Origin of the sequence: uncultured Lentibacter sp., assembly GCF_937123735.1 — a bacterium.
Classification (GTDB): Bacteria; Pseudomonadota; Alphaproteobacteria; order Rhodobacterales; family Rhodobacteraceae; genus Lentibacter.
In genome coordinates, this window is the sequence record NZ_CAKZKL010000028.1 from 331,970 (window position 1) to 387,505 (window position 55,536).

Below are 55,536 nucleotides of genomic sequence, written 5' to 3' on the forward strand. Positions count from 1 at the left end.
TTCGGCCACCAGCAGCTTGCCGATGATGCCTTCGTCAACGGCTTCAAATTCCATGGTAGCTTTGTCTGTCTCGATTTCGGCGAGAAGATCGCCCGAGGCGACGGTATCGCCCTCTTTGACGAGCCATTTGGCCAGCGTGCCTTCTTCCATCGTGGGGGAGAGGGCGGGCATGAGGATTTCTGTTGGCATATGCGCGCTCCCTTAGCGGTAGGTGACTTGTTTGACGGCGGCGACCACCTCATCGGTGGTGACCAGCGCGTGCTTTTCGAGATTGGCTGCATAGGGCATGGGCACATCTTTGCCTGTGCAGTTGATCACCGGTGCGTCGAGGTAGTCAAAGGCGCGCTGCATGATTGTGGCGGAGAGGTGGTTGCCAATGGAGGCGACGGGGAAACCCTCTTCGACGGTGACGCAGCGGTTTGTCTTCATGACCGAGGCGAGGATGGTGTCATAGTCAATCGGGCGCAGTGTGCGCAGATCAATCACCTCGGCGGAGATGCCTTCCTCGGCGAGCTTCTCGGCGGCTTCGAGCGCGTAGGTCATGCCGATGCCGAAGCTGACGAGGGTGACATCGGAGCCTTCACGCCAGATGCGGGCTTTGCCGAAGGGCACGGTGTAGTCTTCCAGCACTGGCACATCGAAGGTTTTGCCATATAGGATCTCGTTTTCAAGGAAGATCACCGGGTTTGGGTCGCGGATGGCGGTTTTCATCAGGCCTTTATAATCGGAGGCCGAGTAGGGCATGACAACCTTGAGGCCCGGGATTTGGGCATACCATGCGGCGTAGTCCTGTGAGTGCTGTGCGCCAACACGGGCGGCAGCGCCGTTGGGGCCACGAAAAACCATGGGCGCGCCCATTTGGCCACCGGACATGTAAAGGGTTTTGGCGGCGGAGTTGATGATCTGGTCAATCGCCTGCATGGCGAAGTTGAAGGTCATGAACTCGACGATGGGCCGGAGCCCGCCAAAGGCTGCGCCCACCCCGATGCCGGCAAAGCCATGCTCGGTGATCGGGGTGTCTATCACCCGACGTGCGCCGAATTCTTCCAGCATTCCCTGGGAGATCTTGTAGGCGCCTTGGTATTCGGCCACTTCCTCGCCCATGAGAAACACGGTGTCGTCGCGGCGCATTTCTTCGGCCATCCCATCGCGCAGGGCCTCGCGCACGGTTTGTTGCTTCAGCTCGGTGCCTTCGGGCCAGTCAGGCTCCAGAGGCGCGGGGGTGATGGCCGCTGGGGCCGCATGCGCTGGGGCCGCTTGCGCGGCGGTGGCGGGCGCGTCTGACCCTTGCGGGGCAGCCTCGCTTTTGGGTGCGGCGCTGATGTCAGCGGCGGTTTCACCCTCTGCGAGCAACACGGCGATTGGGGTGTTCACTGTCACGCCCTCGCTGCCTTCGGCCACGAGCAGCTTGCCGATGATGCCTTCGTCGACGGCCTCAAACTCCATAGTGGCTTTGTCTGTCTCGATTTCTGCGAGGATGTCGCCAGAGGCGACGGTATCGCCTTCTTTCACCAGCCATTTGGCGAGCGTGCCTTCTTCCATGGTGGGCGAGAGGGCGGGCATGAGAATTTCGGTTGCCATTGTGTGGGTCTCCCTCAGGCGTCTTGGGTGGCGTAGATGTCAGTCCAGAGCTCACTCAGGTCAGGCTCGGGGCTTTCCTTGGCAAAATCGGCGCTGGCGCTGACAATGGCTTTGATTTCCTTGTCGATGTCCTTGAGCGCCTCTTCTGTGGCGTGTTTGCCTTGCAGCAGCATGGTGCGCACATGCTCGATCGGATCGCGCTCCTCGCGCATTTTCTGGACCTCTTCGCGGGTGCGGTATTTGGCCGGATCAGACATGGAATGGCCCCGGTAGCGGTAGGTTTTGACCTCCAGGATATAGGGCCCTTTTCCGGCGCGGCAATGTGCGGTTGCCGTCTCGGAGGCGGCTTTCACGGCCAGGACATCCATCCCGTCGACAATCTCTCCGGTAATGCCGAACGCCGCGCCGCGGGTGTAGAGGTCTGGCGTGGACGTGGAGCGGTTCTGGGCTGTGCCCATGGCATATTGGTTGTTTTCGATCACAAATATGACCGGCAGCTGCCAAAGCGCGGCCATGTTGAAGGTCTCATAAATCTGGCCCTGATTGGCCGCCCCATCGCCGAAATAAGCAAAGGTCACATTGTCATTGCCCTTGTATTTATCGGCAAATGCCAAACCCGCACCAAGCGGGACTTGCGCCCCGACAATGCCGTGACCGCCATAAAAATGCTTCTCCTTGGAGAACATGTGCATCGAGCCGCCCTTGCCCTTTGAATAGCCGCCAATCCGGCCCGTGAGCTCGGCCATAACCCCGTTCGGGTCCATTCCGCAGGCCAGCATGTGCCCATGATCGCGATAGGAGGTGATGCGCTTGTCGCCGTCTTTGGCGGCGGCCTCAAGCCCGACAACCACGGCCTCCTGCCCGATGTAGAGGTGGCAGAAGCCGCCGATCAGACCCATGCCATAGAGCTGGCCTGCTTTCTCCTCGAATCGCCGGATGAGCAGCATATCCTTATAAAAAGCTTTCAGCTCCTCTGGGGAAGTGTTTGATTTTGCTTTTGTTTTGCGGGTAGCCATTGGCGCGCGCCCCTTTCGTAAACAGGTAGTTTAGCGTTAAACCATTTCTTACACGAAATTTTCTTGCGTGGCGAGGTTTATTTTCTGCCCAAGCCCCGAACGGTTGAGCTGCTCTCAAGGCCGCCTGTCGTGCGGGGCCTTTGTCTTTCTTATTGCTGAAAATATCCCCGCCGGAGGCTCCTGAGGGGGCAGGCGCATCCGCGGTCTGTGGGGCGCTCTAGCGGATGACGATTTCGTCGGCGCGCACATAGCCAAGGATGTCGCGGGCGCGTTCGGAGAGCAGGTCTAGATCGAGGAAATCATCCGAGAGCCGTGTGGTGAGGTTTTCCATCCGTGCCACGCGGGCGTTGAGCGCGGCCAGCTCTCGCGCGAGCTGTTTTTGCTCGGCCTCGATTTCGGCGCGGCGGAAGAGGCCGTAATCGCCCTGAATGGCGGCAAAGGTAAAATAGAGCGTGAGGCTGAAGGCCACGGCGAAAAACACCAATGTGCCAATGGCGGGCGGATTGCGGGTGCTGCCTGTGCTCATGCTCTGTCTTTGTGCCTCGTGCCCGCTTTGCTGCGGGCTTTGTTTTTGTGGCCTCTTGCGGGCCGTCCTCACCCTGCAAAAAGGGGGCGGCTTTGGCAAGCTGTGACGCAGGGTTGTTGTTGGCTTTGGCTAAAACGCGAGTCCAAAATGCCACAGATCATCTGGGAGGGGTGCCGTGCAAACCTATGGAGACTTTGAGGCGCGGGTGCGCGAGAGCTTTGGGCGCCAGAATATGATGGCCGAGCTGGGCGTGACGATTGCCTCGGTGGGCGCGGGTGAGGTGGTGTTTGAGATGCCCTTTCAGCCGCGCTTCACGCAACAGCACGGCTTTTTGCACGCTGGTGCGATCAGCTCGGTGCTGGACTCAGCGGCCGGATTTGCGGCGCTTTCGGTGATGCCTGAGGAGGCGGGGGTGTTGACCATCGAGATGAAGATTTCGTTGATGCGGGTGGCAAAAGCGCCGGCTTTTCGCTTTGTTGGCCGGGTGGTGAAGCCGGGGCGCACGGTGGTTTTTGCCGAGGCGGTGGCTTATGGCCTTGAAGACGGGGCTGAAACAGAGGTTGCGCGGCTCACCGCGAGCATGATGGTTGTGAGCGGGCGCGCGGGCGTTGTGGGGTGAGCGTGGTTCGGGTTTTCCTTCGGAAAAACCCGATCCGCTGGGGGCGCTGCCCCCAGACCCCCTGCCGATGAGGGGGCCAGCCCCCTCAAACACCCCCGGGATATTTTGGGCAATAAGAAAGAGCTATTGGGATGGATGCCGGTTTGGGGGGATCAGCCGCCGAGGGCGGCGACACCGGGCAGGGTTTTGCCTTCCATCCATTCGAGGAACGCGCCGCCGGCTGTGGAGATATAGCTGAAGTCCTCTGCCGCTTCGGCGGCATTGAGCGCGGCCACGGTGTCGCCGCCGCCGGCCACTGTGATAAGCTGGCCTGCGCGGGTCAGTTCGGCGGCTTTGCGCGCGGCGGAGCCTGTGGCGGTGTCAAAGGGGGCGATTTCAAACGCACCCAGCGGGCCGTTCCAGATCAGGGTTTTGAGGCCTTCCAGCGCAGTGAGGATGGCGGCGGTGCTGTCCGGGCCGGCATCCAGCACCATTTGGTCGCTTTCAAGCACGGTGTCGGCGGTGAGTGGCAGGGTTTCAAAGGGCGCACCTTCCTGAAAGGCGCGCGCCACGGCACCATCGCTGGGCAGGATGAGGTTGCAGCCCTTGGCCTTGGCCTTGGCAATGATGTCTCGGGCGGTGTCGAGCATGTCGGCCTCTACGAGCGAAGCGCCGAGGTCTGCGCCCTGGGCCATGAGGAAGGTGTTGGCCATGCCGCCGCCGATGATGAGGACATCGAGCTTTTCGACGAGGTTTGACAGCAGGTCAAGCTTGGTGCTGACCTTGGCGCCGCCCACGACCGCGCCGACCGGGCGGGTGGGGCGCGCCAGCGCGCTTTCGAGCGCGGTGAGCTCGGCCTGCATCAGGCGGCCGGCGCAGGAGGGCAGGTGGCGGGCCACCCCCTCGGTAGAGGCATGGGCGCGGTGGGCGGCGGAGAAGGCATCGTTGCAATAGACATCGCCCAATGCGGCGAGGCGGGCGGCGAAAGCCGGGTCATTGGCTTCTTCGCCTGGATGAAAGCGGATGTTTTCCACCAGGATGACCTCGGCGCTGCGGGCTTCTTCGGGCAGGGTTTCGGCGGCATCGAGCGTTTCCACAAAGGCGACCTTGCGCCCGAGCGCGGCTTCCAGGGCCGGCAAGACAACGCGCAGGCTCATATCGAGGACGACTTTGCCCTTGGGGCGGCCGAAATGGGCCAGCAGCAAAGGCTGGCCGCCTTTGGCGAGGATGCTGTCAACTGTGGGTTTGATGCGCGTGATCCGGCTGGCATCAGAGACGCGGCCGTTTTGCAGCGGCACGTTGATATCGACACGGGTGAGCACGCGTTTGCCTGAAAGGTCCAGATCGTCCAGTGTCAGCCATGCCATCGGGTGGTCTCCTTTGAAATGCAATTTGGCTGCGGTTTGGCGCGATTGTGCGCAATCGTCAAGCTCTGGTGGCGCGCGGGCTTGTCGTGCGCGCCAATGCGGCTTAGGTAACGGGCAAACATTTTGACAGGAGTGCCCCATGGCCGATTACAAAGACCCGGAAAACACGATTTTGATGGAACTCAAGGATGGCACGGTTGTGATCGAGCTGATGCCGGATATTGCGCCTGAGCATTGCGCACGCATGAAAGAGCTGGCCCGCGCGGGCAAATATGACAATGTGGCGTTTCACCGTGTGATCGAAGGGTTCATGGCCCAGACAGGTGATGTGCAGCACGCCAATATGGAAGTGGATTACAACCCCGGGCGCGCGGGCACCGGCGGCTCTGATTTGCCCGATCTTCCGGCCGAGTTTGGCCGTATTCCGCACGCCCGTGGCAGCCTTGGTGCGGCGCGTTCGGCCAACCCGAACTCGGCCAACAGCCAGTTCTTTATCAACTTCAAGGACAACGACTTTCTCAACGGGCAATACACCGTTTATGGTCAGGTCACGAGCGGGATGGAGCATGTCGACAAGATCGCCCGTGGCGAGCCGCCAGCCAGCCCTGACCGGATGATCAGCGTGAAGGTGGCCGCGGATGCGTAAGCTTTTTCTGGCAGCTGCGCTGATGGCGGCCAGCCCGGCGCTGGCCACGGGCCTCAAGATCGAGGTGGCGGGGGAAGCCAATGGTGTGATCACGATCGACCTTCTGGAAGACGTGGCGCCCAAGCATGTGGAGCAGATCGCCGCTCTGGCGGCGGAAGGCCAATATGACGGCGTGGCCTTTCACCGGGTGATTGACGGCTTCATGGCCCAAACCGGCGATGTTGTGAACGGCAAGATCGCGGGCGGTAATATGGCCATGGCGGGCACGGGCGGCTCTGAGCGGGCGGATTTGCGGGCGGAGTTCTCCGATATTCCCTATGAGCGCGGGGTTGTGGGCATGGCCCGCAGCCAGAACCCGCACTCGGCCAACAGCCAGTTTTTCATCATGTTTCGCGAATACCCCTCGCTCAACGGGCAATACACCGTTGTGGGCCGGGTGAGCGCGGGGCTGGAGGTTCTGGATGCGATCAAGCGTGGCAAGGGGCGCAATGGCGCTGTGATTGGTGCGCCGGATTATATGAAAAGCGTGACGGTCACCGACTGATCACACCTGCGTGGGGCGGCTGTGCAAAGCCCGCCCCATCGTGCAAGCTCTCTGACACCGGGGAGGCGCTTGCCGTGAAACACATTTTAAAACACATCCTGACAGTCGGTCTTGCGCTTTGCGGGGCTGTGGCCTCTGCGGAGCCGAGTTTCTGGAAGCACGAGTGGCCAGAGACCGACTTCTCCAAGACAAGCGTGGAAAGCTGGGTCGAGATCCTGTCGGGCGGGCCGGGGAAAGACGGGATTCCTGCGCTGAGCGACCCTGAGTTTGTGCCTGTGGGCGAGAAGCAGGGGCTGGGCGCGCGCGAAGGCGTGATTGCGCTGGAAATGGGCGGCGCGGCGCGGGCCTATCCGCTGCGCTACCTCATGTGGCACGAGATTGTGAATGACGAGGTGGGCGGCGTGCCTGTGGCGGTGACCTTTTGCCCCTTGTGCAACTCGGCGCTGACGTTTGAGCGGCGTGTGGACGGGCGGGTGCTGACGCTGGGGGTGACCGGCAAGCTCAGGGCCTCTGATATGGTGATGTATGACCGCGAGACCCAGAGCTGGTGGCAGCAGGCCACGGGCGTGGGCATTGTGGGCGAGATGACAGGCATTGAGCTGGTGAGCCTGCCAAGCTGGATGGAAAGCTGGGAGAGTTTTGTGGCGCGCAACCCTGAGGGCCTTGTGATGGCAGAGCCTGCGCACCGCCGCGCCTATGGGGCGAACCCCTATGTGGGCTATGACAGCAGCGCGCGGCCGTTTTTATACAGTGGCGAGAGGCCGCCGCACGGGATTGCGCCGCTGGCGCGCATTGTGCGCGTGGGCAACCGCGCCTGGCCTTTGACGCGGCTGGCGGAGGCGGGCGAAATTGCCGAGAGCGGCGTGGTGCTGAGCTGGGCGGCGGGGAAGGCCTCGGCTCTGGACAGCGACACGGTTGCGGCGGGGCGCGATGTGGGGCAGGTCCGGGTGCGCGACATGGGTGGGGCAGATATGGTGCATGATGTGATGTTTGCCTTTGCCTTTCATGCCTTCTGGCCTGAGGGCGACTGGATGTTGGGCAAGTAAAAGGCGCGCTCACGCGCACAGGTTTTGCGCCGCGGCTTTGCCGCGGTGCTGGGGGCTTTGCCCCCGGTTTCAAAAGCCTGAGGCTTTTGAAACCTCCCCCAAGGTATTTTGGACCAGAAGAAGCAGGGCGCGTTTCACATGTGCAGCGCCCTGCGGCTGGGCCGTTTTAGGCCGGCAGGTGGATGGTGAACCTGTCGCGAAGGGCTGCATCTGTGGCGGCGTCAAAGCGTGCGGGGGCGCGGCGGGCGAGGATCTCCTGTTTGCGCGCGGTTGCCTTTTCAATCAGGTCGGGCTTGTCTTTTTCGACCCATTCCTTGGGCGAGGTGCGATCGCCCAGCGTGGGGTAGACGTGATCGGACTGCATCCGGCTCAGGGTGGCTTCGGTGCCAAGGTAGTGGCCCGGGCCGCCGAGGCAGACCTCGCGCATTTGATCCAGCGCCAGGGTCATGTCATCGACTTCGATGCCGCGCACACAGCGTTGGGCCTGGCCGATCAGATCATCGGCGAGAATGAGGCTTTCATGGCAGAAGCCGAGCAGGGAGGCGTGCATTCCGGCGGCCTCATAGACCATGTTGAGGCCGGAGAGCCCTGTCATCACGGCTGAGCACATTTGCTCCCAGCCCGCTTGCATGTCGGGGAGTTTGCTGTCGCTTGCCCCGGCAGCGGCCCCGCCGGGGAGGCCGTAGAATTTGTGCATCTGCGCGCAGCCCGCCGAGAGCAGGGCTTGTTCGCCTGAGCCGACGGTCATCGCCCCTGTGCGCAGATCAAGGCCGAAGGGCCATGTGCCGAAGATGGCCGGGTGACCCGGGGCCATGGCGTTGACATAGACGATGCCGGCGAGGCATTCGGCAGTGGCCTGGACAATCGCCCCGGCTATGGTGCTGGGGGCGGTGGCACCGGCCATGCCAGCGGAGAGCAAGAGCACGGGCATTCCACCGCGGATACAGGCTTCCATGACCTCGCAGGCTTCTGTGGCAAATTTCATTGGTGGCACGACGAAGCAATTGGAATTGCTCACAAAGGGGCGGGCGCGCCAATGGCTTTCGCCGCCGGCGATGAGGTGGAGCATGTCCAGCGCATCGGGCACGAAGCTTGGCTCTGTGAAGGAGGTGCCGATGTGTTTTGTGGTGCCCGCGCAGCAGGCGTAGATGGTGTTGAGGTCCATTTCGCGGTTGTCGGGGATATCGCGGCAGACCATGGGGCGTTGGACGAAGTGGATGTTGTCCAGCTCGTGGGCGATTCGGGCGGCGTCGTGCAGGTCTTGCAGGGTGCTGTCGCGGTAGCTGCGCCCGTCGGGCTCGACCATGTTCACTGCGGCCCCGGCTGTGCCGTAATGCACGCGCGCGCCCTCAAGCAGCATGTCGTGTTGCGGATCGCGGCCAAAGAGGGTGATCGACTTGGCGGCTTTGGCGAGCATGTCTTCCACCAGCGCGCGGGGGAAGCGGATGCGGCCATCCTCGCCCAGGATGGCGCCTGCCTCGGTGAGAATTTTGACGCCCGAGGGGGGCGCATCGCAGAGGCCGATGGTTTCGAGCGCCTCAAGCGCGGCTTCGTGGATTTTGAGCACATCGGTGTCGCTGAGCGGTTTGTAGCGCCCCCCTTCCATACCGGGGCGTATGGGGCGGGAAGCGGCGCTCAGCGGCGCGGCGCGGGCCGCGCGACGGGCGGAGCGCCCCCCTGAGCGAGCGGATGTTTTGATGGGTGTTTGGTCGGTCATGGGGCGGTCCTTGCAAGCAAAATCAGGGGCGTGAGAGGGGCGGGAGGAGCCGCTCTCACGGCCGCCCGCGGGCCGCACGGCCACGCTCGGCACCGATGGTGCGAATCACGAGGGATATTTTGCAAAACGGGGCCTGCATGGCGCGCCTTTGGGTCGGAGGGCTGTCTTATGTCCGATTAGGGCGCGCGGCGCGGCGCGATTCTGTTCTGGCTGCGACATTCTGTCGTTTTCGGCCAGTGGCGCCCGGGCGGCGCGCTTGGCCGCAGGCTTTGGGGGCCTGGGATTGGTTAGGCCAGGGTGGCACCGAAGGCGACCATCTCCTTGAGGGCGGCCTCAAAGGGTGCATCGGGGATCGTCATGGCGACGCGCACATGGCCTGCGGCGGCGGTTCCGAAGCTTTCGCCGGGCATCACGGCAATGGCGCGCTCTGTGAGCAGCCTGTCTGCGAAGGCATCGCCCGTGAGGCCGCTCGCGCGGATGTCGAGCATGAGATACATCGCTCCGGAGGGGGGCGAGAGGCGCAGGGCGTTCTGGCCCTTGAGCGCGGCTTGGGCAAGCGCGCGGCGGCGCTTGAAGGGGGCGGCGATCTCTTCCTCGAAGGTTTCGCCAAGGCCAAGCGCGAAGAGGGCGGCCTGCTGGGTAAAGCCGGCAACCCCGTAGTTGGTGTTGGTGAGCAGGTTGGTGACATGGCCCATGGCATGTGCCGGCCCGACGAGCCAGCCGACGCGGCTGCCTGTCATGGCGTGGCTCTTGGACATGGAGCCGACCACGAATGTGCGCTCGGCCATCCCCTCCAGCGCGCGAATTGAGAGATGCGCGCCCTCCCAGACCTGGGTGTCATAGACCTCGTCTGAAATCACGATGAGGTCGTGTTTGTGGGCGATTTGGGCGAGTCGCTCCAGCGTGTCGCGGGTGTAGACGGCACCTGTGGGGTTGTTGGGCGAGTTGATCAGCAAGGCTTTGGCACCGGATGTGGCGGCTGCCTTGTCAAGCGCGTCAATATCGGGCTGGAAGCCGTTTTCGGCCGGGGCCGTGACAGCCACGGGCACCCCGCCGACAGAGCGGATCGTGCCCGGGTATGTGGCATAGTAAGGGTCGATGTAGAGTGCGCTGTCGCCTGCGTCGAGGGCCGCGCGAAACGCGGCAAAGAGCGCGGCCTGTCCGCCGGCTGTGATGAGCACATTGTCCAGCGCGGTGCGCACCCCGGTGCGGTGGGTGAGGCGTTCGGCCACGGCTGTGCGCAGCGGGTCTATTCCCGGCACCATGGCGTAGCCCGTGGCCCCGCCAAGCGCGGCGCCGTGCATGGCTTCAAGGATGCGGGTGTCGGTTTTGATGTCATGTTCGCCAATCGTCAGCTCTGTGACATCGCGGCCCTCGGCGATCATCTTGCGCGCTTTGATAAACAGCTCCCAGCCGTCGGACCCGCCGCCTGTGATCTGGGTGAGGGTGTTGGACAATCGCATGGGCGCCTCGCAGTGAGAAGGGTTTGGGGCCTATGGGCCTTGCTTGGTGGGCAAATGTCAACGCCTGTGGGCGGTTTTTCTTGGCAGGGGGCTGGGGATGGGCTAGGCAGGGGTATGAACCGGAGAAATTGCATCATCTGCATTGTATGCTGCATTCCAACCTGCTGAGAGATCAGGCGGGCGGTTCTTCTTATTCCATCTTTTTGTGTAAGTTGCTATGCCCGCCACAAGAGCGCATTTGCGCAAATAGGGCCGAGCTATGACCGAGATCAAACTCTACAACACCAAGACCCGCGCCAAAGAGGTTTTCACGCCGATCGAGGCTGAAAATGTGCGCCTGTATGTCTGCGGGCCGACGGTGTATGACCGTGCGCATATCGGCAATGCGCGGCCTGTAATTGTGTTTGATACGCTGTTTCGCCTGCTGCGCCATGTCTACGGCGAAGGGCATGTGACCTATGTGCGCAATTTCACCGATGTGGACGACAAGATCAACGCCAAGGCCGCCGAGACGGGCCGCAGCATTGGCGAGATCACCGATGAAACCATTGGCTGGTATCTTGAGGATATGGCGGCAGTTGGGGCGCTTGTGCCAAGCGCCATGCCGCGCGCCACAGGCTATATTGGCGAGATGATCGCGATGATCGAGGCGCTGATTGAAAAGGGCCATGCTTATGCGGCCGAGGGCCATGCGCTGTTTCGGGTGCGCTCTTATGCGCGTTATGGCGCGCTTTCGGGGCGCGATGTGGACGATATGATCGCCGGGGCGCGGGTTGAGGTTGCGCCTTACAAGGAAGACCCGATGGATTTTGTCCTCTGGAAGCCCTCAAGTGCTGAGCAGCCCGGATGGGACAGCCCCTGGGGGCGCGGGCGGCCCGGCTGGCATATTGAATGCTCGGCCATGGCCAAGGCGCTTTTGGGCGATGTGTTTGATATTCATGGCGGCGGGCTGGATTTGCAGTTTCCGCACCACGAAGACGAGATCGCCCAGAGCTGCTGCGCCAACGGGACAGAGGAGATGGCGCGGGTCTGGATGCACAACGAGATGTTACAGGTCGAGGGCAAGAAGATGTCCAAGAGCCTTGGCAACTTCTTCACCGTGCGCGACTTGCTCGCGCAGGGCGTGCCGGGGGAGGTGATCCGCTTTGTGATGCTGTCGACCCATTACCGCAAGCCGATGGACTGGACCGAGAAGAAGCGGGAAGAGGCGGAGAGGACGTTGAGAAAGTGGCGTGAGCTGAGCAGTGGTGAGAAGGCCGGTGAGGTGAGCCCCGCGATTGTTGCGGCACTGGCCGATGACCTCAACACGGCGGGCGCTTTGGCCGAGCTTCACAGGCTGGCCGGCGCTGGCGATGCCGCGGGGCTGAAGGCGTCTGCGGCTTTGCTTGGGCTCTTGGGCGCAGAGATGGGCGCTTGGGCCGAAACGACGGGTCTCTCAGCCTATGAGACAAAGATGTCTGAAGCGCGCGCGGCGGCCATGCAGACCAAGGATTTCTCCGAGGTCGACCGCCTCAAGGCTGCGTTCATCGCAGCGGGGCTGGAAGTGCGCATTAGCAAGGAGGGTGTCGAGCTGGTGCCAAGCGCCGGGTTTGATGTGGGGAAGCTGGAGGGGTTGCTGTGAGCTATGACAGGCAAATCGGCGGTGCGCATGAATGCGCACCCTACGGCGCGCGGCCCTTCGGTAGGGTGTGCATTCATGCGCACCATCCTGGCCGGGAGGGCGCAGCATGACCCGCGAACGCCTTTACCTTTACGACACAACCCTGCGCGATGGGCAGCAGACGCAAGGCGTGCAGTTTTCCACGCCTGAAAAGCAGCGCATTGCGGCGATGCTGGACGCGCTGGGCATTGATTACATCGAAGGCGGCTGGCCGGGGGCGAACCCGACGGACAGCGCGTTTTTCAGGGAAGCGCCCAAGACGCGGGCGCGTTTCACCGCCTTTGGCATGACCAAACGCGCGGGGCGCTCGGCGCAAAACGACGATGTGCTCGCCGAGGTGATGAACGCGGGCACAGACACGGTCTGCCTTGTGGGCAAGACCCATGATTTTCATGTCACCACCGCGCTGGGGATCAGCCTTGAAGAGAATATCGAGAACATCCGCGCGAGCATGGCCTACCTCGTCTCCCAGGGGCGCGAGGCGCTGTTTGATGCGGAGCATTTCTTTGACGGCTACAAGGCCAACCCTGCCTATGCTCTGGCCTGCCTGAAGGCGGCAGAGGAGGCGGGCGCGCGCTGGCTTGTGCTCTGTGACACCAACGGTGGCACGCTGCCCCATGAGGTCTATGAAACCACAAAGGCGGTGACCCAAGCCGGGATTGCGGGCGAAAAGCTCGGCATCCACACCCATAACGACACGGAAAACGCTGTCGCCTGTAGTCTTGCCGCCATCGACGCGGGCGCGCGGCAGGTGCAGGGCACGCTCAACGGCCTTGGCGAGCGCTGTGGCAACGCCAACCTCACCACGCTCATTCCGACGCTCTTGCTCAAGGAACCCTACGCCAGCGCTTACGAGACAGGTGTGAGCCGCGCCGCGCTGGAGGGGCTGACGAAAGTGAGCCGCACGCTGGATGATATTCTCAACCGCGTGCCGATGCGCCAAGCAGCCTATGTGGGGGCCTCGGCCTTCGCCCATAAGGCCGGGCTGCACGCCAGCGCCATTCTCAAAGACCCGAGCACTTACGAGCATATTGTGCCGGAAAGTGTGGGCAATGCGCGCATCATCCCCATGTCCAACCAAGCCGGGCAAAGCAACCTTAAGAAACGGCTGGAAGATGCTGGCCTTAAAGTGAAAAAGGATGATCCGGCGCTGGGGTTGATCCTTGACCAGATCAAGGCGCGCGAGGCGGAGGGCTACACCTATGACAGCGCGCAAGCAAGTTTTGAGCTGCTTGCGCGGCGCGCGCTTGGGCAGATGCCGGAATTTTTTGAGGTCAAGCGCTACCGCGTGAGCGTGGAGCGGCGCAAGAACAAATACAACAAGATTGTCTCGCTCTCCGAGGCGGTTGTCGTGGTGAAGGTCGATGGTGAAAAGCGCCTCTCGGTGAGCGAAAGCCTGGATGAAACCGGCTCTGACCGCGGGCCTGTCAACGCGCTCGCCAAAGCCTTGGCCAAGGATTTGGGCCGCTATGGCGAGGCGATTGCCGATATGCGGCTGGTGGACTTCAAGGTGCGCATCACCCAAGGCGGCACTGAGGCCGTCACCCGCGTGATCATTGACAGTGAAGACGGGCAGGGGCGCCGCTGGAGCACCGTGGGCGTTTCGGCCAATATCGTCGATGCGAGCTTTGATGCGCTTCTGGATGCGATCAACTGGAAGCTTTTGCATTCGGGGTGATGTCACCTTGGCGCTTCGCTGAGGGCAGGATATGTCAGCTGTAGGTTACACAGCGGGCCAATAGGGATAGAGGCAATGGCATGGCGCGGGCTTTTTGTATTGACATGTTTTGAGGCGGTTTGGGCCTTTGCGCTCAAACTCTCGGAGGGTGTCACCAGACCGGTTGCGTCACTTGTTCTCAGGGTGTTCGCTTGTGTCGGTGGCTGTGGGCCAATGGTGCCGGCCTATTTGCGTTTGGCATGGCCGATCCGGCTTGGGGCGCGGCAAGGGCGATCGTCAGGGGCGATCGGCGCATTTCTTTTGGGTGCTATGCAGTTGGGCAAAGCTTTGACGGCACTGCGCTTGCGCTGTGTCGGGCTTGTCCCGTTGGGCCGTTCTGGCCTCAAGCTCGTCAGCGCAGGCGGCCTGATACCAGCCGAGCTGGCCAAGGCGGCTGGCGCAAGCGTGCATGATACCTTTCAATTGGAGCATTCCACATGATCACCAAGCTGCTGAGCTTTGCGGCCCTGTCTGTCGCGATCTATTTCCTGATCGCCATCGGGCTCATCCTGTCGCAATGGCCCAAGGCCTTGCCCGAACGCGCAGGGCTCGACTTTAGCACGATCATGCAGGTTGGCGGAAGGCCGCCTGACAGCGACAGCTTTCGCTTGAAGACATTTGAGGCGCGCGATGGCACCACGCTCAGCTACCGACATGTCAAGGCTGAGGGCGCTGAGGGCGCTGAGGGCGTGCCCCTGATCCTTATGCTGCATGGTTCGGGCTGGTATCATGGCCAGTTTGACAGGCTGGCCTATGCGCTGCGCGATGTGGCCGAAGTCAAGGCGCTGACGCTGCGGGGCCATGGCAGAGGCCCCGACAAGACGGGGGATCTGCGCTACATCGGCCAGTTGGAAGACGATATTGCCGATCTGATTGGCGAGACGGAGCGTGAGGTCGTTTTGCTGGGGCATTCCTCTGGCGGCGGGCTTGCGGTGCGCTTTGCGGGCGGGGCGCATAGCGGCAAGGTTGATAGCATGATCCTGCTTGCGCCGTTCTTGAACCACAACGCCCCCACAACGCGGCAGAACTCGGGTGGCTGGGCCAATGCGCTCACGCGGCGCATCATCGGGCTGTCAATGCTCAATGCGGCGGGCATTCACGCGCTGGACGGGCTGGCTGTGATCCAGTTCGCCATGCCGCGCGCCGTGCTTGCAGGGCCGCAGGGCAAACACGCAACAACACGCTATTCCTGGCGGCTCAACACATCCTACGCGCCGCGTGCGCCCTATCTGTCAGACGTGGCCGCGCTGCCGCGCTTCACGCTGATTGCAGGGCGAAAAGACGAGGCTTTCGTTGCAGACGGCTATGAGCCGCTTATGTCTTCTGTCACCAGAAAGGGCGTTTACGCGCTTGTTGATGGCGTGGGGCACCTGGATATAGTAGACGCCCCCCAAACAGAAGCGCTGATCAGGGAGCATTTGCGTGAGCGAAGCCGCGAGAGATAACATAGCCGCCTGTGCCGCGATTGTTCACAAGGGCGATCCGGCCCGGTTTCGCGCCGCCATGGCCGCGCCATTGGGCCTGCGTGAGAAGCTCTTGGTGCTCTTTGCCTTCAATGTCGAAGTGGCGCGCGCGCCATGGGTGACGCGTGAGGCGATGATTGCCGAGATGCGCCTGCAATGGTGGCATGACGCCTTGGGCGAAATCGCCGCAGGCGGGGCGGTGCGGCGCCATGAAGTTGTCACGCCCTTGGCCGCCTGTCTTGCGCCAGACCAGGCGCTTGGGTTGCAACAGCTGGTCGCAGCGCGGCGCTGGGATATTTACCCCGAGCCTTTTGCCGATGAGGCAGCCCTTTGGGCACATATGGACGCAACCTCCGGCACACTTTTGCGCGCAGCCCTCGCTCTGGGCGGTGGCACCGCCACGCCGGCGCTGTCAGAGGGGTTTGCCGCAGTGGGGCTTGCAGGCTGGCTGACAGCCGTGCCGGCCCTCCGTGCACAGAACCGCCACCCGCTGCCCGACGCCTCCGAAGCCGCTATTGTGCGCCTCGCGGGGGAGGCCCTTGGCAAGCTTGCGCCCGCCCGCAAAGCGCCGCTGCCCAGGCTTGCGCGCCGGGCTTTGCTGGCGGGATGGCAAAGCGCGCCCCTTTTGCGGCTGGCGGCAAAAGAGCCCGCGCGCGTGGCCAACGGCACGCTGGAACTGGCCCCGTTTCGCGCGCAGACTCGTTTGGCACGGCTTGCCCTCACGAACCGCTGGTAGGTCTTCTTCTGGTCAAAAATACCTTGGGGGTGCGGGGGCAAAGCCCCCGCCGGGTCGGATTTTCGCGCAGCGAAAATTCGAGCTTCACTCTTTCGGGCGCAACACCAGCCAGATCAGCGCACCACCTGCGAGCATCAGGAAGGGGGCCATGGCAAGGTTCACCGAAACCCACCCCGCTTGCGCGGAGGTGCCTGAGCAGTTCATAAGCCCGCCCGAGGCCAGTGAGGCCACAAACACTCCGCCAAATACGATCAGATCGTTCATGCCTTGCAAGCGTCCGCGCTCCTGGGGGCTGTGGCTGCTTGCCAGCAGGGTGGTCGCACCGATGAACCCGAAGTTCCAGCCGACGCCCAGAAGGATGAGCGCCACAAAGAAATGTTCCAGATCTACCCCCATCAGCGCCACTGCGCCGGCCCCGGCCAGGATCAACAGGCCCAATGCAACAATCTGTTCCGCGCCAAAGCGTGCAATCAGATGGCCGGTGAAGAAGCTGGGCACATACATGGCCAGAACATGGGCCGTGACAACATAGCCGGCAATAAACTGAAACTGCTCGCGCAGGCTGCCGGCGGGCACCACCGCTGCGATCCAGTCGGGAATTTCCGTCTCCCCACCCACGCCACAGCCCACAACAGCCAGCGGCGTCGAGGTCATCACCAGGTTCATCAGCGCATAAGACACCATGGCAGAGATGATCGCCACCGCCACCACGGGGGTTTTGAGCAACTCGATGCGCGAGCGCCCGCTGGCGGCGTTGTCAGCAGGCGGCGTGGGTTTGGGGATGTCCAGAAAGACAAACAGCAGCGAGCCGATAATATTCAGCGCCATCACAGCCAGATAGGTGCCCATGAACGGCACAGCCCCGAAAGCCAGCGACGAATAATTGCCAAGCTGCGGCCCGATGACCGCGGCCAGCAGCCCCCCCGCCATCACATAAGAGATCGCCTTGGGGCGGTAGGCATCGGACGCCGTGTCGGCGGCGGCAAATCGGTAGAAGCCCTGCGCAGACATATAGATGCCGGTGATCAGACTGCCGAAGAGATAGAGCGTAAACGAGGCTTCATAGAGCCCGTAAGCACAGATCGCGGCGCCAATCGCTCCGGCGCTGGCCCCCAGAATGAAGCCCGCACGCCGCCCGAAGTTTTGCATGAACCAGCTCAGCGGGGTGGCCGCCGCCATGGAGCCCAGCACGATCATGGAAATCGGCAAGGTTGCAAAGCAGAGATTGGTGGTGAGCATCTGCCCCGCCAGCCCGCCAATTGTAAAAATCATGGGCATCTGCGCGCCCAACAGGGCCTGGGCCATCACAAGGATCCAGACGTTGCGCTTGGCGCGGGCGTGGTCGCGGGGGTCGTTAACGGGTGAAATGCTATCGGTCATGGCAGAATGGCTAGAGGCTTTTGAGCCCCCTCGCAAGGGCGATCCGCGCCCCTGTCAGCGCTAACGCAGGCAATTTTCAGCCCGCGCACCGTGATTGCGTCTTTTCACTCCGCCTTGAACCGCTTAGATAAGACAAGCAAAGTTTTTGGCCCGCCCGCCCGCGTGCCGACAAAGGGAGACAAACCATGCTCAACAATATCGGCCTTCCCGGCCTTCTTCTCATCGCCGTTGTCGTGCTCGTTCTGTTTGGACGTGGCAAGATTTCCTCGCTCATGGGCGAAGTGGGCAAGGGCATCACCGCTTTCAAGAAAGGTGTCAAAGACGGCACCGAAGAGCTCGAAGATCAAATGGCGCAGGACATCAAAGATGTGACGCCGGCCGAAGACAAAGACAAGGCGTAACCCTTTATGTTTGATCTTGGCTGGACCGAGCTTCTGGTCATTGGCATCGTCGCGCTGATTGTCGTTGGCCCCAAGGATCTGCCTGTGCTTTTTCGCAAGGCGGGCGAGTTTGTGGGCAAGATGAAGGGCATGGCGCGCGAGTTTTCCAAAGCGATGAACGACGCGGCGGATGAAACCGGAATGCGCGAAACCGCCTCCAGCCTGCGCAAGGTCGCCGATCCGAAGTCCATGGGGCTTGATTCGATCAAGGATGCGGTGAAAGACGCCGCCAAGTGGGACCCTGAGAGCGAGACCGGCAAGCTGGCCGCCAAGCGCGAGGCCGAGCGCGCGCGCATGGTTGAGGAGGCCAATGCCTCTGCGGCCGAAACGGCCCGTCAGGTGCGCGAGGCCCACGCGGCCCGTCTGGCCAAAGAGGCAGAGCCCGCTGAGACAGCCAAGAAGCCTGCCCCCAGGAAGCCGGCTGCCAAGAAGCCGGCAGCGAAGCCGGCTGCCAAGAAACCGGCAGCGAAGCCGGCTGCCAAGACGCCGGCGGCGCAAAAAGGGCCAGCCAATACAGGCTCAAAACCCTCTGCCACACAGACAACCGCGCCCAAACCTGCCCCCAAAAAGGCGACCCCCAAAAAGACCGCAGCCAAAAAGCCTGCGCCAGATAAGGCATGAGTAACCCATGAGCCAGACCGATACGCCAGACGAAATGGACGGCTCCAGCGCCCCGCTGATCGAGCATCTGGCTGAGCTGCGCACCCGGCTCATCCGCTCGGTGATGGCCTTTCTGGTCGGTATCATACTGGCCTTTACGGTGGCCGAGCCGATCCTTCAGTTCTTGCTCGAGCCCATCGAGGAAACCCTGCGCACGCTGGGTGACCCGGACCCGACGCTGCAATATACCTCGCCACAGGAATATCTCTTTACGCTTTTCCGCATTTCCATGGTCTTTGGCTTTGCGCTGGCTTTTCCGGTCATTGCGTTTCAGATGTGGCGGTTCGTGGCGCCGGGGCTTTACAAAAACGAGAAGGGGGCTTTTCTGCCCTTCATTATTGCGTCGCCGGTGATGTTCCTGCTCGGCGCGTCTTTTGCGCAATTTGTGGTGACACCGCTGGCCATGCAGTTCTTCCTCGGCTTTGCCGATGTCAGTTCGATTTTTGCCAACCTGCTGGCCCAAAGTGTTGAGAGCCTGCCCGAGGCGGCCCCTGCTGTGGTGCCCGAAACCGCCGAGGGCCTCAAGATCACCTTCTTTGGGAAGGTAAATGAAAGCCTTGATATCACACTGAAATTTATAATTGCCTTTGGCATGTGCTTTCAGCTTCCTGTGTTGCTCACCTTGATGGGCAAGGCCGGGCTTGTCAGCTCCGAGGGGCTTGGGGCGGTGCGCAAATATGCGATGGTTGGCATCCTTTTGCTGGCGGCACTGGTGACACCGCCGGATGTGATCACCCAGCTTATTCTCTTCACGGTTGTCTATGGCCTGTATGAAATCTCGATCCTTCTGGTGGGGCGCGTTGAGAAAAAGCGCGACGACAAGCTGCGCGAAGAGGGCTATTTTGACGACGAGCAAGAAGAGTTTGACGACCCGCTGATGCGCGAATTTGACGAAGACCTCGCAGCCGAAGAAGACGATGACGGCATGGTGGACAAGAGCACATGAGCGAAGAGCTGGCGCGCATAGCGGCAGCCCTTGAGCGCATGAGCCCGCCCCCGCAGCCTGCGCCCGACTTTGCCCAGGGAGAGGCCTTCGTGTGGCAAGTCGAGCCAGACCGCCTCAGCCCTGTTGAGAAGGTCAGCCGGGTTGATCTGTCTTTGCTGATCGGCGTGGCGCGTTCGCGTGACACGCTCTTGGAGAACACCCGCCAGTTTGCGCGCGGATTGCCTGCCAACAATGCGCTTCTCTGGGGCGCGCGCGGCATGGGCAAGAGCTCTTTGGTGAAGGCCGTCCATGCGCAGGTCTTGAGTGAGGGGCACCCGCTCAAGGTCGTCGAGCTGCAACGCGAGGATCTGCCCAGCGTCACCCGGCTGTTGGCATTGTTGCGCCAGTCGGAGGCGCGGTTTATCCTGTTCTGCGATGATCTGTCGTTCAGCCACGACGATGAGCATTATAAATCGCTCAAAGCGGTGTTGGATGGCGGCATCGAAGGACGGCCTCAGAATGTGCTCTTTTATGCAACATCAAACCGCCGTCACCTGATGCCCCGCGACATGATCGAAAACGAGCGCTCAAGTGCAATCAACCCGAGCGAGGCGGCGGAAGAAAAAATCTCCCTCAGTGATCGCTTCGGCCTCTGGCTCGGCTTTCACCCCTGCACGCAGGATGAATACCTCGCAATGATCCGCGGCTACTGCGCCCATTTCGGCATCACCCAGCCCGAAGATGTTCTGCGCGCCGAGGCGATTGAATGGCAAGCCACACGCGGCGCGCGCTCTGGTCGCGTGGCTTGGCAATATGTCACCGATCTGGCGGGCCGTATGGGCATCCCGCTGGCCTGACCAGCTCTTTCTTATTGCTTTAAATATCCCGGGGGGTCTGGGGGGCTGGCCCCCCAGCTGTCCTGTGGTGCGGGGGACTAGTCCCCCGCCAGGATCTGATTGCGCGCAGCGCAATTCGAAAAACCTTTGCGCGCTATTGCAAATAGGGCAGCGGATCGACGCTTTCAAAGCCCTTGCGCACTTCGAAATGTAAAAATGCCGGCTCCCCGTCGCGCAGGCTGGCCAGTTTTTGGCCGCGTGTGACGCTCTGGCCCTTTTTCACCACAATATCTCCGACATTGGCATAGACCGTCAGCAGATTGTCCGGGTGCTTTACCACAATGATCGGCACCTGATCGGCATCCGAGGTGATGGCGGCCACGGTGCCGGCTTCGGCGGCGCTGATGGTGCTGCCGGCGGCGGCGGCGATGTCAATGCCGTCGTTCTTGCCCTTGGCATATTCGCGGATGATCTTGCCGCGCAGCGGATAGGCAAGTTGGCCGGTGCTGGCGGCCTGTGATTGGGCCTGTGATTGGGGTTGTGTCTGGGCCTGTGGTTGGGGCTGTGACTGGGCTGGTGATTTGGCCGGGTCTGTGGCCGGGCGTGCGGCGGGCAGATCCTGTGGCAGGGGTTGGGTGGCACTGGGGGGCAGTGGCGTGGCTGTTCCGGCTCCCGGTTTGGACGGCTGCGCCGCGCTTGCGGCTTGTGCGGGCTGTTGCGCCAGAGGTGTGGGTATCAACAAGAATTGCCCCTCGCGAATGCCAAAGTCGCTGTCCAGCCCGTTCCACTCTGCCAGGGCGCGCACCGAGACATTGTAAAGCCGGGCCACGGTATAAGCGGTTTCACCGCGTGTCACCTTATGGCGGATCGGCTCGATCTGGGCTGCGCTGGCGGTGTTTTGTGCGGTGGGCGCGCGGCTCTGTTCGGGCGTCACGCGGGTGAGGGCGGTTTCGGCCAGCTCGGTGATGTCGACATCGGCGGCCCCTGCTCCTGTTGTCGGCAGGGCCGTGGCGGGCGCATCAACCCGCTCGGGCAGGGCAATGATCTCGCCCTGGCGCAGGCTGTCGCCGCTCTGGATGCCGTTGTAACGGGCCAGCGCCTCAGGGTCGCTGCCGATCCGCCGTGCGAGGCTGCCCAGCGTGTCGCCCGATCGGGCCACGGCCACTTGGTAGCTCGGGTAGGAGATGATGCCGCGCGCGTCGGTTTGCGGGCGCTCCGTGCTGGCGGCGCGGGCGGCAGACGAGGTGTCCATCCGCGAGCCAAGCTTGCCGCGCAGGTCCAGGTCCAGGGGGGTGTCACAACCGGCCACAAGCGCAAGCGCGGTGCTTGCGGCCATCATCTTACGGGCAAAACCTCGGGTCATCTCGTTTTCCTCATTTGAACCCTTGTTGATCAGGGCTTATTGGTGTCCGTTGCTTTTGTCTTTGGCCCGCTGTTTTGGGTCAGCTGTCTTTGCTCAACCCTTCCAGCAGCGGCACAAAGCGCACGGGGCGCAGCTCTTCATAGTCAAACCCCTCGTCCAGCCGGGTGACTTTGATCAGGCTCTGGACCGCATCAGACTGGCCGACGGGCACGATCATGATACCGCCGATTTTGAGCTGCGCCAAGAGCGGGCCGGGCGGGTCTTCTGCGGCTGCGGTCACGATGATGCGATCAAAGGGGGCCTGCTCGGGCAGCCCGAAGCTGCCATCTCCGGCAAAAGCGGTGACATTGCTCAGGTCAAGCTGTTCAAACAGCGCCTGGGTTTCGCGCACCAGCCGCCTGTGGCGCTCGATCGTGTAGACCCGCCGGGCCAGCTGGCTGAGAATGGCCGCCTGATAGCCCGAGCCGGTGCCCACTTCGAGCACCTTGTCACGCGGGCCCACTTTGAGCGCCTGGGTCATCAGCCCGACCACTGAGGGCTGGGAGATGGTCTGGCCACAGGCGATTGGCAAAGGTGTGTCTTCATAGGCGCGGTTTTCAAAGGTGCCGCGCACGAAATGGCCACGATCAATCTTTTCCATGGCCCCGAGCACCCGGGCATCTGTGACGCCTTTGGAGCGCAGCGTGTAGAGAAATTGCATTTTCTGCTCGTGTGGCGCGAGCGGGGCGTCACTCATCTTGGAGGCTCCGAAACTGCGCGAGCATGTCATGGGCGGTCAGATCGGCCCGCATGGGGGTGACAGAAATATAGCCCTCCAGATTGACATCCGCGTCCGAGCCCGGCGTTGCGGGCACGCGCTGATCATGGCCCTTGATCCAGAGAAACCGCCGCCCGGAGGGCGACAGATGCGGCTCAACACCGAAGGTGACGCCCTGGCGAAAGCCCTGCGCCACGGCGCGGCTGCCCTTGACGTCTGCGGCGGGAACGGGCGGGAAGTTGACGTTGTAAAACAGCCGGTAGTCTTGTTGCTCGTCCGGCTGCGCGGCGAGGATCTTGCGCAGCAGCGCGCCACCGTGCACTTCGGCGGCCTCAAACGGGTTGTCGATCTCGATATTGTGCGGGCCCAGATATTGCGAAAGCGCCACCGCGGTCAGACCTTGCAAAGCGGCCTCCATCGCGCCGCCCAATGTGCCAGAATAGAGCGCGTTTTCGGCAGAGTTGTTGCCACGGTTGACCCCTGAGAGCACCAGATCGGGGCGCTCTGGCAGGATGTCATGCAGCGCGGCGAGCACGCAATCGGCAGGCGAGCCCTCGGCCGCAAACCGTTGCTTGCCCATTTTTTGCACCATCATCGGGTGTGTGTAGCTGATGCAATGGCCAACGCCGGATTGTTCGAAAGCGGGCGCGACCACCCAGACCTCCCCTTTGGGGCCAGCCAGATCCCAGGCGATCCGCTCCAGAGATTTGAGCCCCGGAGCGTTGATGCCGTCGTCATTGGTGAGAAGTATCCGCATGGGCCCGCCTGCCTGTTGTTTTGTTTTGAATAAACGAGGGGGCATGACAGGGCAAGGCAGGCTGACGGATGCCGGCAAGAATAGAGTCGTTTATGCGACAGTTTCTTCAGGTTTCGCAGTGCGCTGCGCGCAATCCGACCCGCGCGGGGGGCTGGTCCCCCGCATCACAGGATAGCTGGGGGGCCAGACCCCCAGACCACAGGACAGATGGGGGGCCAGCCCCCCAAACCCCCCGGGATATTTGGAGCAATAAGAAAGACTAGAGGTTCAGGCTTTGAAGGAGGCGGGCGGCCTCGGCGGCAGGTGGGGCCAATGCGGCGCGGTCTTCGCCCGGAAAGAAGCGTGCGCGCAGGGCTGTGGCCAAAGGCGCAGGCGTGAGGATATGCACCTTGGGGCCGGTTTTGAGCGTTTCGGCCGCCCAGCTGCGGGCGAGGGCAATCTGGGCTGTTTTGGTCGCGCCATAAGCGCCGAAGAATTTCTGGCCGCCCTGGCTGTCTTCAAAGAACAGCGCGTGGCTGTCTTTTTTCAGAAGGGGCGAGACAAAGCCAATCAGCCGCCCTGTGGCGGTGAGGTTAATTGCGACGGATTTTTCCCAGCCGCCCATATCCATGTGGTCTGCGGGCGACAGCGGCGCGGCGTGGGCCGCTGTATGGGCCCAGAGGTCGATCTGGCCCCAGCGGTCATAGATCGAGCGGCAGAGCTGGGCCATTGCATCCGGGTTGGTGATGTCCATGGGGGCGAGGGTGGCCTCGCCGCCTTTGGCTTTGATGCGGTCGTCGAGGTCTTCCAATGCGCCGGTGGTGCGGCCCACGGCGACGATGTGGTGGCTGCTGCACAGCGCTTCGGCCAAAGCCGCGCCAAGGCCGCGGGACGCGCCGGTGATGAGGGCGATTTTGTCTGTCATGTCAAAGTCTTTCGCTGCACTCTTTTGAGGGTTACTCGGCGGCTTTCATCTCAAAGCCTTTTTCGATCATATCGGCGGGGATGACAGGGTATTCGCCGGAGAAGCAGGCGTCGCAATATTGCGGGCAGGCGTTGCGGCGCCCGTCTGCTTCGCCCACAGCGCGGTAAAGGCCATCCAGCGAGATGAACTTGAGGCTGTCCACTGCAAGATGCTGGCGCATTTCCTCTTCAGACATGGTTGCGGCCAGAAGCTTTTCGCGCTGCGGTGTGTCGACCCCGTAAAAGCAGGGCCAGGCCGTGGGCGGGCTTGCGATGCGGAAGTGCACTTCGGCGGCGCCGGCGTCCAGGATCATTTCCTTGATCTTGCGCGACGTTGTTCCGCGCACCACGCTGTCATCCACCAGAATGACCCGTTTGCCCTTTATGAGCGCGCGGTTGACGTTGAGTTTGAGGCGCACACCCATGTTGCGGATCTGCTCGGTTGGCTCGATGAAGGTGCGGCCCATGTATTGGTTGCGGATGATGCCCATGGCGTAGGGGATGCCGCTTTCCTGGCTGAAGCCGATGGCGGCGGGTGTTCCGGAATCGGGCACCGGGCAGACCAGATCGGCCTCAACGGGCGCTTCGCGCGCCAGCTCCACGCCGATCTGGCGGCGGGTTTCATAGACCGAGCGGCCGCCGATGATGCTGTCAGGGCGGGAGAAATAGACATGTTCAAAGATGCAGAACCGCGAGGGTTGGCGGCGGAAGGGGAAGCTGCTCTCGACTGTGCCGCCACTGATGACCACCATTTCGCCGGGTTCGATCTCGCGCACAAAGCTTGCGCCGATGATGTCCAGCCCGCAGGTTTCCGAGCTGAGCACCCAGCCCTCGCCGATCTGGCCAAGCACCAGCGGGCGCACGCCCAGAGGATCGCGCACACCGATGAGCTTGGTGCGGGTCATGGCGACGATGGAAAACGCGCCCTCGACGCGGCGCAGCGCGTCTTCCATCCGCTCAGGGATAGTGCGCTGCAAGGAGCGCGCCATGAGGTGGATGATACATTCGGAATCCGAGCTGGACTGGAAAATGCTGCCACGCTCGATCAGCTCGCGGCGCAGGGCGTCGGCATTGGTGATATTGCCGTTGTGCGCGATGGCGGCACCGCCCATGGAAAACTCGCCAAAAAAGGGCTGCACATCGCGGATGGCTGCGCCTTTTGCGCCGGCGGTGGAGTAGCGCACATGGCCTATGGCCAGCGGCCCCGGCAGGGTTTCCATGAGGCTCTGCTTGGTGAAATTGTCGCGCACATAGCCAAAGCGGCGCACCGAGTTGAAGCCTGCCTCCGGATCATGGCTGACGATCCCGCCGGCCTCCTGGCCACGGTGCTGAAGCGCATGCAGCCCCAGGGCCACGAAATTGGCCGCATCGCTCACACCGGTCACGCCGAAAACGCCGCATTCCTCCTTGAGTTTATCATCATCAAAGGGGTGGGCATAATGCGTGGTCACGGGGCAACTCCGAATCCGAGGGTGGCGTGGCCCCTTCATAGTCAGACCGGCGGCCCGTGTCACCCGGCGAAGCGCTCTCTTTTGATCTTTGCTGCGGAATTATTCGCCGCAGCTGGCCACGAGCTGCTCGTATTGCAGGGTGATCCAGCCGAGGGCCTGCTCGGGGTCGCGCTCTTCGATTGTGCCGGTCATCTTGCCAAAGACCCGCGCGGAGCGGCTGTCATCAATGGCGGTGATGTCTTGGGAGGTTATGACGGTTTCATAGACAAAAAAGGCAATCGCCACCAGCAAGATCCCCCGTGCGACCCCGAAGAGAAAGCCAAAGGCCTGATCGAGCCCGCCCAGCACAGAGCGTTGCACAAGGGCGGAGAACATGGGCGTGAACAGCGCGGCCACCACCAAGACAAGCGCAAAGATCGCGGCGGCACCGGCGATCATGGAGAGTTCGCAACTGTCGGATATGAAGCCGCCCAGGACGGGTATTTCCTTGACAAGGGGCTGCGCCTGGGGCGCAAAGACAAAGGCCAGCATTGCGGCGATGACCCAGCCCGCAATGGCCAGCCCCTCGCGCACGAGGCCGCGGGAGTAGGCCAAAAGAGCCGACACAACAATGATCAGGGCAACGATGCCATCAACGATTGTAAAACCTTCCATGATCACTCTCTTTTCGTTACTTTGCGCTTAGCCTGCGCCAAAAATATCACCGACAAAGGTGGTTAGGTCTTCATAGCGCTTCGCGCTCAGCCCGGCTGTGGCCGGAGCCTTATCTCCCTTTGGCATAATTGCGCTGGAAAAACCAAGTTTTTGCGCTTCTTTCAACCGGTTTTCTGTTTGGGAGACCGAGCGCAGCGCGCCGGAGAGGCTGATTTCACCAAACACCACCGTGTCCTTGGGCAGGGCCGCGTCCTCGCGGGCCGACAAAAGCGCCGCCGCAACAGCCAGATCTGCGGCCGGTTCAGAGACCTTGAGCCCGCCCGCCACATTGAGATAAACATCAAGCCCCGCAAAGGGAATGCCGCAGCGCGCTTCCAGCACCGCAAGGATCATGGCAAGGCGTGAACTGTCCCAGCCGACCACGGTGCGGCGCGGCTGGCTGTGTGGGCTGGGGGCGACAAGCGCTTGAAATTCCACCAAAACTGGGCGTGTGCCTTCGATTCCGGAGAAGACAACCGAGCCGGGCGAGGGCTCTCCACGCTCAGAAAGAAACAGCGCTGAAGGGTTTTTTACCTCTTGCAGGCCAGCGCCCGTCATTTCAAACACACCGATCTCATCGGCGGGGCCAAAGCGGTTTTTTACAGCGCGCAGAATGCGGAATTGATGCCCGCGCTCGCCCTCAAAATAAAGCACGGTATCGACCATATGTTCGACCACGCGCGGCCCGGCAATCTGGCCGTCTTTTGTGACATGGCCCACAAGGATCACCGAGACGCCCTTGCGCTTGGCAAAGCTTGTCAGCTCATGCGCGGCCGCGCGGACCTGAGACACCGAGCCGGGCGCGCTGTCGACGGTATCGACCCACATGGTCTGGATGGAATCGATGATGGCGAGCTGGGGCTGTTCGGCCTCCAAAGTGGTGAGAATATTGCGCAGGTTGGTTTCGGCTCCAAGCCGGACGGGCGCGTCTTTCAACCCCAGCCGCTGGGCGCGCATACGCACCTGCGCAGAGGCCTCCTCACCTGAAATATAAACTGTTTTCAAACCACTAGACGCAAATTTGGCGGCGGCTTGCAACAAGACAGTGGATTTGCCAATCCCCGGATCACCGCCCACCAGGATCGCCGACGCAGCCACCAGCCCGCCGCCCAGCACCCGGTCCAGCTCGTCCATCCCGCTCAGCGTGCGCGGGGGCGGGGCCTCGTGTGTGGAGAGATCACTCAGCGGGATCTGGCCACCGCGTTGTGCGCCGATCGACTTTGAACTTGAGCCGTCGGAGAGGGGGGTGGCTTCGGTGATTGTGTTCCAGGCGCCGCACGAATCGCATTGGCCCGCCCATTTGGTGGTGGTTGCGGCGCAGCCGGAGCAGACATATTGAATTTTTTTTGCCATAATTTTGTATGTCTGAGCGCTGCGGGCAGGTCAACCGACTGTGGCCCGCCAAAGGCAAAGAGGTTGATCCAGGAAATTCGGCCCAAAGCGCCCGGCCCAAAGCGCCCGTGCCAGAGTGTCTGTGCCAGAGCGTCCGGCGCACAGCGCCCGGAGCACCGCGTGCGGGGCGCTGATCACTCCGCCGCGCGGGGCAGGCGGGTGAGACTGTCGCTTTCGGCCTCAAATTCCAGCCGGGCGATCTTGCCCAACTCCGGCATCACCCGATGCAACTCATCGCGCAGCCGCTCAAGCTGGCTGGCGGCCACGCTCTCTTCCAGCTCGACCTCATGCAGCCAGTGTTTGAGCTCATTGGCAACCTGTTTGGCCTGCCCCAGGCGGGCATTGAAGCGTGCGACCTCATCCTGGCGCTGGCGCAGGAAGCTGCGCGCCCGCGCAAGCGCCTCATCGGAGTATGTCTCGGCCAACTCCTTGGAAATATGGCTCATTTGCGCAGCCGCTTCGAGCACCTCGGGCTCCAGATGGCCCAGATCGGGGTGACTGCGCAAGAACACCAGCCGCTCGCGCACAGAATCAAACTCAGAAGCAAGCTGGAAGCTGCCGGCGCGATCGGCGGCATGGGCCATATGGTAGGCCTGCGCCACATCCTGCATCCCGATCTGAAAACTGCGGTGCGAATTTTCCAGCCGCAACACCCGCCCGGTAGAGGGCACAAAGAACATCAGCATCAGCAGGAGAGCTGTGACCCCGGTTTGCAGCCAAACCCCTGCCTCAGCATAGCTTGTGGGCCCAAACGACAGCGGCATCACCAGCCAGGGCAGCACCCCGAGCGCGCAGAGCAGCGTATAGCCGAGCATCGCGAGCGCCGCGCAGACAAGGCTAAAAAACGTCAGACGATGCAACAGAAAGACGAGGCTGCGCAGGGCAGAAAAAAAGCTGTCCATGATCCCCCACGGAACTTGTTAACCAACTATGAGCAAAATTATGCCGATCCGTTCGGGAAAAAATAGGGGGAAAAGCGCTCTTTTGGGGCGGCTTTGCGGAAATGCACTGTTTTTGCCTGTGAAATTTGCCGCCTCCGGAAACAATCCTGGCCTTGGGGGCGCAATGTTTCCGGCCCAGAGCGCAGGCCGGGGGCGCGCGTTAAGATTTGGCCAGATGCGCCAAACAGGGGGGGTGAAAAGCGTGCACAGGGCGTGCACAATGCGTGCACCCCCTGATCGGCCATTTGGGCGGCTTTGCCAGTGTGACCAATGCGCTCGCGCGCTTTAGGGAATTTTAAGGTTTTGGGGAGTGGCGCTTGGCCTGCCCGCCTAGCGCACAGCAGCAATTGGCCCCTCTGCGCGGCCATGGATGAACTGGTCAAGATAGGGGTCGCCCGAGCTGTCGAGCTGCGCAACCGGCCCTGTCCATTGGATCACCCCATCATGGAGCATGGCCACGTCATCGGCAATGGCGCGCACGCTGGACATATCGTGGGTGATGGTCATGGCGGTGGCGCCCATTTCCACCACGATCTCGCGGATGAGTGCGTTGATGACGCCGGACATGATCGGATCAAGGCCGGTTGTCGGCTCGTCAAAGAAGATGATCTCGGGTTCGGCGGCAATGGCGCGGGCGAGGCCGACGCGCTTTTGCATCCCGCCCGAAAGCTCGGAGGGGAAGAGATCGGCGGTTTCTGGGGCGAGGCCGACGCGGCGCAGCTTTTCGATGGCCAGCTCACGCGCCTCGGCTTTGGGGCGCTTGAGGGTGCCGCGCAACAGGCGGAAGGCCACGTTTTGCCAGACGGGAAGGCTGTCAAACAGCGCGCCGCCCTGAAAGAGCATGCCGAAGCGGGCGAGAAAGGCGTCACGCTCGCCCGTGGTGACATCCTGCCCCTCCAGTGTGATTGTCCCGCTGTCGGGGGTGACGAGGCCGAGCACGGATTTGAGCAGCACGGATTTGCCCGTGCCCGAGCCGCCAATGATGACCATCGAGGTGCCCTTCTGGACCGTCAGATTGACGCCTTGCAGGACTTTCTTGGGGCCGAAGGATTTGTGAACGGAGCTGAGCGTGATCATGGGGCGCAGCCCTGCGGAGCAGAGGCCGGGGCGCTGCCCCGGACCCCGGAGTATTGTGGGCAAGATGAAGGGGGGGCGAGCGGCTGGGTCATGCGGAGAAGAAGGCCTCTGTGAGCAGGTAGTTGGCCGCCAGGATAAGCACCGAGGCGGCCACCACGGCGGCTTTTGTGGCGCGGCCCACGCCTTGGGCGCCGCGGCCGGAGGTCATGCCATAATAGCAGCCCATGGTGGCGATGATGAAGCCGAAGGCCGCGCCTTTGATAAGGCCTGAGGTAATGTCCCAGACTTCGAGGAAATCGACCGTGTTTTTGAGGTAGGCGGCTTCGTTGAAGCCCAGGCGCGTCACGCCGACGATATAGCCGCCCATGATGCCGATGGCATCGCCCACGGCCACCAGAACAGGCAGGGCCAAGGTGGCGGCCAGAACGCGCGGCAGGGTGAGGTATTTCATCGGGTGGGTGGAGAGGGTTGTCAGCGCGTCGATTTGTTCGGTGACTTTCATGGTGCCGATTTCGGCGGCGATCGAGCTGGCGACGCGGGCGGCGACCATGAGCCCGCCCAGAACGGGGCCGAGCTCGCGCACCATGCCGATGGCGACGATGGAGGGGACGACCTCTTCGGCATTGAAGCGCGCGCCGCCCGAGTAGATCTGAAGCGCCAGCGCGCCGCCGGTGAAGAGCGCGGTGAGCCCGACGACGGGCAGCGAGAGCCAGCCGATTTGCACCAGCGCGACCCAGAGCTCGCGGGCGTAAAACGGCGGGCGCAAGAGATGGGTGAGGGTGTCCAGCGCAAAGAGCGTGACGCGGCCCATGGCTGCGAGGGCGGCCAGCACCGCTGCGCCGAGGGCGGCGAGGGGGCGGCTCATGCGCCGGCCCCTGCGCCGGCCCCTGTATAGCGGCGGCTGTAGCGTGCGCCCAGGGATGTGAGCACCTCATAGCCGATGGTGCCGGCGGCTTGGGCGAGCGTGTCGACGCCTTGTTGCGGGCCGAGCAGGGTGAGGCTGTCGGGGGTGTCGGGGAGATCGGTGATGTCGACGGTGATCAGATCCATCGAGACCCGCCCGATGAGCGGGCAGCTGTTGGGGCCGCTGTAGAGCGTGGCCTTGCCGGACATGGCGCGGATGAGGCCGTCGGCATAGCCGGCGGCGAGGGTGGCCACGCGGCGCGGCTGGCGGGCGACATAGCCGCGATTGTAGCCCACGCTCTCGCCGGGCGCGACGGTGCGTGTTTGAACCACGGGCAGCTCGAGGCGGACCACGGGGCGGGCCTGTGTGAAGGGGGCGCCGCCATAGAGGCCGATGCCCGGGCGGGTCATGTCAAAGTGGTAGTCGCGGCCCAGGAGCGTGCCGCCTGTCGCTGCGAGCGAGCGCGGCGCGGTGAGCCCCTCTGTCAGCGCGCGAAAGACCTTGAGCTGGGCGGCGTTCATCGGTGCGTGAGGCTCATCGGCGGCGGCGAGATGGGACATGACGAGCGCGGGCGATTTGGACAGCAGCCTGTCGCGCAGGGCGGCCCATTCGGCGGGCTCCATGCCGAGGCGGTTCATGCCGGTGTCAAGCTGGAGGCCGAAGGGCGCATCCGGCAGCGCCGAGAGCTGACGCTCGAGCTGGTCGGGCGAATTGAGCAGCGGTGTGAGGGTGCGGCTGTTGATGAGGGGCGTGTCGCCAGCCATATGGCCCGAGAAGATGTAGATCACCGGGCCTTGGCCCAGGGTGTCGCGCAGGGCGGCGCCTTCCTCGGCGGTGGCGACAAAGAAGCTGCGCGCGCCGGCTTTGGCCAGCGCATGGGCCACGGGGGCGAGGCCGAGGCCATAGGCGTCGGCCTTGACGACCGCGCCGGTTTCGGGCGCTTTGGCCAGAGCGCGCCAGTTGTGCACCAGCGCGTCGAGATCGATTGTGAGTGTTCCGCTTGCCATGGGGTCTTGTTGCCAGAGGGGCGTGCAAGGTCAAGGGGAAATGGCATTTGGCGGGCTTGGCAGAGGCGTGGTCTCTTTGGGCCGCGCGGCCAGCTCTGTGAGTTTGAGGCACATCTCTGTGGCCACGGCCATATCTTGCACCGAAATCCACTCCAGCGGGCCGTGCAGCTCCTGCATCCCTGTGAAGATATTGGGGCAAGGCACGCCCAGCTCGGTGAGGCGGGAGCCGTCGGTGCCGCCGCGGATGGGCGCGCTTGTGGGTGAAAGGCCAATGGCGCGGGCGGCCGCATGGGCGAGGGTGACCGGGGTCATATCATTTTCCAGCCAGTAGCGCATGTTGCGATACTGGGGCGTGATCTCGCAGCTGAGGCGCGCGCGCGGCTCGGTGAGGGCGATGGTGTTGACAGCACTTTGCAGCAGAGCGCCCTTGGTGGCGAGGCCAGCAAGCTCAAAATCGCGCAAGATGAAGGTGAGCGTGGCGTTTGCGGCGTTGCCGGTGAGATCGGTTGCCATGAGAAAGCCCTCGCGGCCCTGGCTTGTATCGGGTGTGCTGTGGCTGCTGGGCAGGAGCGTGAGCAGCTTGGCGGCGAGGTGCAGCGCATTGACCAGCGTGCCATGGGCTGTGCCCGGATGAATGGAGACGCCCTCTATGTGGACCTTGGCCCCATCGGCGGAAAAGCTTTCGTATTCGATATTGCCAAGTGCGCCGCCATCGAAGGTATAGGCAAAATCAGCGGCCAGATCACGCGGCAGATCGGGGTGCACGCCACGGCCTATCTCCTCATCGGGCGTGAAGGCGAGGCGGATTTTGCCGTGTTTTATCTGAGGGTTGGCGAGCAGGTGGCGCGCGGCTGTCATGATAATGGCGACGCCGGCCTTGTCATCGGCGCCCAGAAGGGTGGTGCCGGAGGCTGTGAGGATGTCATGGCCCTGCTTGCTGGCGAGATAGGGTGAATTTTCGGGGCTGAGTGTAAGTTCGGGCGCATCGGGGAAGGAGATGTCGCCGCCGTTGTAGCTTTTGTGCAAAAGCGGTTTGACGCCTGCGGCGGCAAACTGCGGCGCGGTGTCGACATGGGCCAGAAGGCCCAGCGTGGGCGCGTCATCGCCTGCGGTGCTGGGCAGCGTCGCGAGGAGGGTTCCGTAGTCTGTCAGCGTGATCTCTGTTGCGCCGATGTCTTCCAGCTCGGCCATGAGCAGGCGCTGCATATCAAGCTGGATCGCGGTGCTGGGGCTTGCGGGGCTGTCGGGATCGGACTGGCTGTCGATTTTGCAATAGCGGATGAGGCGGCTGGCGAGCTCTTCGGTGAAATCGGTGGTCATGGGGGCGCTTTCTGCTGGGCTTTGACGCATGATCTTGTGCGCACGCGGCTTGTGCAAGAGAATTTTAGACGGTGCTGTGCAAAGCCAGCCCCCAGACGCAGGTTTGACTGGGGGCCAGCCCCCAGGCCCCCGGGATATTTAGGGCAATAAGAAAGGAGGGCCGGTTAGAACGGATCGCCGCCTGCGGGGTTTTGCCAGGGCTTTACGAGGTTGCCAAAGCGGGTGAACTGGGCCTCAAAGCTCAGCTCGACCGTGCCGATCGGGCCGTGACGCTGTTTGCCGATGATGACCTCGGCCTTGCCGTGTAGGCGGGACATGTGCTCTTGCCATTCGGCCATTTTGTCCAGCTCGTGGTCGGAGGGCTTTTCGCGCTCGACATAGTATTCTTCGCGAAAGACGAACATGACCACGTCGGCGTCTTGCTCGATGGAGCCGGATTCGCGCAGATCGGACAGCTGCGGGCGTTTGTCTTCGCGGCTCTCGACCTGACGGGAGAGCTGGGAGAGGGCGATCACCGGGATTTGCAGTTCTTTGGCGATGGCTTTGAGGCCCATGGAGATTTCGCCGATTTCCTGCACACGGTTGTCGGAGGTGCCGCGCACCAGCTGGAGGTAGTCGATGATCAAGAGATCAAGCCCGTGGGTGCGCTTGAGGCGGCGCGCGCGCGCCGCGAGCTGGGCGATGGGGATGGCGGCGGTGTCATCGATAAAGAGCGGGCAGGCCTCAAGCTCTTTGGCGGCATCCACAAAGCGGCGGAATTCGCTTTCATCCATATCGCCCTGGCGGATCTTGTGGCTGGAAATTTCGGAGGCTTCCGCGAGGATACGGCCGGCGAGCTGTTCGGCGCTCATCTCAAGGCTAAAAAAGCCCACGACGCCGCCATCGACCGCGCCTTCGGAGCCATCGGCGAGCTTGCCGCGCTTATAGGCTTTGGCGACATTGAAGGCGATGTTGGTGGCGAGCGAGGTTTTGCCCATGGAGGGGCGGCCGGCGAGGATGAGCAGGTCGGATTTGTGCAAGCCGCCCAGCATCTTGTCCATGTCGATGAGATCGGTGGCGATGCCGGCGAGCCCGCCTTCGCGCTGATAGGCGGCGTTGGCGACATTAACAGCGTCTGTTACGGCCTTGAGAAAGCTTTGAAAACCGCTTTCGGACTGGCCCGCTTCGGCAAGCTGGTAGAGCTTCTGCTCGGCCTCGACGATTTGTTCTTTGGGCTCGCTCTCGACATCGACCCGCGCGGCCTTGGCGCTGATTTCCTGCCCCAGGGCGATGAGATCACGGCGGATGGCGAGATCGTAGATCAGCTGGGCATAGTCGCGCACGGCGAAGGCGGAAATGGCCGCACCGGCCAGGCGGGCGAGATAGGCGGGGCCACCGAGCTCTTTGAGGCCCTCGTCATCCTCAAAGAAGGCCTTGAGGGTGACAGGCGAGGCGAGGTTGTTTTTGGCGATGCGCGCGGCGGCGGTCTCAAAGATGCGTGCGTGCACCGGATCGTAGAAATGCTTGGGATTGATGATGCTGGCGATCTTGTCGTAGACATCATTGTTGGTGAGCAGCGCGCCGAGGAGCTGTTGCTCGGCCTCGATGGAATGGGGCATCGTATCGGCGGCGGCGACTTCGGCGGGGAGTGTTTGGCCTGTGGCGTTGAATGCTGCGATGTCGTTCATGCCGGTTCACTCCTCTGTTTGCCTGCTGTGACTGTCTTCTAGGGGAGATGCGGGGGAAACGCACTCGGGAAATATCTGTGGAGAAAGGCCGGGATAACCCTGTGGATACCCCGCCGCCTTTAGAGGCTCTCCCTGATCGTGTAGCACGGGCGGGGCAAACGACAATATATGGTATAAGTGGCTGATTCTGGCGGCGCCGGGGGGCTGGGGGCTGTGAGTAAGTTTATGGCAGGCGCGCAGATTATCTTTTGATCTGGCTGGGTTAGAAGCCCCAGGGCTGGTTTCATGAGGATGGGTTTAAAGGTGCGCAGTGAATGCGCACCCTACGGGGGATGGGTATGAAGGTGCGCGGTGACTGCGCAGCCTACGGGAATGGGTATAAAGGTGCGCGGTGACTGCGCAGCCTAGGCTTTGTGGGCGTCTTGCCAGGCGCGCGGGTCTTTGAGGAAGCGCTCGACTTCGGCGAGGGTTTCGGCGGAAAAGGCCGCTTGGGCGCGGGCCTCGGCCAGCACATCCCACCAGGTGCAGAGGTGGTGCAGGGTGACGCCGTGATCGCCCAGGGTTTGGGCCGTTTCCGGGAAGATGTCGTAATAAAAGATCACGGCCGTGTGCGCGCAGCTGGCGCCGGTGTCGCGGATGGCATCGACAAAGGAGAGCTTGGAGCCGCCATCTGTTGTGAGGTCTTCCACCAAGAGGACGCGCTCGCCCTCGCTCATCGCGCCTTCGATGCGGGCGTTTTTGCCGTAGCCTTTGGGCTTTTTGCGCACGTAGGTCATGGGCAGGGCCATGCGCTCGGCCACAAGTGCCGCAAAGGGGATGCCTGCGGTTTCGCCGCCGGCGATGTTGTCAAAGGCTTCAAAGCCTGCGTTGCGCATGACGGTGACGGTGAGAAAATCCATCAGCGTGCTGCGGATGCGCGGGTAGGAAATGAGCTTGCGGCAGTCGATGTAGCTGGGCGAGGGCAGGCCGGAGGCGAGCGTGTAGGGCGTCTCAGTGTTGAAGTTGACCGCGCCGATTTCGAGCAGCATGCGGGCTGTGAGACGGGCCATTTCCTGGGATGTGGGGAAGCTTGTCGGGATCATGATCGGGCCTTTGGATTTGTGGAGGGGGCAGGAGCCTCCGGCGGGGATATTTAGGGCAAAAAGAAAGCGCTCAGGAGACGTGCCAGTGCAAGGGCGTGCCCGGGTCAAACAGGGTGACGCTGTGCGCGCCTGCGGCGAGCGACTTGGGATAGCTCAGCGCCGCGCCTTTGGTGAGGGTGAGTGTTTCGCTGTTGACCGGCAGGCCGTAGAAGGCGGGGCCGTGAAGCGAGGTGAAGCCTTCGAGCTTGTTCAGGGCGTTTTCTTCCTCAAACACATGCGCGAGGCAGGAGAGCGCGATGGGCGCAGTGAAGCAGCCCGCCGCACAGCACTCGGCCTCTTTGGCATGGGTCGGGTGGGGGGCGCTGTCGGTTCCCAGAAAGAAGCGCGCATCGCCCGAGGTGGCGGCGGCGCGCAGCGCGTCGCGGTGTTCGCGGCGCTTGAGGATGGGCAGGCAGTAGTAATGCGGGCGCATCCCGCCCACGAGCATATCGTTGCGCTCCAGCATGAGGTGCTGCACGGTGATCGTGGCGGCGAGGCGCGCGGGGTTGGCTTTGACATACTCCACGCCATCGCGGGTGGTGATATGCTCCATGATGACTTTGAGCTCGGGCACTTGCCGGCGGATCGGATCGAGGATGCGGTCGATGAAGACGGCTTCGCGGTCAAAGATGTCGATTGCGCGGTCTGTCACTTCGCCGTGCACGCAGAGCGGGCAACCGATTTCGGCCATGCGCTCCAGCACCGGGCGGACCTTGTCAAAATTCTGCACGCCGGAGGCGGAGTTGGTGGTTGCGCCGGCCGGGTAGAGCTTGACGGCGGTGATGAGCCCGGCCGCATGGGCGGCGGCGAGATCATCGGGGTCTGTCTCTTCGGTGAGATAGAGGGTCATCAGCGGGGTGAACTCTGCGCCCTCGGGCAGCGCGGCCAGGATGCGGCTGCGGTAGGCCGCTGCATCGGCGCTGGTGATCACCGGGGGCACGAGATTGGGCATCACGATGGCGCGGGCGAAGTGGCGCGTGGTTTCGGGCAGAACGGCGGCCAGCATGGCGCCGTCGCGCAGGTGCAGGTGCCAGTCATCGGGGCGGGCGAGGGTGAGCGTAAGGGTCATGGCCGAGCGCTTACACAAAATGCCGGGCGAGGGCCAGTTGTTTTAGCGCCCTCGGGGCGCGCAGGCAGGGCTTTTGCGCGCTCAGGCGTCGGCTTGGGGCTCTTTGTCCAGTTGGGCTTGCAGACCCTTGAGGCGGCGCTCAAAGGCTGGCACCCCATCAAGGCGGCGGGTGACATTGCGGCAGAGCCGGTAGGCCAGCCGGCTGCGGCCCTTGTCATCCACATGGCGCAAGAGGTTGCGCAGATAGGCCCGGTCATCGCGGCGCGCGCGGGCCAGTTTGGCAAAGACCGCCGCCGTGAGGCGGCCGGTGCCCGCCAGCGCGATCAGCCGGGAGAGAATTTTCATGTTGCGCAGCGAAAAATGCAGCATGGCACCGCCATGGCGCAGGCGCAGTTTTGTGACATTGGGCCGGGTGAAGAGCGCGGCGTGCATGGCGTCTTCGACCTCTTCTGGGTCATAGAGCACAAAGGCCTCGGCGGCGGCGTCGATCATATCGGGCGCATAGCCGTAGCGGCTGGTGAAATCCTGCCGGCGCTGGTGTAAAAAGCGGCTGTCCCATTCGGTGATGCGCGCATCCAGCGTGGCTTGTGGCTGGATCGCAAGCACCCGCGCGCCCGGCGCGGCAATGGAGTAGGCGGCCGCAGCATAGCCACAGGGGCCGGCCCCGTAAAAGACCACCCGCTCAAAGCCCTCAAAAAAGCCGTCATCAATGAGATTGTCAAAATAGGCAAAGATTTCGCGGTTGCGAAACCAGCTCTGCCCGTCAGAGAGGATACACAGGGTCGACCAGCCCAAAATCTGGCTGATTTCCCAGCCCAGGGGCTGGGACGTGGCCGAGAGGCGCTGGATGTCGTCATAGCTTTCAAAGCTTACCAACAGCGTGTCGCCCCCGGCGATATAGGAGGCAAGATGGGCTTTGCCCAGCGGCTGGACATGGCCGTTGTCCTCGGAGCGGGCCGCGAGCGCGAGCAGCCAGTCACGTTTGGACAGCCCAGTGAGCGAGCCTTCAAGGGGGTTTGCCTGATCCTGCATATCTCAATACCTAACGCACATGTTTTTCGCTCGTGTTTTGCGTGCTTTGAGAGAAACCTAGCGGGGGATTGGGGCGAAATTACGGAAGTTAGGTGCAATTTTAGGGCGTTTGTTGCGGCGCGGCGCGGCTGGCGCGCGCGGCGCTGATGAGCTCTTGGGCCAGTGCCGGGGGCAGGCAGCGCGAGGGGGGCGTTTGCAACAGCCGCCCCAGCAGGGCGCGCGGGGCTTCCTCGGCGAGCAGGGCCTCGATCCGCGCGCGCCGCCAGATCACGCCGGCGGCGTGCTGCCGGGCCAGCTCGGGATCGCGGTGCAGGGCGGCCAGCTCGGCCTCAAAGGGCGCTTTGAGGGCGTGGATGCTGGTGTCGATGGCGCTGCAATGGTTGCGCTCGACCCAGTAGTCCAGCCCGAGGCGCTCTGTGCTGTGGACGGCGCGGCCGCGGTCGGCTTTGACGAGAAAGCCCTCCATGCTGCCCAGCGCATAGTGGTTGAGCTGCACCAGCGCATAGTTGTTGCGGCCATAATCCGAGAAGATGCGCCCGCGCGTGAAGGCCGCGCCCAGCGCGCGGCCCGACCCGTCATACCAGCGCGCCATGGGCAGTTTGCCCGGGTCAGGCTGGCGGGGGCGGTGGACGCCGATTTTGCCGTAGGTTCCATCGTTTTTGTAGAGGGTCTTGAACATTGCGGCGCGCCAGGGCCAGAGCATTTCGGCGGGGGCGGCGCGGGTGAACTGGCGGGTGACGGGCGCATCGCGGTAGCGCAACACATCTGCGTTGCCAAACAGGCGCCATGTGAGGGTGATGGCGGTGGCCTCGGGCAGCGCCGCAAAGAGCGCGGTGAGCGTGTGATCGCCAACATGGATGTTGACGAATTCGTCGATATCCAGCGCGAGAATCCAGTCGGCCTTTTGCGCAAGCGGATGTTTGGAGGCCCGCTTGAGCGCGGTGAACTGGATGCCCGCCTTGTCATAGGGGCCCTCGTTTTTCACATGTGTCAGCAGGCCAAGCGCCTCAAGGCGGGTGAGCATTGCCTCGGTTCCGTCTTCGCAATCGTTTGTGAGAACGAGGAAATCCGTGAAGCCCACCGCACGGTGATGGGCGAGCCACTCCAACAGAAAGGAGGCCTCGTTGCGCAGGGTGAGCACCGCCAGCACTCTCATTTGAGGGCCCAGTCTTTGCGAAAGCACACCACTTTCTGATCGGACCAGCGCGGGAAATAGCTCAGGCCGGCAGCGTGCATGGCGTCAAACACCGCGCGCACGCCGGAAGCGCCGATCCATTGCGGGTGCAGCTCGATGATGGCGGCGCGCAGGCCGGTGTACTTCAGATGCGGCAAAAGCGCGGCCTCGGCCCTCTCGATGTCGCAGATGAAGACATCGGGTTTGAGCGCGTTGAAGGTGGCGTTGAGGCCGCGCACCTCGATTGTCTCCACGCTGCGCACGGGCTTGCCGGGCACCTCCTCAAGCAGCGAGGAGGCCAGAAAATCCTCGCGCACAAAAAAGCGTTGTGGCTTGCCTTTGCGCGGTGCGAGCAGGGCGTTGTGCGCGGTGATGGTGTCAATGCCGTTGAGCGCGTGGAGCTGGCGTTGGAAGGCAATGAGATGTGGGTTGGCCTCAAAGCTGTGAATGGCTTTGGGCGCCCGTTTGAGCGCCAGAACGCTGGCGACATAGCCCAGCCCGCCGCCCAGCTCCAAGACCGTATCCCCCGCTGTGACACAGCGCAGCGCGGCGTTGATTTCTTTGGCTTCATAGCGGTTGCGGCGCAGGGCGCGTTTGAGCTTTTGCGCGATGATGGCGCGATCAAAGGGAATTTTGACGCCGCGGGCCTGAAAGCTGGCCGCGGCTGCGGGACTGTCCATGTCAGCTCTCCATATCAAGGGCGAGGGAATAGGCGACGCGCTCTGTCTCGGTGAGCTTTACCTTGAGCGCCTGGGCATAGAGCGCCTGAAACTCCGGGGTTTCATGCAGCTCTTTCACCTTGTTCTTGTGCCAGGCAAGCCCGGCCTCATGCAGCGCGCGCAGCGTCTTGTCGCGCATCAGGCGGTCATATTCGGCGCGGGTGCGCGCCAGGTTGCGCTGGATGGTGATGTCGCGGTGATCAGACCAATCCATGCGGATCCAGTAGTTGAGGCCAATGGAGCGATCCACATGCAGCGCGCGGCCGCGCTGGCGCTTTACAAGAAAGCTCTCGGCAGAGCGCAGCGCATAATGGTTGAGCTGCACAAGGTCGTAGCCCACGGTTTTCTTGGAGCTGCGCCAGCCCCCCTTGATGTAATCATGGGTGACATCCGCGCCTGAGCCATTGACCCATTTGAGCAGGTTGCGCTTCTCGTCGATCACCTGGTTGGGGCGGTGACAGGAGATTTTGCGGTAGGCCTCAAGGTTCTGGAACATGGTTTTGAAGCCCCAGACCGTGTGCGGCTTGGGGCAGTATTTGGGCGCGCAGCTCTCAAACTGCGCAATGACGAAATCATCGTTGAGCGCGTGCACGCCGTTGTGCCCGAAAAGCCGCCATGTCATGGCGATATTGGTGGCGCCTTTGGTGGCTTTGAACAAATCTTCCAGCGTGCCGTTGCCGGTGCGCACATTGATAAACTCGTCCACGTCGATGTGGATGATCCATTCGGCGTTTTTGATCACCGGTTCTTTCTGGGCCGCATTGAGGGCAAACTGTTGGGGCGATTTGCCCTTCCATTTGTTGTTGTCGCGGTGCTCAAGCACGCCCATCTCTTGCAGATGATCAAGCAGCTCGGTTGTGCCGTCTTCGCAGCCGTTGGTGTAGATCAGGAAGTTATCAACCCCGATGGCGCGGTGATAGGCGATCCACTCCAAAATATAAGGGGCTTCGTTTTTCATGCAGCCGACGATGACATTGCCTGAATTGCCCTTGGGCAGGGTGCGCATGGGCACTTCGCTATATTGTGGCGCTTGAGCCTCTTCGCGCACTTTGCCCATGTCGTTGTGCGGGCGGATGTGCGTGGACATGACGATCTGGTGGTTGACCTTGAACATCTCCAGAAACTCGCCGCGTTTGTCTGAGGTGCCGCTCTGGTGCTTGTCTTCCAGCGCGGCATCAACCGGCACAAACTCCGACAGGCGCGCGGCGCTGTCGTCCTGCGCGGCGGTGAGCGCCTTGATATCGGCAAAGGTGGGCGCTTGTTTGAGGATGAAATGCTGCGAGGCGGTCATATATTGGCTGGCGCGCCAGCCGCCGCTCAAGGGGGCTTCGCGCCAAAGCTCGGCAGGGGTGGGCGGGGTGAACCAGCCGTCGTTTAACGTGTCAAAGCGCGCGGTGAGCGCGGCGTTGTCGGCGGCGAAGCGCTCGGAAACGGGCAAGAGGCTGCCAGGCTCGATGAGCGGGCCGCGCACGCGGTGCGGATAGATCAGCCGCTTGCGCATCTCAAAGGGCATGGAGATTTCCTTGGCCTGCATGTAGCGCACGAAAATATCGTTGAGCTGGCGGGCGCGCGCGAGGGTTTCGGCACTGGGGCGTTTGTCTTCTTCCTGGGCCTCGATCTGGCCCATGGGGATGTCTGTGCCCAGAAGCGCATTGAGTTCATTGGCGCCGTCCTCGGAGCCGAGGCGCGCCATATCGAGCGCGCGCAGATGCACGTTGCCCGCCCCAAAGACCCCCTCCCAGTGGCTCAAAAGGGACGTATAATCAATCCAGTGCGGCGGAAAGTGAATGTCGTTGAACTCGGCTGTGAGCGGGTTGGGCGCGGTGCGCATGGCCAGGGCTGCGTCCCACCAATTGTCTGATTTGGCCAGCTCCAGCTCCAGATCAAGCGGGAAGCGGCGACCGTCCATCACGGTTTTCTCGTAGTTCTGCACCAGCACGCGGCAGGGCTCATCCACATAGGCGTGGATCTGGATGTCCTCCGAGAAAGGCGCAAAGAAGGCGCGCAGGCGCTCAAGCTCGCTTTTCTTGTGCATGAGCGCACCGAGCTGGCCTGAGCTGATCACCAGATGCTTTGGCTGCTCGGCCTCAAGGGCGGTGGCGATTTGCGCCTGAAGGTGCGAGAAGAGCGCCTCTTGCGCGGCCAGCATTTCAAAGCCGCGCAGATAGCGCACGAGGCCCACCTCGGCGTTGGACGAACAGGCCATATAGATGCGGATGTGGTTCCAATCGGGGCTGAACACCCCGTGTTTGGCCAGTAAGGCAGATTTCTTTTTCAGAACCGTGCGAAAGCGGGCTGTGCCGTAGTCTGTCGGGCCGATTATCAGGCTGATTTTCATCGTTTCACTCGTTCAAGAACAGGGCTGGTGGCCGCAGGCGCACCAGCCGGGGCGGGCTAGGCAGGCGGGGCGGGGTTCTGGTTGGCAATGCCCCACCAGGGCAGATCAAGGTCTAAAAAGCGGGCGAGGGACTCGCGGGCATCGGGGGCATCTATGTCAAAGGCCAGGAAATTGCTGGACCCCGCAAAGACCCGCTCGCAGAACATGTAGTGCCCCAATATCCAGCGCGCCAGCTCGGCTTCGCTGTGGCCGTAGCCTTTGGGCAGGCCGGGGATATTGGTGTTGGGCAGGCGCAAGGCCCCCATATTGCCCCAGCGCATGATCGAGGCGGCGGTGGCGGCGGGGTCTCGCATGTTGAGCAGAAAGCGGGTGTCGGGGTGGTGGCGCTGGATGGCGTCGAGCAGCCCCCAATCGGTTTGGGGCCAGAGGGAGGTGTGCAACCCGGCCTGGGAGAGTTCGTTAAAGCCCCGAAACCCGGACAGGCGGCGCAGCGGGTCGCCGTGATCGAAATAATCGCGGTAAAGGACGGTGCCAAGATGCTTGCCGACAAGCTGTGGATCGCTGCTCTGGCGGCGGTGGATGCGCCAATCGACCGTGCGCACCTTGGCGCGGCGCAGCGCGCGGGTGAGGGTTGTTGTGCCTGTTTTGGGCAGGCCAAGATTGACGATTTTGAACGTCTGGCTCATAGGGGCAAGCCGACAAGCTCTCGCAGGGCGGCCTCTTGCGGGGCGTAGGGGGGGCTGGCTTGGAGCTGTTTGCGCATGGCTTGATAGCTTTCTTGCGCCATGAGCTCTGTGAGTTTGGCGCGGTGCAGCGCCACGCATTTTTCATGCAGCGCGGCAATGCCGGGCAGCGCCTTGAGGCGGGCCATTTCGGCGGCGAGCTTGTCTGCGTAGCGCAGGATACTGTCGTCAAAATAGCTCGCATCATTGCGCTCGCGCCAATAGGTGTCATCAAAGTCGCGGAACTCGCGGTTCACATCGCCGCGGTCGTTCTTGACCAGATAGCTGTCAAGCGAGCGCAGGGCGTAATGGTTGAGCGTGGCGAAGTTGCGCACACCCTTGGCGGGAAACTTGCGGATGCGGCGTTTGTTCACCCGTTTGATGAATTGGATCATCGCGGGCTGGCCGGAGCCGTCGGTCCAGCTGGGCTGCTTGCGCCGGGGCAGTTTGACCCCGTCGTGAAAGGGGCGGTGCGCGCCAAAATAGGTCATTGGGAAGTCCGCGCGCACGAGGGATTTCACTTCGATCGCGGTTTCATGGGTCCAGATGTCGGGGTTGTGCGAATAGAGGAACTGCTCGATCACCGGCTTGTCCTCATAGCGCTCCACGCCGCAATTGGCGAAGAACTGGAAGGTCACCGAGATACACTGCGGGTTGCCGCAGGCCTCTATGAGCGCGGGGATTGTATGATCGCCCACATGGATGTTGAGAAACTCGTCCACATCGGCCACCCAGACCCAATCGGCCTTTTTGATCGAGGCGCGGCGGCGCGACTTTTTGAGCGCCTCCATCTGGAAGTTGCGCCCCTGGGCGGGGTTCACCATCGTCTCGACGATGCCATGGGCTTGCAGGGCTTGCAGAAGGGTGTCGGTGCCGTCGGTGCAATCGTTGTGATAGATCATGAAGTCGCTCACGCCGATGACGCGGTTGAAGGCGATCCATTCCAACAGGAAGGGGCCTTCGTTTTTCACGCAGGTGAGGGCGGTGATATTCATGGGCTGCGCTCCGCGCGGCGCTTGGAAAACTGCATGGATTGCCTACTCGTTACGGGCCGGCCTTATGGCTTGTGGCTTCACATTGCGAAAACTATGACACTCTGGCTGCACAGCGTCAACAACCCTGCACAGCTCAGCCCGGCCCGCGCGTGGCCCGCGCGCGCCTTGCACGCCGGCGGCGGCTGTTTGATATGGGTCAAGGTGGCGCTGAGGGCTCTCTGATATTCATGCAATGGAATATATCAGGAGGAAACATCATGACACTGGATTGGAAGCTTGGCGGCGTGCTGCTCGGGCTGGTCTTTTTTCTCGCCGTTCTGCTTGTGAAGCCCATCGGCGTGAGCACGCAGTTTGTGATTTTGGACGGCATCATCGGCGACGCTGTGAACAGCGAACTCGTGACCAAAACCGATGAGGGCTATACCTCGAGCAACGCCTATCTGGCCAAATCGGGCGGCAAATATGCCAAGGCCGTGGCCAACCCGCTGAACTATTCGTTCATCTTCGTGCTGGCGATGATGGCGGGGGCCTATGCTTCGGTGCGCGCGCGGGGCGGCTTGAGCGCTCAAGAGCGCAGCCTGCCCGAAATCTGGCGCAACACCTATGGCGACACGGCGGCCAAGCGCTATGCGCTGGCCTTTCTCGGCGGGTTTGTTGTGCTTTACGGCGCGCGGCTCGCAGGCGGCTGCACCTCCGGCCATATGATGAGCGGCATGATGCAAACCGCCGTTTCGGGCTATATCTTTGCCGCTGGCGCCTTTGCGGCGGCCGTGCCGGTTGCCCTGATGATGTATAGAAAGGAGAGCTGAGATGGAAATTCTCCTCGCAATCGTGATTGGCGCCGCCTTTGGCGCGGTGCTGGACAGAATTGGCGCCACCAACCCCACCTGGATTGGCCGGATGCTGGCGCTGACCAACCTGAACCTCATGAAAACCATCCTGCTGGCGATCGGCACAGGTTCGATCCTGATGTTTGCCGGCCAGATGCTGGGCCTTGTGGACGTGGGCCATATGAGCGTGAAAGCGGCCTATGCGGGCGTGTTCATCGGCGGGCTGATGCTGGGCGCAGGCTGGGCGGCCTCGGGGTTCTGCCCCGGAACGGGCGTCTGTGCGGCGGCCTCGGGGCGCAAGGACGCGCTCTTCTTCATCGCAGGCGGCCTCTTGGGCGCGGCGGCCTATATGGTCACTTACCCCGCGTGGAAGGCCAGCGGACTTTTGAACGACATTGCCGGTGGCAAGACCACATTGGGCAGCGTGCCCGGCGCAAAATATGACGGGCTGATGGCGCTGTCTGGAGACCTTGTGGGCATTGTCATGGGGCTGGCCTTTGTGGTTATCGCCTTTGTGCTGCCCGAGCGGATCGGCGGGGGCGGTGTGACGGTCCCGGCGGAGTAAAGCCAAATTGATCCATGGGTGAGCGGCGCGGGCTGAGAAGTGCGCGCCGTTTGCTTTTGGGGCAAGGGATCTGGAGGGGTGCCTGCGGCACACAGGTTTGTTTTATTGGGGCTCTGCCCCAAACGCAGGGTTTACTTGGGGCTCTGCCCCAAACCCCGAGGTATTTTCAACCAGAAGAAGCCAAGGCGGGTTTGCGTGCGATGAAATCGATGAGGGCGGAGCGGCCTGCGTGGCCTTTGCCTTCCGCGATGTCGGCCTCATAGCTTTTGCAGGTGAGGATCTCCCAGCCTGCGAAGGCCGCGCGCAGCAGTGTTTCTGTATACATGTTCTCGGCTTGGGGCGGGCCACCGGTTTTGAAGGCGATTTGCGCGGGGGTGTAGCCGTGCAGCAGCACAAGCCCCCCGGGGGTGGTGGCGGCTTTCATCTTGCCAAAGAGGCGCGCGCGCGCAGGCGGGCTGGCAAACTGGATGAAGATGCCCAGAACGTGGTCATAGCTTTCAGCGGGGAAGGGCGCGGAGAGCACATCGCTTTCAAGAAAGCGCGCGCTGACGCCGCGGGCGCGCGCGAGCCGCTCGGCCTTGGCGAGGGCGGAGGGGGCGAATTCGAGCGCTGTGACGGTGAGGCCCTGCTGGGCCAGAAAGACCGCGTTGCGGCCCTCGCCCTCGGCCACGCTGAGTGCGGATTGGCCGGGCGCAAAAAGCGCGGCATGGGTTTTGAGGAAGGCGGCGGGCTCTGTGCCAAAGAGGTAGTCTGCGCCTTGGTAGCGGGTTTCCCACATATGCGCCTCTTGAAAAAAACGCCCCGCAAAAATGCGAGGCGCGGTGTCGGGTTATTTGCTGGCGGTGGGGCCGATCAACATGATCATCTGGCGGCCTTCCATTTTGGGGAAGTTTTCCACCTTGCCGATTTCCTGGTCGGTCACGTCTTTGGCGACGCGTTCCAGAAGCTCGCGGCCGAGGTTCTGGTGGGCCATTTCGCGGCCCCGGAAGCGCAGGGTGATCTTGACCTTGTCGCCTTTTTCCAGAAACTTCACCACATTGCGCATTTTGACTTCATAGTCATGCGTATCGGTGTTGGGCCGAAACTTGACCTCTTTGATCTCGATGATCTTCTGTTTCTTGCGGGCCTCGGCTTCGCGCTTTTGCTGTTCGTATTTGAACTTGCCGAAATCCATGATCTTGCAGACCGGCGGGTTGGCGTTGGGCGAGATCTCGACGAGGTCGAGTTCGGCCTCCTCGGCCATCACCATGGCCTGGGCCGGGCTGACAACGCCGACGTTTTCGCCATCGGCGCCAATCAGGCGGATTTCTGGGCTTGTGATACGGTCATTGACGCGGGGGCCAGTGTCGCGCTGTGGAGGCGCGTTATGAGGTCTACGGGCTATGGTTTTGATCCTTTTGTTGTTGACCTTGAGAGTCAGCGGGCAAGGTAGAGCGCTGATGGGGTGGATTCAAGCGACAATCGGCGTATCTGAGCTTATTGTGGCGGCTTTCCCCCTTGTGGCGTCCGAAAGCCTGCGCCATTTGACAGATTGAGCGCGCGCCAGACGGGTCTGGGCGCCCGAACCCAAGGGGAATGAGTTATGAAGAATTTACTGTGGATGGTGCTGGCGGCGATTGTTTTGGGCGTTGGCTACTATGTGTATTCGGGCCAGAGCATCGGAGAAGCTGTTGAAACTGTGACGGAAACAGTCACAGAAGCCGCGCCGCTTGAGGTTGTGACCGAGGCGGCGGAGGGCGTGTCCGAGGCTGTCGAAAGCGCGGTTGACGCGGCCACGCAGACGGCCACAGAGGCCACAGAGGCCACAGGGGCGGTGAGCGAGGCTGCGACAGACCAAGCGGCAGAGGCCGCAACAGCCGTAACGGAAGCCGCCGCTGCGGCGGTTGAGGCCACGACAGAGGCCACAGAGGCCACTGAGGCCACAGAGGCCGCGAGCGAGGCCGCAAGGGCTGTCGCCGAGACAGCCGCCGAGGCTGTTGAGGCCACAGGCGAAGCGGCGAGCGCCATATCCGAGGCAGCCACAGAGGCCGCAGTGGCCACAGAGGCAACGCCGGACGCCACAGCTGATGCGGCATCAGACGCCCAGACAAGCCTAAGTGCAGTGCTCACCCCGGAGGGATTTGACTTTGAGAAAGTCGCAGCGATGATCGAGGCTTCAGACAAGATCAGCGCCCTGCAAAAGGGTCTTCTTCAGAAGGCCGTCAAAGCCGCTCAGGACAACCCTGACGCGTTGAAGGCGGTTCTGGATCAGGTGAAAGCCGCGATGGGGCTTTAGGCTTAGGGCCTGGCCGAAAAAGAAAGTCCCGCGCCCTGTGAGCGGGGCTTTTATTTGCGCGAAGCGCTGGTCTCAGTCGAGGAAGGCTTTTTCGACCACATAGGTTTGGGGATCGGAGTTGGCCCCTTCCACGAGGCCATAGCTTTCCAGCATCTCTTTCAGTTCGAGGTTGAAGGCGAGGTTGCCACAGATCATGGCGCGGTCGTTTTGCGGGCAGATCGGCGTGACACCCAGGTCGCGGAAGGCCTCGCCTGTGCGCATCAGATCGGTGATGCGGCCCATCTTGGGGCTCTCTTCGCGGGTTGTCGTGGGGTAGTATTTGATTTTCTTCCAGAAGCCTTCGCCGATCACCTCATTGAGCAGCTCGTCTGTCTTGAGGCTCTCGATGATCTGGGCGCCATAGGCCAGCTCGCCCACTTCGCGGCAGGTGTGGGTGATGATGACTTCCTCGTAGTCCTGATAGGTTTGCGGCTCGCGCAACAGCGAGGCAAAGGGTGCAAAGCCTGTGCCGGTGGCGAAAAACCAGATCCGCTTGCCGGGTAGGAGCGCGTCATGCACCAGCGTGCCGACGGGCTTGGGGCGCAGGATGATCTCATCTCCGGGCTGGATATGTTGCAGCCGCGAGGTGAGCGGGCCGTCGGGCACCTTGATGGAGTAGAACTCCAGCTCTTCATCCCAGCTGGGCGAGGCGATGGAATAGGCCCGCAGCAGCGGTTTTTGCTTGCCTGTCTTGGGGTCGGGGGCGCCCATCAGGCCGATCATCACGAATTCCCCGGAGCGAAAGCGCAAGGAGGCGGGGCGGGTGCAGCGGAAGCTGAAGAGCCGGTCGGTGTGGTGGGTCACTGCGGTGACGGTCTGGGCGTCGGGCAGGGTTGGGGGTTTGATGGCTTTGGCCTCGGTCATGGGGGGTCTTTCGGTGCTGTCTCGTTCGGGCCCTGTCTAAACCCGTATCTTTCAGATAGCTTTGATCTGGATCAGGTGCGGGAGCAAGCTGCGGCGGGGCTGTTTTGCTTGAATGTGGGAAATTGTTTCAATATGAGGCCGATAAACTTGCGCGCGCGGAACATATGTTTTCCGCTGTGGCGCTGGGCCTTGGAAAAACCTGTGAAAGAGGAGAAACGCCATGACGCAGGGGCTGGATGTTCTGGACCGAAAAATTCTGGTGGAATTGCAACGCGACGGGGCGCAATCGCTGGATGAGATTGCTTCGCAGGTGGGCAGCTCGAAAACCCCGGTCTGGAACCGCATTCGCAAGATGAAAGACAGCGGGGTGATCCGCCAGCAAACGGTGCTGCTGGACGCCGAGGCGCTGGGGCTGGAGGCTTGCTTTTTTGTTCTGATCCGCACAAGCGAGCACGAGAAGGACTGGCAGAATGCGTTCTTGCGTGCGCTGCGCGAGCGCCCTGAGGTGATGGAAGCGCACCGACTGGCGGGGGATATCGACTATATCCTCAAGGTGCGCGTGGCCAATGCGCGCGCCTATGACGTGTTTTATCAGGCGCTGATTTCGGAAGTGAAGATTCACAATGTGACGGCGCTTTTGTCGATGGAAGAGATCAAGCACACCACGATGTTGCCGCTGTGAGCCTGTTTCGCCCCACGCCCTGCGGGGGCGTGGGGCGACCCGCGCGGGGCAAGCCCCGCGCGGGTGACGGAGGGGGCCAGCCCCCAGGTTTCAAAAGCGCGGGCTTTTGAAACCTTCCCCCGAGGTATTTGAAACCAGAAGAAGCCGCCAAGCCGGTTGCGGCGCCTAAGGCTTTGCAAGCCTCTGTAGCGGGAGTATCAAGGGGCATGATGGAGCGGCTTTTCTTCAGGATCGGGATATGGGCAGCGTTTTTGGCGCTGGTTCTGGCTGTGAGCCTCGGGGTGTATCGCTTCGGGCTCAACCAGGCGATGGCGCAGTTGACCGCACGCGGGCAGGCTGACCTTGTGTTGGCGGGCGACCGGTTTGAGGCGCGCTTGCAGCGCTATCAGGAGTTGGCGGTGATGTTGGCGGACCATCCCAGGCTGGTGGGCCTGGATGCGGGCCCGCAGATGCGCGACGATGCGCAGGATTTCTTGCGCGGTGCGGCCGATAAGACGGGCGCCTTGGCGCTGGTTTACATGGATGCGGCGGGGCAGGTTCTGGCGGCGGCGGGGGCCCCTTTGGGGCGCGCGGCGCTGGGCGGCGCTTGGGTGCGGCGCGCGGCGCAGGGCGCGCTTGGCACGGGGCATTTGAGCCTCTCTGCCGCGGCGGGCCCGCGGCGGGCCTATTTTTTTGCGGCCCCTGATTTTGACACCACGGGGCGGGTGCGGGCGATGCTTTTGGTGGCTGTGGATATTGATGAGCTCGAATTTGGCTGGCGCTCAAGCCGCCCGACGGTTTTTTTCACCGATCAGGCGGGGCAGGTGTTTATGGCCAACCGCTCGGAGCTGTTGTTTGCGCGCTTGCAGAGCGGGGCCGCCGGCCTGGTGTTGGAAGATGGCACGGCGCGGCGGATCGAGCAGAGCTGGCGCGGCGAGGAAGAGCTCTGGGTGCTGGATCTGGGGCCTTACATTCCGCGCCGGGCCTTGCATCTGACCAAAGAGATGCCGGTGATTGCGATGCGCGCGGAGGCGCTTGTGGATGTGGCTCCGGCCGAGCGGCTGGCCTTGTGGCAGGCCATGGTGATTGCTTCGGTGCTTGTGGCCTTCGGGGCGATCCTGTTTCTGGTGGCCGAGCGGCGGCGCGCATTGGAGCAGGCCAACCGGCAGCTTGAGGCCCGTGTGGAGCTGCGCACCGAGGCTTTGCGGCGCGCGCAGGCCGAGCTTGTGCAGGCGGGCAAACTGGGCGCTTTGGGGCAGATGAGCGCGGGCATCAGCCACGAGCTCAACCAGCCCTTGATGGCGATCGGGCAATTTGCCGAAAATGCGCGCCGCTTTCTGGCGCAGGGCCAGGAGGCTGTGGCCCGCGAGAACCTGGCCCGGATTTCGGCGTTGAGTGCGCGTGCGGCCCGGATTATCAAGAATTTACGGGCTTTTGCGCGCAATGAAAGCGAGCCGATGAGCCGGGTTGAATTGGGCGCTGTGGTGGCCACGGCTGCGGAGCTGGTGGAGGCGCGGCTGAGCGAAGAGGCCGTGCAGCTGCGCTGGAGGCGCCCGTCTGAGCCGGTTTTTGTGCGCGCAGGCGAGGTGCGCTTGGGGCAGGTGTTTGTCAATTTGATCACCAATGCAGCTGAAGCCATGCAGGGGCAGGACGCGCCAAAGGAGATCAGCATTGCCGTTGCGCACGCCGCGCCGGGGCGCGTGCGCGTGGAGGTGGCGGATTCCGGGCCGGGGATTGCGGATCCGGAAAAGATTTTTGAGCCGTTCTATTCGACAAAGGCTGTTGGGAGCGCTGAGGGGCTCGGGCTTGGCCTGTCGATTTCTTACGGGTTGATCGAGAGTTTTGGCGGGCGCATAACCGGGCAAAACGGCGCTTTGGGAGGCGCTGTTTTTGCGGTGGAGCTGGATTTGTGGGAGGCCGGGGAGAGCTGATGGAGCGGGCTGTTGTCTTGGTGGTGGATGATGACCGCGCGGTGCGCGAGGCGCTGGCGCAGACCCTTGAGCTGGAGGGCATGACACCGCTTTTGGCGGGCTCTTTTGTGGAAGCCAAGGACCATATCACCGCCGGGTTTGAAGGGGTGATCCTGTCGGATATGCGGATGCCCGGGCGCGACGGGTTCCATCTGTTGCAATATGCCCAGGGCGTGGACCCCGATCTGCCGGTGATCTTGCTGACCGGGCAGGGCGACATTGCCATGGCCGTGCGCGCCATGGGGCTGGGGGCCTTTGATTTCTTGGAAAAACCCTGCGCGGCGCAGGCCCTGCTGGCGGTGCTGGGGCGGGCGCTCAAGACCCGGGCGCTGGTTTGGGAAAACCGCGGGTTGCGCGCCGCTGCGCGCGCCGCAGATCCGGCGGCCCGGATGATTTTTGGCACCTCGCCACAGGCCGAGGCGCTGCGCAGCCGTGCGCGCAGCCTTGCGGCGCTGGATCTGGCGGCTTTGGTGACAGGGCCGCGCGGCGCGGGCATTGCCAAGGTTGCGGAGGTTATTCATCTCAGTTCGACGCGCCGCACGCGTGCCTTTGTGCGCCGCCAGAGCGCGGCGCTGGATGAGGCGGGGTTTGAGGCCGCGCTTTTGGAGGCGGCCGGGGGCACGCTGTTTCTAGACGAGATCGAGACGTTGGGAGCCGCGCTGCAATATCGTTTGGCCGAAGCGCTTGAGGCGGGGCTGGCGGCGCGGGTGATTGCCGGCGGGCCGGACGGTTTGGCCGCTCTGGCGGAGACAGGCGGCTTTAACGCTGAGCTTTATTATCATCTGGAGGGCATGAGCCTGCGCATTCCGGCGCTGCGCGAGCGGCCCGAGGATATTGCGGTGATTTTTGGCCACTATGTGCGCCAGGCGGCGGAGCAGACAGGGCTCGCGGCCCCCGAAATCGGGCCGGATGTTGTGGCCGGGTTGATGGCGCAGGATTGGCCGGGCAACGCGCGCGCTTTGATGAGTGCGGCGATGCGCTTTGTCCTTGGGGTTCCGGATGCGCCGGGCGCATCAGCGGGGGCGCTCGGGCTGGCTGAGCAGATGGCGCAGGTTGAACGCTCGCTGCTGGTGGCGTCTTTGGGACGCCATCAGGGCAAGGCTGCCGCCGCTGCCGAGGCGCTCAAGCTGCCGCGCAAGACCTTTTATGACAAACTGGCGCGCTACGGGCTGAAGCCTGAGGACTACCGGTAAGGCGCGCAGCCGGGCAGGCGGGTTGGACTGTGCGAAGATTCGCACAACGCCCTGTCATAGCTGTGCGGTATTTCGCACAAGGCGGCGCATCGGTTTTTGCAATGCCTTGATTTTAGGCAAAAAAACGAAACCTTGCACGCGGATGACCAAATTGTGACCCTTTTTTGCATCGGCCCCGCCTGTTTGCGGTGGGGCGAGTGATTCTGAACTCTGGGAGGAGACCCACATGAAATTTCTGACAGCAACTTTGGCAGCCCTGACGCTGAGCGTATCGGCCTCGGCCGTTGCGGCGGGCTGTGATGATGGCGAGATCGTTGTCAAATTCAGCCATGTCACCAACACCGACAAACACCCCAAGGGGATTGCGGCCTCGCTGCTGGAGCAGCGCGTCAACGACGAGATGAACGGCACGATGTGTCTGGAAGTCTTCCCCAACTCGACGCTTTACAACGACAACAAGGTTCTGGAAGCCATGTTGCAAGGCGATGTGCAGCTGGCCGCGCCGAGCCTGTCGAAGTTTGAAAAATTCACCAAACAGTTCCGCCTGTTTGATCTGCCGTTCATGTTCAAAGACATCAACGCCGTGGACACGTTCCAGAACAGCGAAAAAGGCCAGGCGATGCTGGACAGTATGCAGCGCCGTGGACTTCAGGGGCTGGCCTTCTGGCACAATGGCATGAAACAGATGAGCGCCAACAAGCCGCTGGTGTCGCCCAGTGATGCCAATGGCCTGAAATTCCGCGTCCAGAGCTCTGATGTGCTTGTGGCGCAGATGGAAGCGATTGGCGGATCTCCCCAGAAAATGGCGTTTTCCGAAGTCTACGGTGCCTTGCAGCAGGGCGTTGTTGACGGGCAGGAGAACACCTGGTCCAACATCTATGGCAAGAAATTCTTTGAAGTGCAGGACGGGATCACCGAAACCAACCACGGCATCATCGACTATCTTGTTGTGACCAATGTGGACTGGCTCAACAGCCTTGAGCCCGCCGTGCGCGAACAGTTCACCACCATCCTCAAAGAGGTGACCGAAACGCGCAACGCAGAATCCACCTCCGTGAACGCCTCGGCCAAAGCCTCCATCATCGCCGCGGGCGGTGTGGTGCGTGAGCTGAACGCAGAGCAGCGCCAGGCCTGGGTTGATGTGATGAAACCCGTCTGGGAGCAGTTTGCCGGTGACGTGGGCCAGGAAAACATCGACTATGTTCAGACCATCAACGCAGGCATGTAAGCGCCTGATTTGACACAAAAACGGGGCGGGCTTTTTCGGGCCCGCCTTTTTTGAAAGCGGAGGAACAGGCCATGGCCACGCGCAAACCATCGTTTACAGACCAGATTGAAGAGCTGCTGATTGCCACGATTTTGGGGGCCATGACGCTGATCACCTTTGCGGGGGTCGTGATCCGATATGTCTTTGACACGCCTGGCGCCAAGCCGGTTGTGGAGGCGCTGGGCCTGCCCACCAACCTGCTTTGGGGGCTTGAGGCGACGGTTTTTTTGTTTGCCTGGCTGGTGCTCTTGGGCGCGTCCTATGCGGTCAAGACACACTCCCACCTTGGGGTCGATGCCATCGTCAACATGCTCAGTGCTCCGGCGCGGCGGGTGTTGGCTCTGATTTCGGTGACGCTGTGCCTGTTTTTCTCCATGTTGATGGTGAAAGCGGCCTATGATTACTGGGCCGTGTTCGCCGATCTGCCGCCCACCTCGGGGCGCTGGGTCCCCACGGGGTTTGACAGCAGTGTGCGCAGCCAGAGTTTTTATGAGGTGCAGGATGTGCCCATGCTGGGGATGTTCAGGTTTCTGGAAGATCTGATCAATTACGGCGATGCCTATGAGAAGATGCCAAAGGTTGTCCCCTATATTGTTTTGCCGATTTCCATGGTGCTGCTGCTGGTGCGGTTTGCCCAGGTTGCGGTGTTGATCTGGCGTGGCGAGGCCGACCGTCTGGTGGCCAGCCATGAGGTGGAAGAAGAGCTTGAAGAGGTGCGCGCCCAACAAAACGCGCAGGATGTGCGGGGAGATATCTGATGGAAGTTGTGCTGCTCTTTACCATGGTGATCGGCTTTTTGCTGATCGGTGTGCCGATTGCTGTTTCGTTGGGGCTGAGCTCTGTTTTGTTCCTGCTGTTGTTCTCGGATGCGACGTTGGGCTCTGTGGCGGGCACCTTGTTTGAGGCCTTTGAGGGGCATTTCACCCTGCTGGCCATTCCGTTTTTCATTCTGGCGTCCAGCTTTATGACAACCGGTGGCGTGGCGCGGCGGATCATCCGCTTTTCCATAGCGCTTGTGGGCCATTTGCCGGGGGGGCTGGCGATTGCCGGTGTCGCCGCTTGCATGATGTTTGCGGCCTTGTCGGGCTCTTCGCCGGCCACGGTTGTGGCCATCGGCACCATTGTCATCGCCGGGATGCGGCAGGTGGGCTACAGCCGCGAGTTCGCGGCGGGGGTGATTTGCAACGCGGGCACGCTGGGCATTCTCATTCCGCCGTCGATTGTGATGGTGGTCTATGCGGCGGCGGTGGAAGTTTCTGTGGGGCGCATGTTCCTTGCGGGGGTGATCCCGGGGCTTCTGGCCGGCTTTATGCTGATGATCACGATCTATGTGATTGCCAAGGTCAAGAACCTGCCCAAGGGCGAATGGGCCGGGCTGGACGAGATTGCCGCCTCGATGCTGGATGCCTCTTTCGGGCTGTTCTTGATTTTCATCATTCTGGGCGGCATTTACGGTGGGGTCTTCACGCCCACGGAAGCGGCGGCTGTTGCGGCGGTCTATGCGTTTTTCGCGGCTGTGACCATCTATCGCGACATGGGCCCGCTCAAGGACACGCCCTGGCTTGAAGAAGACGAGCGCGACGCTTTTGGCCTTGGTCTGCGGATCGTTGTCTTTGCCTTTATCGGCTTTTTGATGCACCTCTTTGCCTCAAGCCCGGAGGCGGATGCGAGCTACCCACGCGCGCTTGGGCTTATGGTGGGGTCAGGTTGGGTTTTGGTCTGCTTGCTGACCGGCTGGGTCTTGATGGCCTTTCCGGCGCGACGTGGGGTAATTGCTACGCTGATTGCCGTGGTGCTGGCATCCGGGCCCGTGACGCTGGCCTTGTTGGCGGTTGTGCCGCCTTTGTCGGGCGGGCTGACGGGTATGCTGGGCGAGGTGTTGCCCGGCGGGCTTGTGAGCCCGGCCAGCTTTTTGCTGACCCTGTTGATGGCGCTGTTGATTGCGGTGTTCGTGGCGCTGCCGCCGATCATTTTCACCTATTCGCTGGGCGGCGCGGCGCGTGATGCGGTGGCGGTGCAGGCCGGTTTCGGCGGCTCGCTGGGCGGGGGGCTGTTGCGCTTCTTGCGCGGGCTGCTTTACTCGCTGGGGGGCTTCTTTTTGGCCTTCTTT

At 62.3% G+C, this 55,536-nt stretch carries 54 protein-coding genes (2 of these 54 only partly in view); 22 read left to right on the forward strand and 32 right to left on the reverse strand.

From position 1 onward, the window contains the following. The 4 genes from Q0478_RS09065 to Q0478_RS09080 form a co-directional block, all read right to left on the reverse strand. A protein-coding gene (locus tag Q0478_RS09065; protein WP_298678494.1) for a pyruvate dehydrogenase complex dihydrolipoamide acetyltransferase crosses the window boundary here: on the reverse strand, positions 1-189 show its start. The gene continues 1,101 nt to the left of window position 1, outside the view; 189 of the gene's 1,290 nt are visible here — the first part of the coding sequence; its start codon is at positions 187-189; its stop codon lies beyond the left edge, outside the window. 12 nt (positions 190-201) lie between these two features. Then, a complete protein-coding gene (locus Q0478_RS09070) occupies positions 202-1,581 on the reverse strand; it encodes a pyruvate dehydrogenase complex E1 component subunit beta (protein WP_298678496.1) in 1,380 nt (459 codons plus the stop codon). Between the two features lie 14 nt (positions 1,582-1,595). After that, complete coding sequence (gene pdhA, locus Q0478_RS09075) at positions 1,596-2,597, reverse strand: pyruvate dehydrogenase (acetyl-transferring) E1 component subunit alpha (RefSeq protein WP_298678498.1); 1,002 nt, start codon at positions 2,595-2,597, stop codon at positions 1,596-1,598. Between the two features lie 217 nt (positions 2,598-2,814). Next, complete coding sequence (locus Q0478_RS09080) at positions 2,815-3,123, reverse strand: septum formation initiator family protein (RefSeq protein WP_298678500.1); 309 nt, start codon at positions 3,121-3,123, stop codon at positions 2,815-2,817. A 175-nt stretch (positions 3,124-3,298) separates the two neighbouring features. Between Q0478_RS09080 and Q0478_RS09085 the strand changes: the two genes are divergently transcribed. Beyond that, on the forward strand, positions 3,299-3,742 hold the full coding sequence (locus Q0478_RS09085; protein ID WP_298678502.1) for a PaaI family thioesterase: 444 nt from the start codon (positions 3,299-3,301) through the stop codon (positions 3,740-3,742). Between the two features lie 152 nt (positions 3,743-3,894). On the opposite strand, the gene Q0478_RS09090 is transcribed toward Q0478_RS09085, so the two are convergent. After that, a complete protein-coding gene (locus Q0478_RS09090; protein WP_298678504.1) occupies positions 3,895-5,088 on the reverse strand; it encodes a phosphoglycerate kinase in 1,194 nt (397 codons plus the stop codon). Between the two features lie 139 nt (positions 5,089-5,227). Here Q0478_RS09090 and Q0478_RS09095 point away from each other — a divergent pair, with 139 nt between their 5' ends. The 3 genes from Q0478_RS09095 to Q0478_RS09105 all read left to right on the forward strand — a co-directional run bounded on the left by Q0478_RS09095 (position 5,228) and on the right by Q0478_RS09105 (position 7,324). Then, on the forward strand, positions 5,228-5,734 hold the full coding sequence (locus tag Q0478_RS09095; protein ID WP_298678505.1) for a peptidylprolyl isomerase: 507 nt from the start codon (positions 5,228-5,230) through the stop codon (positions 5,732-5,734). Further along, the gene (locus Q0478_RS09100) at positions 5,727-6,278 is read left to right on the forward strand and encodes a peptidylprolyl isomerase (protein WP_298678506.1); all 552 of its coding nucleotides are present in this window, start codon (positions 5,727-5,729) and stop codon (positions 6,276-6,278) included. The genes Q0478_RS09095 and Q0478_RS09100 overlap by 8 nt, the downstream gene beginning before the upstream one ends. Positions 6,279-6,361: 83 nt before the next feature. Beyond that, on the forward strand, positions 6,362-7,324 hold the full coding sequence (locus Q0478_RS09105) for a DUF3179 domain-containing protein (RefSeq protein WP_298678631.1): 963 nt from the start codon (positions 6,362-6,364) through the stop codon (positions 7,322-7,324). Positions 7,325-7,490: 166 nt separating this feature from the next. Here the strand turns inward: Q0478_RS09105 and Q0478_RS09110 are convergent, their stop codons facing one another. Together Q0478_RS09110 and Q0478_RS09115 are read right to left on the reverse strand one after the other, a co-directional pair. Then, the gene (locus Q0478_RS09110) at positions 7,491-9,041 is read right to left on the reverse strand and encodes a trimethylamine methyltransferase family protein (RefSeq protein ID WP_298678508.1); all 1,551 of its coding nucleotides are present in this window, start codon (positions 9,039-9,041) and stop codon (positions 7,491-7,493) included. Positions 9,042-9,328: 287 nt separating this feature from the next. After that, positions 9,329-10,504, reverse strand: coding sequence for a pyridoxal phosphate-dependent aminotransferase (locus tag Q0478_RS09115; protein ID WP_298678510.1), 1,176 nt, complete (start codon positions 10,502-10,504; stop codon positions 9,329-9,331). 259 nt (positions 10,505-10,763) lie between these two features. On the opposite strand from Q0478_RS09115, the gene cysS reads away from it, so the two are divergent. The 5 genes from cysS to Q0478_RS09140 all read left to right on the forward strand — a co-directional run bounded on the left by cysS (position 10,764) and on the right by Q0478_RS09140 (position 16,080). Further along, on the forward strand, positions 10,764-12,125 hold the full coding sequence (gene cysS / locus Q0478_RS09120) for a cysteine--tRNA ligase (RefSeq protein ID WP_298678512.1): 1,362 nt from the start codon (positions 10,764-10,766) through the stop codon (positions 12,123-12,125). A gap of 106 nt (positions 12,126-12,231) precedes the next feature. Then, the gene (gene cimA / locus Q0478_RS09125) at positions 12,232-13,842 is read left to right on the forward strand and encodes a citramalate synthase (protein ID WP_298678514.1); all 1,611 of its coding nucleotides are present in this window, start codon (positions 12,232-12,234) and stop codon (positions 13,840-13,842) included. Positions 13,843-14,151: 309 nt separating this feature from the next. After that, positions 14,152-14,322, forward strand: coding sequence for a hypothetical protein (locus Q0478_RS09130; RefSeq protein WP_298678516.1), 171 nt, complete (start codon positions 14,152-14,154; stop codon positions 14,320-14,322). Continuing rightward, a complete protein-coding gene (locus Q0478_RS09135) occupies positions 14,319-15,326 on the forward strand; it encodes an alpha/beta fold hydrolase (RefSeq protein ID WP_298678518.1) in 1,008 nt (335 codons plus the stop codon). Before Q0478_RS09130 ends, Q0478_RS09135 begins: the two co-directional genes overlap by 4 nt. Further along, positions 15,304-16,080: a squalene/phytoene synthase family protein gene (locus tag Q0478_RS09140; protein ID WP_298678520.1), complete on the forward strand. Its 777-nt coding sequence runs from the start codon at positions 15,304-15,306 to the stop codon at positions 16,078-16,080. The genes Q0478_RS09135 and Q0478_RS09140 overlap by 23 nt, the downstream gene beginning before the upstream one ends. An 84-nt stretch (positions 16,081-16,164) precedes the next feature. Here the strand turns inward: Q0478_RS09140 and Q0478_RS09145 are convergent, their stop codons facing one another. Continuing rightward, positions 16,165-17,460, reverse strand: coding sequence for an MFS transporter (locus Q0478_RS09145; RefSeq protein WP_298678523.1), 1,296 nt, complete (start codon positions 17,458-17,460; stop codon positions 16,165-16,167). 185 nt (positions 17,461-17,645) lie between these two features. On the opposite strand from Q0478_RS09145, the gene Q0478_RS09150 reads away from it, so the two are divergent. Genes Q0478_RS09150 through Q0478_RS09165 form a run of 4 tightly spaced genes read left to right on the forward strand, consistent with a single transcriptional unit; the run spans position 17,646 to position 20,342 of the window. After that, positions 17,646-17,861, forward strand: a complete 216-nt coding sequence (locus tag Q0478_RS09150; RefSeq protein ID WP_298678525.1) for a twin-arginine translocase TatA/TatE family subunit — start codon at positions 17,646-17,648, stop codon at positions 17,859-17,861. Between the two features lie 6 nt (positions 17,862-17,867). Further along, complete coding sequence (gene tatB / locus Q0478_RS09155) at positions 17,868-18,521, forward strand: Sec-independent protein translocase protein TatB (protein WP_298678527.1); 654 nt, start codon at positions 17,868-17,870, stop codon at positions 18,519-18,521. Between the two features lie 7 nt (positions 18,522-18,528). Then, entirely contained in the window at positions 18,529-19,506 is a 978-nt protein-coding gene (locus Q0478_RS09160; protein WP_298678529.1) for a twin-arginine translocase subunit TatC, read from the forward strand. After that, a complete protein-coding gene (locus Q0478_RS09165) occupies positions 19,503-20,342 on the forward strand; it encodes an ATP-binding protein (RefSeq protein ID WP_298678531.1) in 840 nt (279 codons plus the stop codon). The genes Q0478_RS09160 and Q0478_RS09165 overlap by 4 nt, the downstream gene beginning before the upstream one ends. A 133-nt stretch (positions 20,343-20,475) precedes the next feature. Here Q0478_RS09165 and Q0478_RS09170 read toward each other — a convergent pair whose 3' ends face one another. The 21 genes from Q0478_RS09170 to Q0478_RS09270 form a co-directional block, all read right to left on the reverse strand. Then, positions 20,476-21,684 (reverse strand): LysM peptidoglycan-binding domain-containing M23 family metallopeptidase, encoded by a 1,209-nt coding sequence (locus Q0478_RS09170; protein WP_298678533.1) that lies wholly within the window; start codon positions 21,682-21,684, stop codon positions 20,476-20,478. Between the two features lie 79 nt (positions 21,685-21,763). Beyond that, complete coding sequence (locus tag Q0478_RS09175) at positions 21,764-22,420, reverse strand: protein-L-isoaspartate(D-aspartate) O-methyltransferase (RefSeq protein ID WP_298678535.1); 657 nt, start codon at positions 22,418-22,420, stop codon at positions 21,764-21,766. Continuing rightward, complete coding sequence (surE, locus tag Q0478_RS09180; RefSeq protein WP_298678537.1) at positions 22,413-23,198, reverse strand: 5'/3'-nucleotidase SurE; 786 nt, start codon at positions 23,196-23,198, stop codon at positions 22,413-22,415. Before surE ends, Q0478_RS09175 begins: the two co-directional genes overlap by 8 nt. A gap of 259 nt (positions 23,199-23,457) precedes the next feature. After that, positions 23,458-24,102, reverse strand: coding sequence for an SDR family oxidoreductase (locus Q0478_RS09185; RefSeq protein ID WP_298678539.1), 645 nt, complete (start codon positions 24,100-24,102; stop codon positions 23,458-23,460). Positions 24,103-24,133: 31 nt separating this feature from the next. Then, positions 24,134-25,591 (reverse strand): amidophosphoribosyltransferase, encoded by a 1,458-nt coding sequence (purF, locus tag Q0478_RS09190; protein ID WP_298678540.1) that lies wholly within the window; start codon positions 25,589-25,591, stop codon positions 24,134-24,136. 99 nt (positions 25,592-25,690) lie between these two features. Beyond that, positions 25,691-26,245, reverse strand: a complete 555-nt coding sequence (locus tag Q0478_RS09195; protein WP_298678542.1) for a CvpA family protein — start codon at positions 26,243-26,245, stop codon at positions 25,691-25,693. Between the two features lie 27 nt (positions 26,246-26,272). Then, on the reverse strand, positions 26,273-27,637 hold the full coding sequence (gene radA, locus Q0478_RS09200) for a DNA repair protein RadA (protein WP_298678544.1): 1,365 nt from the start codon (positions 27,635-27,637) through the stop codon (positions 26,273-26,275). 173 nt (positions 27,638-27,810) lie between these two features. After that, positions 27,811-28,578, reverse strand: a complete 768-nt coding sequence (locus tag Q0478_RS09205; protein ID WP_298678546.1) for a DNA repair protein — start codon at positions 28,576-28,578, stop codon at positions 27,811-27,813. Between the two features lie 369 nt (positions 28,579-28,947). After that, the gene (locus tag Q0478_RS09210; protein WP_298678548.1) at positions 28,948-29,694 is read right to left on the reverse strand and encodes an ABC transporter ATP-binding protein; all 747 of its coding nucleotides are present in this window, start codon (positions 29,692-29,694) and stop codon (positions 28,948-28,950) included. Positions 29,695-29,782: 88 nt separating this feature from the next. Continuing rightward, the gene (locus tag Q0478_RS09215) at positions 29,783-30,559 is read right to left on the reverse strand and encodes an ABC transporter permease (protein ID WP_298678550.1); all 777 of its coding nucleotides are present in this window, start codon (positions 30,557-30,559) and stop codon (positions 29,783-29,785) included. Then, a complete protein-coding gene (alr, locus tag Q0478_RS09220) occupies positions 30,556-31,605 on the reverse strand; it encodes an alanine racemase (RefSeq protein WP_298678553.1) in 1,050 nt (349 codons plus the stop codon). Before alr ends, Q0478_RS09215 begins: the two co-directional genes overlap by 4 nt. Before the next feature lie 30 nt (positions 31,606-31,635). Beyond that, positions 31,636-32,925 carry a peptidase T gene (gene pepT / locus Q0478_RS09225; RefSeq protein ID WP_298678555.1) on the reverse strand — a complete coding sequence of 430 codons (1,290 nt, stop codon included), beginning with the start codon at positions 32,923-32,925 and terminating at the stop codon, positions 31,636-31,638. Positions 32,926-33,089: 164 nt separating this feature from the next. Continuing rightward, positions 33,090-34,592, reverse strand: coding sequence for a replicative DNA helicase (locus tag Q0478_RS09230; protein ID WP_298678557.1), 1,503 nt, complete (start codon positions 34,590-34,592; stop codon positions 33,090-33,092). Between the two features lie 404 nt (positions 34,593-34,996). Beyond that, complete coding sequence (locus Q0478_RS09235; RefSeq protein ID WP_298678559.1) at positions 34,997-35,674, reverse strand: orotate phosphoribosyltransferase; 678 nt, start codon at positions 35,672-35,674, stop codon at positions 34,997-34,999. Positions 35,675-35,744: 70 nt separating this feature from the next. Continuing rightward, on the reverse strand, positions 35,745-36,782 hold the full coding sequence (pyrC, locus tag Q0478_RS09240) for a dihydroorotase (RefSeq protein ID WP_298678561.1): 1,038 nt from the start codon (positions 36,780-36,782) through the stop codon (positions 35,745-35,747). Positions 36,783-36,863: 81 nt separating this feature from the next. Continuing rightward, positions 36,864-37,814, reverse strand: a complete 951-nt coding sequence (locus tag Q0478_RS09245; protein WP_298678563.1) for a phosphoadenosine phosphosulfate reductase — start codon at positions 37,812-37,814, stop codon at positions 36,864-36,866. Positions 37,815-37,914: 100 nt separating this feature from the next. Next, complete coding sequence (locus tag Q0478_RS09250) at positions 37,915-38,970, reverse strand: glycosyltransferase family 2 protein (protein ID WP_298678564.1); 1,056 nt, start codon at positions 38,968-38,970, stop codon at positions 37,915-37,917. Further along, positions 38,967-39,668 carry an FkbM family methyltransferase gene (locus Q0478_RS09255; RefSeq protein ID WP_298678565.1) on the reverse strand — a complete coding sequence of 234 codons (702 nt, stop codon included), beginning with the start codon at positions 39,666-39,668 and terminating at the stop codon, positions 38,967-38,969. The genes Q0478_RS09250 and Q0478_RS09255 overlap by 4 nt, the downstream gene beginning before the upstream one ends. 1 nt (position 39,669) lies before the next feature. Further along, positions 39,670-42,045, reverse strand: a complete 2,376-nt coding sequence (locus tag Q0478_RS09260; RefSeq protein WP_298678566.1) for a glycosyltransferase family 2 protein — start codon at positions 42,043-42,045, stop codon at positions 39,670-39,672. A gap of 56 nt (positions 42,046-42,101) precedes the next feature. Beyond that, positions 42,102-42,731, reverse strand: coding sequence for a hypothetical protein (locus Q0478_RS09265; RefSeq protein WP_298678568.1), 630 nt, complete (start codon positions 42,729-42,731; stop codon positions 42,102-42,104). Beyond that, positions 42,728-43,762 (reverse strand): glycosyltransferase family 2 protein, encoded by a 1,035-nt coding sequence (locus Q0478_RS09270; RefSeq protein ID WP_298678570.1) that lies wholly within the window; start codon positions 43,760-43,762, stop codon positions 42,728-42,730. The genes Q0478_RS09265 and Q0478_RS09270 overlap by 4 nt, the downstream gene beginning before the upstream one ends. Positions 43,763-44,019: 257 nt before the next feature. Here Q0478_RS09270 and Q0478_RS09275 point away from each other — a divergent pair, with 257 nt between their 5' ends. Together Q0478_RS09275 and Q0478_RS09280 are read left to right on the forward strand one after the other, a co-directional pair. Then, positions 44,020-44,571, forward strand: a complete 552-nt coding sequence (locus tag Q0478_RS09275; protein WP_298678571.1) for a YeeE/YedE thiosulfate transporter family protein — start codon at positions 44,020-44,022, stop codon at positions 44,569-44,571. A gap of 1 nt (position 44,572) precedes the next feature. Further along, positions 44,573-45,157, forward strand: coding sequence for a YeeE/YedE thiosulfate transporter family protein (locus Q0478_RS09280; RefSeq protein ID WP_298678572.1), 585 nt, complete (start codon positions 44,573-44,575; stop codon positions 45,155-45,157). Positions 45,158-45,323: 166 nt separating this feature from the next. Here the strand turns inward: Q0478_RS09280 and Q0478_RS09285 are convergent, their stop codons facing one another. Beyond that, positions 45,324-45,935, reverse strand: coding sequence for a class I SAM-dependent methyltransferase (locus Q0478_RS09285; RefSeq protein ID WP_298678574.1), 612 nt, complete (start codon positions 45,933-45,935; stop codon positions 45,324-45,326). Between the two features lie 51 nt (positions 45,936-45,986). Then, on the reverse strand, positions 45,987-46,541 hold the full coding sequence (gene infC / locus Q0478_RS09290; RefSeq protein ID WP_298678633.1) for a translation initiation factor IF-3: 555 nt from the start codon (positions 46,539-46,541) through the stop codon (positions 45,987-45,989). 198 nt (positions 46,542-46,739) lie between these two features. Between infC and Q0478_RS09295 the strand changes: the two genes are divergently transcribed. Continuing rightward, positions 46,740-47,432 (forward strand): translation initiation factor 3, encoded by a 693-nt coding sequence (locus tag Q0478_RS09295; protein WP_298678576.1) that lies wholly within the window; start codon positions 46,740-46,742, stop codon positions 47,430-47,432. Between the two features lie 72 nt (positions 47,433-47,504). Here the strand turns inward: Q0478_RS09295 and Q0478_RS09300 are convergent, their stop codons facing one another. Continuing rightward, the gene (locus Q0478_RS09300; protein WP_298678578.1) at positions 47,505-48,335 is read right to left on the reverse strand and encodes a ferredoxin--NADP reductase; all 831 of its coding nucleotides are present in this window, start codon (positions 48,333-48,335) and stop codon (positions 47,505-47,507) included. A 220-nt stretch (positions 48,336-48,555) separates the two neighbouring features. On the opposite strand from Q0478_RS09300, the gene Q0478_RS09305 reads away from it, so the two are divergent. From Q0478_RS09305 to Q0478_RS09330, 6 genes are all read left to right on the forward strand, one after another. Beyond that, on the forward strand, positions 48,556-49,017 hold the full coding sequence (locus tag Q0478_RS09305) for an Lrp/AsnC family transcriptional regulator (protein ID WP_298678580.1): 462 nt from the start codon (positions 48,556-48,558) through the stop codon (positions 49,015-49,017). Positions 49,018-49,223: 206 nt separating this feature from the next. Further along, a complete protein-coding gene (locus tag Q0478_RS09310) occupies positions 49,224-50,927 on the forward strand; it encodes an ATP-binding protein (RefSeq protein ID WP_298678582.1) in 1,704 nt (567 codons plus the stop codon). Next, positions 50,927-52,159, forward strand: a complete 1,233-nt coding sequence (locus Q0478_RS09315) for a sigma-54 dependent transcriptional regulator (RefSeq protein WP_298678584.1) — start codon at positions 50,927-50,929, stop codon at positions 52,157-52,159. Before Q0478_RS09310 ends, Q0478_RS09315 begins: the two co-directional genes overlap by 1 nt. A gap of 226 nt (positions 52,160-52,385) precedes the next feature. After that, positions 52,386-53,387 (forward strand): DctP family TRAP transporter solute-binding subunit, encoded by a 1,002-nt coding sequence (locus tag Q0478_RS09320; RefSeq protein WP_298678586.1) that lies wholly within the window; start codon positions 52,386-52,388, stop codon positions 53,385-53,387. 71 nt (positions 53,388-53,458) lie between these two features. Next, the gene (locus Q0478_RS09325) at positions 53,459-54,184 is read left to right on the forward strand and encodes a TRAP transporter small permease (protein WP_298678588.1); all 726 of its coding nucleotides are present in this window, start codon (positions 53,459-53,461) and stop codon (positions 54,182-54,184) included. After that, positions 54,184-55,536 carry the 5' portion of a TRAP transporter large permease gene (locus tag Q0478_RS09330; protein WP_298678590.1) on the forward strand. 519 nt of this gene lie beyond the right edge of the window, so only the first 1,353 of its 1,872 coding nucleotides appear in the window; its start codon is at positions 54,184-54,186; the stop codon falls past the right edge of the window. Before Q0478_RS09325 ends, Q0478_RS09330 begins: the two co-directional genes overlap by 1 nt.

What these genes read in the sequence shown, in the direction of transcription:
- Q0478_RS09150 (WP_298678525.1), top strand. Translation starts at nt 17,646, where the DNA reads ATGCTCAACAATATCGGCCTTCCCGGCCTTCTTCTCATCGCCGTTGTC.
- Q0478_RS09095 (WP_298678505.1), top strand. Translation starts at nt 5,228, where the DNA reads ATGGCCGATTACAAAGACCCGGAAAACACGATTTTGATGGAACTCAAG.
- pyrC (WP_298678561.1), bottom strand. Translation starts at nt 36,782, where the DNA reads ATGACCCTTACGCTCACCCTCGCCCGCCCCGATGACTGGCACCTGCAC.
- Q0478_RS09135 (WP_298678518.1), top strand. Translation starts at nt 14,319, where the DNA reads ATGATCACCAAGCTGCTGAGCTTTGCGGCCCTGTCTGTCGCGATCTAT.
- Q0478_RS09245 (WP_298678563.1), bottom strand. Translation starts at nt 37,814, where the DNA reads ATGCAGGATCAGGCAAACCCCCTTGAAGGCTCGCTCACTGGGCTGTCC.
- Q0478_RS09100 (WP_298678506.1), top strand. Translation starts at nt 5,727, where the DNA reads ATGCGTAAGCTTTTTCTGGCAGCTGCGCTGATGGCGGCCAGCCCGGCG.
- Q0478_RS09295 (WP_298678576.1), top strand. Translation starts at nt 46,740, where the DNA reads ATGAAGAATTTACTGTGGATGGTGCTGGCGGCGATTGTTTTGGGCGTT.
- Q0478_RS09080 (WP_298678500.1), bottom strand. Translation starts at nt 3,123, where the DNA reads ATGAGCACAGGCAGCACCCGCAATCCGCCCGCCATTGGCACATTGGTG.
- Q0478_RS09235 (WP_298678559.1), bottom strand. Translation starts at nt 35,674, where the DNA reads ATGATCCCGACAAGCTTCCCCACATCCCAGGAAATGGCCCGTCTCACA.
- cysS (WP_298678512.1), top strand. Translation starts at nt 10,764, where the DNA reads ATGACCGAGATCAAACTCTACAACACCAAGACCCGCGCCAAAGAGGTT.
- Q0478_RS09325 (WP_298678588.1), top strand. Translation starts at nt 53,459, where the DNA reads ATGGCCACGCGCAAACCATCGTTTACAGACCAGATTGAAGAGCTGCTG.
- Q0478_RS09090 (WP_298678504.1), bottom strand. Translation starts at nt 5,088, where the DNA reads ATGGCATGGCTGACACTGGACGATCTGGACCTTTCAGGCAAACGCGTG.
- Q0478_RS09255 (WP_298678565.1), bottom strand. Translation starts at nt 39,668, where the DNA reads ATGGACAGTCCCGCAGCCGCGGCCAGCTTTCAGGCCCGCGGCGTCAAA.
- Q0478_RS09300 (WP_298678578.1), bottom strand. Translation starts at nt 48,335, where the DNA reads ATGACCGAGGCCAAAGCCATCAAACCCCCAACCCTGCCCGACGCCCAG.
- Q0478_RS09315 (WP_298678584.1), top strand. Translation starts at nt 50,927, where the DNA reads ATGGAGCGGGCTGTTGTCTTGGTGGTGGATGATGACCGCGCGGTGCGC.
- Q0478_RS09160 (WP_298678529.1), top strand. Translation starts at nt 18,529, where the DNA reads ATGAGCCAGACCGATACGCCAGACGAAATGGACGGCTCCAGCGCCCCG.
- tatB (WP_298678527.1), top strand. Translation starts at nt 17,868, where the DNA reads ATGTTTGATCTTGGCTGGACCGAGCTTCTGGTCATTGGCATCGTCGCG.
- Q0478_RS09265 (WP_298678568.1), bottom strand. Translation starts at nt 42,731, where the DNA reads ATGAGCCAGACGTTCAAAATCGTCAATCTTGGCCTGCCCAAAACAGGC.
- Q0478_RS09170 (WP_298678533.1), bottom strand. Translation starts at nt 21,684, where the DNA reads ATGACCCGAGGTTTTGCCCGTAAGATGATGGCCGCAAGCACCGCGCTT.
- Q0478_RS09110 (WP_298678508.1), bottom strand. Translation starts at nt 9,041, where the DNA reads ATGACCGACCAAACACCCATCAAAACATCCGCTCGCTCAGGGGGGCGC.
- Q0478_RS09195 (WP_298678542.1), bottom strand. Translation starts at nt 26,245, where the DNA reads ATGGAAGGTTTTACAATCGTTGATGGCATCGTTGCCCTGATCATTGTT.
- Q0478_RS09165 (WP_298678531.1), top strand. Translation starts at nt 19,503, where the DNA reads ATGAGCGAAGAGCTGGCGCGCATAGCGGCAGCCCTTGAGCGCATGAGC.
- Q0478_RS09230 (WP_298678557.1), bottom strand. Translation starts at nt 34,592, where the DNA reads ATGAACGACATCGCAGCATTCAACGCCACAGGCCAAACACTCCCCGCC.
- Q0478_RS09145 (WP_298678523.1), bottom strand. Translation starts at nt 17,460, where the DNA reads ATGACCGATAGCATTTCACCCGTTAACGACCCCCGCGACCACGCCCGC.
- Q0478_RS09070 (WP_298678496.1), bottom strand. Translation starts at nt 1,581, where the DNA reads ATGGCAACCGAAATTCTCATGCCCGCCCTCTCGCCCACCATGGAAGAA.
- Q0478_RS09305 (WP_298678580.1), top strand. Translation starts at nt 48,556, where the DNA reads ATGACGCAGGGGCTGGATGTTCTGGACCGAAAAATTCTGGTGGAATTG.
- Q0478_RS09205 (WP_298678546.1), bottom strand. Translation starts at nt 28,578, where the DNA reads ATGGACAGCTTTTTTTCTGCCCTGCGCAGCCTCGTCTTTCTGTTGCAT.
- Q0478_RS09275 (WP_298678571.1), top strand. Translation starts at nt 44,020, where the DNA reads ATGACACTGGATTGGAAGCTTGGCGGCGTGCTGCTCGGGCTGGTCTTT.
- Q0478_RS09280 (WP_298678572.1), top strand. Translation starts at nt 44,573, where the DNA reads ATGGAAATTCTCCTCGCAATCGTGATTGGCGCCGCCTTTGGCGCGGTG.
- Q0478_RS09270 (WP_298678570.1), bottom strand. Translation starts at nt 43,762, where the DNA reads ATGAATATCACCGCCCTCACCTGCGTGAAAAACGAAGGCCCCTTCCTG.
- pepT (WP_298678555.1), bottom strand. Translation starts at nt 32,925, where the DNA reads ATGACCACCGATTTCACCGAAGAGCTCGCCAGCCGCCTCATCCGCTAT.
- radA (WP_298678544.1), bottom strand. Translation starts at nt 27,637, where the DNA reads ATGGCAAAAAAAATTCAATATGTCTGCTCCGGCTGCGCCGCAACCACC.
- Q0478_RS09130 (WP_298678516.1), top strand. Translation starts at nt 14,152, where the DNA reads ATGCAGTTGGGCAAAGCTTTGACGGCACTGCGCTTGCGCTGTGTCGGG.
- surE (WP_298678537.1), bottom strand. Translation starts at nt 23,198, where the DNA reads ATGCGGATACTTCTCACCAATGACGACGGCATCAACGCTCCGGGGCTC.
- Q0478_RS09320 (WP_298678586.1), top strand. Translation starts at nt 52,386, where the DNA reads ATGAAATTTCTGACAGCAACTTTGGCAGCCCTGACGCTGAGCGTATCG.
- pdhA (WP_298678498.1), bottom strand. Translation starts at nt 2,597, where the DNA reads ATGGCTACCCGCAAAACAAAAGCAAAATCAAACACTTCCCCAGAGGAG.
- Q0478_RS09215 (WP_298678550.1), bottom strand. Translation starts at nt 30,559, where the DNA reads ATGAGCCGCCCCCTCGCCGCCCTCGGCGCAGCGGTGCTGGCCGCCCTC.
- Q0478_RS09250 (WP_298678564.1), bottom strand. Translation starts at nt 38,970, where the DNA reads ATGAGAGTGCTGGCGGTGCTCACCCTGCGCAACGAGGCCTCCTTTCTG.
- Q0478_RS09185 (WP_298678539.1), bottom strand. Translation starts at nt 24,102, where the DNA reads ATGACAGACAAAATCGCCCTCATCACCGGCGCGTCCCGCGGCCTTGGC.
- Q0478_RS09310 (WP_298678582.1), top strand. Translation starts at nt 49,224, where the DNA reads ATGATGGAGCGGCTTTTCTTCAGGATCGGGATATGGGCAGCGTTTTTG.
- Q0478_RS09260 (WP_298678566.1), bottom strand. Translation starts at nt 42,045, where the DNA reads ATGAAAATCAGCCTGATAATCGGCCCGACAGACTACGGCACAGCCCGC.
- Q0478_RS09115 (WP_298678510.1), bottom strand. Translation starts at nt 10,504, where the DNA reads ATGCGATTGTCCAACACCCTCACCCAGATCACAGGCGGCGGGTCCGAC.
- Q0478_RS09210 (WP_298678548.1), bottom strand. Translation starts at nt 29,694, where the DNA reads ATGATCACGCTCAGCTCCGTTCACAAATCCTTCGGCCCCAAGAAAGTC.
- cimA (WP_298678514.1), top strand. Translation starts at nt 12,232, where the DNA reads ATGACCCGCGAACGCCTTTACCTTTACGACACAACCCTGCGCGATGGG.
- Q0478_RS09285 (WP_298678574.1), bottom strand. Translation starts at nt 45,935, where the DNA reads ATGTGGGAAACCCGCTACCAAGGCGCAGACTACCTCTTTGGCACAGAG.
- alr (WP_298678553.1), bottom strand. Translation starts at nt 31,605, where the DNA reads ATGGCAAGCGGAACACTCACAATCGATCTCGACGCGCTGGTGCACAAC.
- Q0478_RS09175 (WP_298678535.1), bottom strand. Translation starts at nt 22,420, where the DNA reads ATGAGTGACGCCCCGCTCGCGCCACACGAGCAGAAAATGCAATTTCTC.